The 54,313-nt window shown below is 71.2% G+C and carries 60 protein-coding genes and 1 tRNA gene (2 of these 61 only partly in view); 25 read left to right on the top strand and 36 right to left on the bottom strand.

Features of this window, described 5'->3' with window-relative positions:
• Window positions 1-1,482: the 5' portion of an HD domain-containing phosphohydrolase gene (locus tag AB4030_RS16245; RefSeq protein WP_442280250.1), read on the bottom strand. The gene continues 69 nt to the left of window position 1, outside the view; the window shows 1,482 of its 1,551 coding nt (coding positions 1-1,482); the start codon lies at window positions 1,480-1,482; its stop codon lies beyond the left edge, outside the window.
• A gap of 666 nt (window positions 1,483-2,148) precedes the next feature.
• Window positions 2,149-2,229, bottom strand: a tRNA-Tyr gene (locus AB4030_RS16240).
• A gap of 146 nt (window positions 2,230-2,375) precedes the next feature.
• On the opposite strand from AB4030_RS16240, the gene AB4030_RS16235 reads away from it, so the two are divergent.
• The gene (locus AB4030_RS16235; RefSeq protein ID WP_045190851.1) at window positions 2,376-2,870 is read left to right on the top strand and encodes a YajQ family cyclic di-GMP-binding protein; all 495 of its coding nucleotides are present in this window, start codon (window positions 2,376-2,378) and stop codon (window positions 2,868-2,870) included.
• Between the two features lie 84 nt (window positions 2,871-2,954).
• Here AB4030_RS16235 and AB4030_RS16230 read toward each other — a convergent pair whose 3' ends face one another.
• Window positions 2,955-3,743, bottom strand: coding sequence for a DUF4031 domain-containing protein (locus AB4030_RS16230; protein ID WP_442280249.1), 789 nt, complete (start codon window positions 3,741-3,743; stop codon window positions 2,955-2,957).
• A 144-nt stretch (window positions 3,744-3,887) separates the two neighbouring features.
• On the opposite strand from AB4030_RS16230, the gene AB4030_RS16225 reads away from it, so the two are divergent.
• Complete coding sequence (locus AB4030_RS16225) at window positions 3,888-4,178, top strand: WXG100 family type VII secretion target (RefSeq protein WP_030193707.1); 291 nt, start codon at window positions 3,888-3,890, stop codon at window positions 4,176-4,178.
• Between the two features lie 107 nt (window positions 4,179-4,285).
• On the opposite strand, the gene groL is transcribed toward AB4030_RS16225, so the two are convergent.
• From groL to AB4030_RS16210, 3 genes are all read right to left on the bottom strand, one after another.
• A complete protein-coding gene (groL, locus tag AB4030_RS16220) occupies window positions 4,286-5,917 on the bottom strand; it encodes a chaperonin GroEL (protein WP_442280248.1) in 1,632 nt (543 codons plus the stop codon).
• A gap of 225 nt (window positions 5,918-6,142) precedes the next feature.
• Window positions 6,143-6,568: an HIT family protein gene (locus AB4030_RS16215; protein WP_442280247.1), complete on the bottom strand. Its 426-nt coding sequence runs from the start codon at window positions 6,566-6,568 to the stop codon at window positions 6,143-6,145.
• A 48-nt stretch (window positions 6,569-6,616) separates the two neighbouring features.
• Window positions 6,617-7,219, bottom strand: a complete 603-nt coding sequence (locus tag AB4030_RS16210) for a hypothetical protein (protein ID WP_442280246.1) — start codon at window positions 7,217-7,219, stop codon at window positions 6,617-6,619.
• A gap of 116 nt (window positions 7,220-7,335) precedes the next feature.
• Between AB4030_RS16210 and AB4030_RS16205 the strand changes: the two genes are divergently transcribed.
• Window positions 7,336-8,142, top strand: a complete 807-nt coding sequence (locus AB4030_RS16205; protein WP_442280245.1) for an MBL fold metallo-hydrolase — start codon at window positions 7,336-7,338, stop codon at window positions 8,140-8,142.
• Window positions 8,143-8,152: 10 nt separating this feature from the next.
• Here the strand turns inward: AB4030_RS16205 and AB4030_RS16200 are convergent, their stop codons facing one another.
• Together AB4030_RS16200 and AB4030_RS16195 are read right to left on the bottom strand one after the other, a co-directional pair.
• Window positions 8,153-8,602, bottom strand: a complete 450-nt coding sequence (locus AB4030_RS16200) for a hypothetical protein (protein ID WP_442280244.1) — start codon at window positions 8,600-8,602, stop codon at window positions 8,153-8,155.
• On the bottom strand, window positions 8,599-9,132 hold the full coding sequence (locus tag AB4030_RS16195) for a type IV toxin-antitoxin system AbiEi family antitoxin domain-containing protein (RefSeq protein ID WP_442280243.1): 534 nt from the start codon (window positions 9,130-9,132) through the stop codon (window positions 8,599-8,601). The genes AB4030_RS16200 and AB4030_RS16195 overlap by 4 nt, the downstream gene beginning before the upstream one ends.
• 286 nt (window positions 9,133-9,418) lie before the next feature.
• Here AB4030_RS16195 and AB4030_RS16190 point away from each other — a divergent pair, with 286 nt between their 5' ends.
• The gene (locus AB4030_RS16190; RefSeq protein WP_442280242.1) at window positions 9,419-10,627 is read left to right on the top strand and encodes a M48 family metalloprotease; all 1,209 of its coding nucleotides are present in this window, start codon (window positions 9,419-9,421) and stop codon (window positions 10,625-10,627) included.
• Between the two features lie 7 nt (window positions 10,628-10,634).
• Here the strand turns inward: AB4030_RS16190 and AB4030_RS16185 are convergent, their stop codons facing one another.
• The 6 genes from AB4030_RS16185 to AB4030_RS16160 all read right to left on the bottom strand — a co-directional run bounded on the left by AB4030_RS16185 (window position 10,635) and on the right by AB4030_RS16160 (window position 16,014).
• Complete coding sequence (locus AB4030_RS16185) at window positions 10,635-11,705, bottom strand: P1 family peptidase (RefSeq protein WP_442280241.1); 1,071 nt, start codon at window positions 11,703-11,705, stop codon at window positions 10,635-10,637.
• Complete coding sequence (locus tag AB4030_RS16180; protein WP_442280240.1) at window positions 11,702-12,166, bottom strand: GNAT family N-acetyltransferase; 465 nt, start codon at window positions 12,164-12,166, stop codon at window positions 11,702-11,704. Before AB4030_RS16180 ends, AB4030_RS16185 begins: the two co-directional genes overlap by 4 nt.
• Window positions 12,167-12,247: 81 nt before the next feature.
• Window positions 12,248-12,547 (bottom strand): DUF3263 domain-containing protein, encoded by a 300-nt coding sequence (locus AB4030_RS16175; protein WP_442280239.1) that lies wholly within the window; start codon window positions 12,545-12,547, stop codon window positions 12,248-12,250.
• Window positions 12,548-12,725: 178 nt separating this feature from the next.
• Entirely contained in the window at window positions 12,726-14,087 is a 1,362-nt protein-coding gene (locus AB4030_RS16170) for a pyridoxal phosphate-dependent decarboxylase family protein (protein ID WP_442280238.1), read from the bottom strand.
• A 91-nt stretch (window positions 14,088-14,178) separates the two neighbouring features.
• Window positions 14,179-14,826: an HAD family hydrolase gene (locus tag AB4030_RS16165; protein WP_442280237.1), complete on the bottom strand. Its 648-nt coding sequence runs from the start codon at window positions 14,824-14,826 to the stop codon at window positions 14,179-14,181.
• 9 nt (window positions 14,827-14,835) lie between these two features.
• Complete coding sequence (locus tag AB4030_RS16160; protein WP_442280236.1) at window positions 14,836-16,014, bottom strand: N-acetylglucosamine-6-phosphate deacetylase; 1,179 nt, start codon at window positions 16,012-16,014, stop codon at window positions 14,836-14,838.
• Window positions 16,015-16,058: 44 nt separating this feature from the next.
• Between AB4030_RS16160 and AB4030_RS16155 the strand changes: the two genes are divergently transcribed.
• The 3 genes from AB4030_RS16155 (at window position 16,059) to AB4030_RS16145 (ending at window position 18,340) form a co-directional block, all read left to right on the top strand.
• Window positions 16,059-16,736 carry a uracil-DNA glycosylase gene (locus AB4030_RS16155; RefSeq protein ID WP_442280235.1) on the top strand — a complete coding sequence of 226 codons (678 nt, stop codon included), beginning with the start codon at window positions 16,059-16,061 and terminating at the stop codon, window positions 16,734-16,736.
• Entirely contained in the window at window positions 16,733-17,557 is an 825-nt protein-coding gene (locus AB4030_RS16150; protein WP_442280234.1) for an SGNH/GDSL hydrolase family protein, read from the top strand. Before AB4030_RS16155 ends, AB4030_RS16150 begins: the two co-directional genes overlap by 4 nt.
• Before the next feature lie 231 nt (window positions 17,558-17,788).
• On the top strand, window positions 17,789-18,340 hold the full coding sequence (locus AB4030_RS16145; protein ID WP_442280233.1) for a hypothetical protein: 552 nt from the start codon (window positions 17,789-17,791) through the stop codon (window positions 18,338-18,340).
• Between the two features lie 123 nt (window positions 18,341-18,463).
• Here the strand turns inward: AB4030_RS16145 and gabT are convergent, their stop codons facing one another.
• The 5 genes from gabT to AB4030_RS16120 all read right to left on the bottom strand — a co-directional run bounded on the left by gabT (window position 18,464) and on the right by AB4030_RS16120 (window position 21,985).
• Window positions 18,464-19,801, bottom strand: a complete 1,338-nt coding sequence (gene gabT / locus AB4030_RS16140) for a 4-aminobutyrate--2-oxoglutarate transaminase (protein ID WP_442280232.1) — start codon at window positions 19,799-19,801, stop codon at window positions 18,464-18,466.
• 161 nt (window positions 19,802-19,962) lie between these two features.
• The gene (locus tag AB4030_RS16135; RefSeq protein ID WP_442280231.1) at window positions 19,963-20,544 is read right to left on the bottom strand and encodes a dihydrofolate reductase family protein; all 582 of its coding nucleotides are present in this window, start codon (window positions 20,542-20,544) and stop codon (window positions 19,963-19,965) included.
• Between the two features lie 66 nt (window positions 20,545-20,610).
• On the bottom strand, window positions 20,611-21,051 hold the full coding sequence (locus AB4030_RS16130) for a VOC family protein (protein WP_442280230.1): 441 nt from the start codon (window positions 21,049-21,051) through the stop codon (window positions 20,611-20,613).
• Between the two features lie 5 nt (window positions 21,052-21,056).
• Window positions 21,057-21,584, bottom strand: a complete 528-nt coding sequence (locus AB4030_RS16125) for an SRPBCC family protein (RefSeq protein WP_442280229.1) — start codon at window positions 21,582-21,584, stop codon at window positions 21,057-21,059.
• Window positions 21,581-21,985, bottom strand: a complete 405-nt coding sequence (locus AB4030_RS16120) for an ArsR/SmtB family transcription factor (protein ID WP_442280228.1) — start codon at window positions 21,983-21,985, stop codon at window positions 21,581-21,583. The genes AB4030_RS16125 and AB4030_RS16120 overlap by 4 nt, the downstream gene beginning before the upstream one ends.
• 209 nt (window positions 21,986-22,194) lie before the next feature.
• Between AB4030_RS16120 and AB4030_RS16115 the strand changes: the two genes are divergently transcribed.
• From AB4030_RS16115 to AB4030_RS16100, 4 genes are read left to right on the top strand one after another with little or no spacing between them, the layout of a single operon-like run.
• Window positions 22,195-22,590 (top strand): TOBE domain-containing protein, encoded by a 396-nt coding sequence (locus AB4030_RS16115; protein WP_442280227.1) that lies wholly within the window; start codon window positions 22,195-22,197, stop codon window positions 22,588-22,590.
• A 47-nt stretch (window positions 22,591-22,637) separates the two neighbouring features.
• Window positions 22,638-23,378 (top strand): molybdate ABC transporter substrate-binding protein, encoded by a 741-nt coding sequence (gene modA, locus AB4030_RS16110; RefSeq protein WP_442280226.1) that lies wholly within the window; start codon window positions 22,638-22,640, stop codon window positions 23,376-23,378.
• 36 nt (window positions 23,379-23,414) lie between these two features.
• Entirely contained in the window at window positions 23,415-24,200 is a 786-nt protein-coding gene (locus AB4030_RS16105) for an ABC transporter permease (RefSeq protein ID WP_442280225.1), read from the top strand.
• A complete protein-coding gene (locus AB4030_RS16100; protein ID WP_442280224.1) occupies window positions 24,197-25,279 on the top strand; it encodes an ABC transporter ATP-binding protein in 1,083 nt (360 codons plus the stop codon). Before AB4030_RS16105 ends, AB4030_RS16100 begins: the two co-directional genes overlap by 4 nt.
• 32 nt (window positions 25,280-25,311) lie before the next feature.
• Here the strand turns inward: AB4030_RS16100 and AB4030_RS16095 are convergent, their stop codons facing one another.
• Window positions 25,312-26,589, bottom strand: coding sequence for an MFS transporter (locus AB4030_RS16095; RefSeq protein ID WP_442280223.1), 1,278 nt, complete (start codon window positions 26,587-26,589; stop codon window positions 25,312-25,314).
• Between the two features lie 167 nt (window positions 26,590-26,756).
• Here AB4030_RS16095 and AB4030_RS16090 point away from each other — a divergent pair, with 167 nt between their 5' ends.
• The 3 genes from AB4030_RS16090 to arfB all read left to right on the top strand — a co-directional run bounded on the left by AB4030_RS16090 (window position 26,757) and on the right by arfB (window position 29,238).
• On the top strand, window positions 26,757-27,902 hold the full coding sequence (locus AB4030_RS16090; RefSeq protein WP_442280222.1) for an acyl-CoA dehydrogenase family protein: 1,146 nt from the start codon (window positions 26,757-26,759) through the stop codon (window positions 27,900-27,902).
• Window positions 27,903-27,925: 23 nt separating this feature from the next.
• The gene (locus AB4030_RS16085) at window positions 27,926-28,702 is read left to right on the top strand and encodes an SDR family NAD(P)-dependent oxidoreductase (RefSeq protein WP_442280221.1); all 777 of its coding nucleotides are present in this window, start codon (window positions 27,926-27,928) and stop codon (window positions 28,700-28,702) included.
• 80 nt (window positions 28,703-28,782) lie between these two features.
• Window positions 28,783-29,238 carry an alternative ribosome rescue aminoacyl-tRNA hydrolase ArfB gene (gene arfB, locus AB4030_RS16080; protein ID WP_442280220.1) on the top strand — a complete coding sequence of 152 codons (456 nt, stop codon included), beginning with the start codon at window positions 28,783-28,785 and terminating at the stop codon, window positions 29,236-29,238.
• 284 nt (window positions 29,239-29,522) lie between these two features.
• Here the strand turns inward: arfB and AB4030_RS16075 are convergent, their stop codons facing one another.
• Window positions 29,523-29,849 (bottom strand): DUF952 domain-containing protein, encoded by a 327-nt coding sequence (locus tag AB4030_RS16075; protein WP_442280219.1) that lies wholly within the window; start codon window positions 29,847-29,849, stop codon window positions 29,523-29,525.
• A 149-nt stretch (window positions 29,850-29,998) separates the two neighbouring features.
• On the opposite strand from AB4030_RS16075, the gene AB4030_RS16070 reads away from it, so the two are divergent.
• Window positions 29,999-30,874, top strand: coding sequence for an alpha/beta fold hydrolase (locus tag AB4030_RS16070; RefSeq protein WP_442280218.1), 876 nt, complete (start codon window positions 29,999-30,001; stop codon window positions 30,872-30,874).
• Window positions 30,875-31,007: 133 nt separating this feature from the next.
• On the opposite strand, the gene AB4030_RS16065 is transcribed toward AB4030_RS16070, so the two are convergent.
• Window positions 31,008-31,682 (bottom strand): Crp/Fnr family transcriptional regulator, encoded by a 675-nt coding sequence (locus tag AB4030_RS16065; protein WP_442280217.1) that lies wholly within the window; start codon window positions 31,680-31,682, stop codon window positions 31,008-31,010.
• A 186-nt stretch (window positions 31,683-31,868) separates the two neighbouring features.
• On the opposite strand from AB4030_RS16065, the gene AB4030_RS16060 reads away from it, so the two are divergent.
• On the top strand, window positions 31,869-32,063 hold the full coding sequence (locus AB4030_RS16060; protein ID WP_442280216.1) for a hypothetical protein: 195 nt from the start codon (window positions 31,869-31,871) through the stop codon (window positions 32,061-32,063).
• 4 nt (window positions 32,064-32,067) lie between these two features.
• Here the strand turns inward: AB4030_RS16060 and AB4030_RS16055 are convergent, their stop codons facing one another.
• The 4 genes from AB4030_RS16055 to AB4030_RS16040 are packed head-to-tail and all read right to left on the bottom strand — an operon-like array spanning window position 32,068 to window position 37,947.
• On the bottom strand, window positions 32,068-33,723 hold the full coding sequence (locus AB4030_RS16055; RefSeq protein WP_442280215.1) for a peptide ligase PGM1-related protein: 1,656 nt from the start codon (window positions 33,721-33,723) through the stop codon (window positions 32,068-32,070).
• A complete protein-coding gene (locus AB4030_RS16050; RefSeq protein ID WP_442280214.1) occupies window positions 33,720-34,880 on the bottom strand; it encodes a response regulator in 1,161 nt (386 codons plus the stop codon). The genes AB4030_RS16055 and AB4030_RS16050 overlap by 4 nt, the downstream gene beginning before the upstream one ends.
• Window positions 34,877-35,272 (bottom strand): response regulator, encoded by a 396-nt coding sequence (locus tag AB4030_RS16045; protein ID WP_442280213.1) that lies wholly within the window; start codon window positions 35,270-35,272, stop codon window positions 34,877-34,879. Before AB4030_RS16045 ends, AB4030_RS16050 begins: the two co-directional genes overlap by 4 nt.
• The gene (locus AB4030_RS16040; protein ID WP_442280212.1) at window positions 35,269-37,947 is read right to left on the bottom strand and encodes a GAF domain-containing protein; all 2,679 of its coding nucleotides are present in this window, start codon (window positions 37,945-37,947) and stop codon (window positions 35,269-35,271) included. The genes AB4030_RS16045 and AB4030_RS16040 overlap by 4 nt, the downstream gene beginning before the upstream one ends.
• A gap of 220 nt (window positions 37,948-38,167) precedes the next feature.
• Here AB4030_RS16040 and AB4030_RS16035 point away from each other — a divergent pair, with 220 nt between their 5' ends.
• The 8 genes from AB4030_RS16035 to AB4030_RS16000 all read left to right on the top strand — a co-directional run bounded on the left by AB4030_RS16035 (window position 38,168) and on the right by AB4030_RS16000 (window position 46,353).
• Window positions 38,168-38,917 (top strand): aquaporin, encoded by a 750-nt coding sequence (locus AB4030_RS16035; protein ID WP_442280211.1) that lies wholly within the window; start codon window positions 38,168-38,170, stop codon window positions 38,915-38,917.
• Between the two features lie 55 nt (window positions 38,918-38,972).
• Entirely contained in the window at window positions 38,973-41,204 is a 2,232-nt protein-coding gene (locus AB4030_RS16030; RefSeq protein WP_442280210.1) for an MMPL family transporter, read from the top strand.
• Between the two features lie 193 nt (window positions 41,205-41,397).
• Complete coding sequence (locus AB4030_RS16025; RefSeq protein WP_442280209.1) at window positions 41,398-42,099, top strand: haloacid dehalogenase type II; 702 nt, start codon at window positions 41,398-41,400, stop codon at window positions 42,097-42,099.
• Window positions 42,100-42,131: 32 nt separating this feature from the next.
• A complete protein-coding gene (locus tag AB4030_RS16020) occupies window positions 42,132-43,397 on the top strand; it encodes a M48 family metallopeptidase (protein ID WP_442280208.1) in 1,266 nt (421 codons plus the stop codon).
• Between the two features lie 52 nt (window positions 43,398-43,449).
• Window positions 43,450-44,487 carry a glutaminase A gene (gene glsA, locus AB4030_RS16015; RefSeq protein ID WP_442280207.1) on the top strand — a complete coding sequence of 346 codons (1,038 nt, stop codon included), beginning with the start codon at window positions 43,450-43,452 and terminating at the stop codon, window positions 44,485-44,487.
• On the top strand, window positions 44,484-45,146 hold the full coding sequence (locus AB4030_RS16010; RefSeq protein WP_442280206.1) for a DUF1214 domain-containing protein: 663 nt from the start codon (window positions 44,484-44,486) through the stop codon (window positions 45,144-45,146). Before glsA ends, AB4030_RS16010 begins: the two co-directional genes overlap by 4 nt.
• A 98-nt stretch (window positions 45,147-45,244) precedes the next feature.
• Entirely contained in the window at window positions 45,245-45,742 is a 498-nt protein-coding gene (locus AB4030_RS16005) for a DUF1254 domain-containing protein (RefSeq protein WP_442280205.1), read from the top strand.
• 95 nt (window positions 45,743-45,837) lie between these two features.
• The gene (locus tag AB4030_RS16000) at window positions 45,838-46,353 is read left to right on the top strand and encodes a nitroreductase family protein (protein ID WP_442280204.1); all 516 of its coding nucleotides are present in this window, start codon (window positions 45,838-45,840) and stop codon (window positions 46,351-46,353) included.
• Window positions 46,354-46,372: 19 nt separating this feature from the next.
• Here AB4030_RS16000 and AB4030_RS15995 read toward each other — a convergent pair whose 3' ends face one another.
• The 8 genes from AB4030_RS15995 to AB4030_RS15960 form a co-directional block, all read right to left on the bottom strand.
• A complete protein-coding gene (locus AB4030_RS15995; RefSeq protein ID WP_442280203.1) occupies window positions 46,373-46,849 on the bottom strand; it encodes an SRPBCC family protein in 477 nt (158 codons plus the stop codon).
• The gene (locus AB4030_RS15990) at window positions 46,846-47,175 is read right to left on the bottom strand and encodes an ArsR/SmtB family transcription factor (RefSeq protein ID WP_442280202.1); all 330 of its coding nucleotides are present in this window, start codon (window positions 47,173-47,175) and stop codon (window positions 46,846-46,848) included. The genes AB4030_RS15995 and AB4030_RS15990 overlap by 4 nt, the downstream gene beginning before the upstream one ends.
• Before the next feature lie 123 nt (window positions 47,176-47,298).
• Window positions 47,299-47,682 carry a hypothetical protein gene (locus AB4030_RS15985; RefSeq protein ID WP_442280201.1) on the bottom strand — a complete coding sequence of 128 codons (384 nt, stop codon included), beginning with the start codon at window positions 47,680-47,682 and terminating at the stop codon, window positions 47,299-47,301.
• On the bottom strand, window positions 47,679-47,810 hold the full coding sequence (locus AB4030_RS15980) for a hypothetical protein (RefSeq protein WP_442280200.1): 132 nt from the start codon (window positions 47,808-47,810) through the stop codon (window positions 47,679-47,681). Before AB4030_RS15980 ends, AB4030_RS15985 begins: the two co-directional genes overlap by 4 nt.
• On the bottom strand, window positions 47,807-48,220 hold the full coding sequence (locus tag AB4030_RS15975) for a hypothetical protein (RefSeq protein WP_442280199.1): 414 nt from the start codon (window positions 48,218-48,220) through the stop codon (window positions 47,807-47,809). Before AB4030_RS15975 ends, AB4030_RS15980 begins: the two co-directional genes overlap by 4 nt.
• Window positions 48,221-48,358: 138 nt before the next feature.
• Window positions 48,359-49,294 (bottom strand): acetamidase/formamidase family protein, encoded by a 936-nt coding sequence (locus tag AB4030_RS15970; protein ID WP_442280198.1) that lies wholly within the window; start codon window positions 49,292-49,294, stop codon window positions 48,359-48,361.
• A gap of 2 nt (window positions 49,295-49,296) precedes the next feature.
• Window positions 49,297-50,733 (bottom strand): APC family permease, encoded by a 1,437-nt coding sequence (locus tag AB4030_RS15965; RefSeq protein ID WP_442280197.1) that lies wholly within the window; start codon window positions 50,731-50,733, stop codon window positions 49,297-49,299.
• A gap of 49 nt (window positions 50,734-50,782) precedes the next feature.
• The gene (locus AB4030_RS15960; RefSeq protein ID WP_442280196.1) at window positions 50,783-51,709 is read right to left on the bottom strand and encodes a proline iminopeptidase-family hydrolase; all 927 of its coding nucleotides are present in this window, start codon (window positions 51,707-51,709) and stop codon (window positions 50,783-50,785) included.
• 88 nt (window positions 51,710-51,797) lie between these two features.
• Between AB4030_RS15960 and AB4030_RS15955 the strand changes: the two genes are divergently transcribed.
• Window positions 51,798-52,547, top strand: a complete 750-nt coding sequence (locus tag AB4030_RS15955; RefSeq protein WP_442280195.1) for a FadR/GntR family transcriptional regulator — start codon at window positions 51,798-51,800, stop codon at window positions 52,545-52,547.
• 7 nt (window positions 52,548-52,554) lie between these two features.
• Here the strand turns inward: AB4030_RS15955 and AB4030_RS15950 are convergent, their stop codons facing one another.
• On the bottom strand, window positions 52,555-54,177 hold the full coding sequence (locus AB4030_RS15950) for a chloride channel protein (protein ID WP_442280194.1): 1,623 nt from the start codon (window positions 54,175-54,177) through the stop codon (window positions 52,555-52,557).
• A protein-coding gene (locus AB4030_RS15945; RefSeq protein WP_442280193.1) for a MarR family winged helix-turn-helix transcriptional regulator crosses the window boundary here: on the bottom strand, window positions 54,174-54,313 show its 3' portion. The gene runs 328 nt beyond the window's last position; the window shows 140 of its 468 coding nt (coding positions 329-468); the start codon falls outside the window, past its right edge; its stop codon occupies window positions 54,174-54,176. Before AB4030_RS15945 ends, AB4030_RS15950 begins: the two co-directional genes overlap by 4 nt.

Genomic DNA, 54,313 nt, shown 5'->3' with positions numbered 1-54,313 from the left:
CCCGGTCTTGGCGTAGATGTGCTCGATATGATTGCGGGCCGTCTTCGGCGAGATCACCAGCTCAGTGGCGATCTGCTTGCTGGTCAGGCCGCGCGTCAGCAGTCGCAGGACCTCGACCTCGCGTGCTGTGAGCCCGGCCGGACGGGTGATTCGTACCGGGCTGCGGTGGCCGACGGCGACCAGCACCGCCTCCACGGCGTCCCCGTCGAGACGCCCCCTGCGCGCCTCGACCCGGAGCTCGACCGCCGCGCGCTCGGGTGTGAGCGCGGGGCGGTACGGGCGCGGCTCGACCATCGCCTCGTAGACGTCTGCGGCGCCGAGGATCCGAGCCTCCACGCCGATGGCCTCTCCGGTCAGCCCGCGGGGGTAGCCCGAGCCGTCGAGGCGCTCCCGCAGCTGTCCAGCGATCGCACCGACGGGGCTCAGAGTGGGGGACTGCCGCAGCATCCGTTCGGTGAAGTACGGCTGCAGATGCACACGCTCCCGCTCGGCGGCCCCTAGCGGTCCCCGCTTGTCCCAGATGGCGTTGGACACCCCGAGCCGTCCCAGGCCGTGCGCGAGCCCGGCGCGCCGCAGCGTCGTACGCCGGTCATCGGTGAGCCCCAGCTGTCGCCCGGCGTTGTTCACCACCTGGGCGACGGCGCGCGCGTGCCCCAGCATGTACGGCGACTTGAGGTCCACAAAGTCCGCCACCGCACCGAGAGCGGTGTCGAACTCGTTCTCGGTGAGCGGCCGGTCCAGCACCGGGTCGTCGGCGATCACCGCCTTCCACGTGTCGGCGCCGTCCAACCCCGCCAGCAGCTCGTCAGCGGAGCGTACGAACGCGGCGGCGACCTCGGGGTCGAACTGGATCCCGGCCAGCTTGCGAGCCAGGGCGGTCGCCGCAACCACGCCACCGGAGCGGTGGGCGACCTCGATGAACTCGGCAAACTGCGAGACCCGTGCCGAAACGGGGATCACGTCGCCACTCAGCTCCCCGGGCCAGCCGTGCCCGTCCCACTGCTCGTACGAAGCGCCCACGGCGTCCTGCACCGCGGGCGGGAGGCCGATCTCGGTGGCGAGGAGCCTGGCCATGGCCGAATGGCGGCCGATCATGTCGTCCACCTCGCGGCGACCCGCCAGCGCGAAGCTCACCCCCACCCGGAACCGCATGAGCAGGGGCTGCCCGGAGCCGATCCGGCGGAACGCGGCCACAGCCGGCCGCGCGCCCCGGACCCCGTGCGTGTACTTGTCCGACTTCAGCCCGATGTCGTCGCCGAACCACTTCGCCTGCTCGTGCGCGTCCGTGTGACACCCGACGTTCGTCAGCAGGGCGGTGTAGTAGACGGTGCTGCGCTCCTCCTCGCCCAAGTCGAGGTGGTCGGCCAACCGCAGGGCGATGCGGCACTGGCGTAGCACGTGCTCCATCGGCTGCCCAAAGCCGAGGTCGACGCCCAACGAGAGGGCTCCGAGCATCTCGGCAAGCCGAACCGGCTCTCCCATGGCTCCTCCTCGTCTGGGAGCACACATCCTCGATGACAACCCTGACCTCATCGAGCCCATGAGGCAACCGCCAGCGCCCCGAGCGGCAAAACCCATGATCTACGGGCGATCAGCGAGTCCGTGGAGAACGGGGTTGCGCCTTGCCATCGTCGCGGGCGTGGCACGCGCACACGGTGGCATTACGGGCCGTGGCCAATGTCGACGGATGCTGTCGGGTTCACCCTGCGCCTGTCGACGTCGTCCGGCGCCACGGCCTGACCCGGCGTGGCCAATTCGCACCCGCGCGAGGCGTACACGCGACCCTCACACTCGGGCACCGGAGGTCCTTGACCAACGAACTCCAGCGCGCTTACTGGTGACCGATGCAGAGGGGAGTTGTCGAGAGGAAGCCCAGTTGCTATTCGAAACGGAGCAGGAGTCCGCCGCGATTGCACACCCCCTCTCCCCACATCGCCGCAGGTCACCGGCGGGAGGCAGGTAGGAGACGCCCCGTCGCAGGCCCGATTTCCCCACGTATTCCCCGCGGAGTCATTCGGCCCCCACGTTTCCGCAGATCAGAGGCTTGCGCACTCGCCTTCGGAATCCGCAGCGCGAAATACCCCTCCCGGGTACATGCGAGAGGCCCTGACCGGCGTTTCCGCTGGTCAGGGCCTCTGGCGCACTGGGTGGCAGGTGAAGGATTCGAACCTTCGTAGCTCTCGCGACGGATTTACAGTCCGTTTCCATTGGCCGCTCGGACAACCTGCCTTGGTGCGTCTGGAAGGATAGCAAGAGATCGGGCGCGGTCCGAAATCGGGACCCCGGCGAGGCTTTCGTCGTGTCCGCGGGCCACCAGATGAGCGCCCAGGCGCCGTCCGACAGACCAGACAACAGCACGTGGAAGGACCCCACCGATGGCCGACTCGTCGTTCGACATCGTCAGCAAGTTCGACAAGCAGGAGATCGCCAACGCGGTCAACAGCGCCAGCAAGGAGATCGCGACGCGCTACGACTTCAAGAACGTCGGTGCCTCCGTCGACCTCGCCGGCGAGGTCATCAAGATGAAGGCGAACACCGAGGAGCGCTGCCTCGCCGTGCTCGACGTCGTGCAGACGCACCTCGTCAAGCGCAAGGTCAGCCTCAAGCACCTCGACGTCCCCGAGGCCGGTCCGCGCCTCTCGGGCAAGGAGTACCACCTCGACGCGCCCCTCAAGGAGGGCATCTCCCAGGAGAACGCGAAGAAGATCAACAAGCTGATCCGCGACGAGGGTCCCAAGGGTGTCAAGAGCCAGATCCAGGGTGACGAGCTGCGCGTCTCGAGCAAGTCCCGCGACGACCTCCAGGCCGTGCAGCGGATGCTGCGCGAGGCCGACCTCGACGTCGCGCTGACCTTCACCAACCAGCGCTGACCCTCCGGGTTCGCCTGTCGGACAAGCGAACCACGATGACAGACCACGTATGCCGTCCGCTGCAGCGGGCGGCATACGTGCGTCTCAGACGGGGCTGGCGAGGTCGCGGAGGTCCGGGAAGACCTCGACCGCGAGGGGCCACCAGAAGAGGTGGCCGCACAGCTCGGCATACTCCTGCGGCGTGACCCAGCGGGTCTCGTGGATGCCGTCGTCACCCTCGGTGATGTCCGGGCACGCGTCGTCCAACCGGGTGCGAAACACCTGCAGGAACGGCTTGTCGCGCCCGAAGACGTTGTCGTCGGTGCGCGGCGTGAATCGCTCGTAGCCGCAAGGGATCACGTCCGAGTGGCGCAGCCGGAGGCCCGTCTCCTCGAGAGTCTCGCGGACGGCGTTCTCGACCGGCGTCTCGTCCGCCTCACGCCACCCTCCGGGCGAGCCCCACTCACCGCGACGGATGCTGTGCACGACGACGAAGTCACCACGACGGTCGCGCACGAAGACCATGGCGGCCAGGACGCGCGCCGGGTCGAGGGGCTCGTCGGACGCGACGAGGTCGACGTCGCTGGCACCGTTGGGGAACGGCACGTCCAGGATGCGGCGCACCCCCCGGTCGCGCTTGCGCTTGCGCAGCCGCAGCCCCGAGGCGTTGAGGCGGCGCGCGAGCTCGACCCCCGTCGTCGGCTTGGCGCCGGCATCGACGGCGTCCTGCCAGCGGCCCTCGGGCACGTCGTAGTGGTCGCCGTCGAACGACCGCGGGTGCAGGGCTGCGGCGCGGGCGACCTCGTGCAGCTCGTCGTAGGAGGCGTCGCTGACGAGGTGGGCGAAGAGCCGACCGTGGGCGGGCCAGATCGGCTGGTCGATCCACACGGTCATGGCTCGAAGCCTAGGCCAGCGCGCTCCGTCCTGCCGTCCCCCGCCCCCCCCTGTGGATGACGCCGGCAGGCGCTCCCTCGCCCGACCTAGCCTCGAAAGCACGTGGCCACCGTCCGGTCGGCCTCCCGATCGAGGAGTAGACCCATGTCCCGTTCCGTCGTTGACACCGAACGCATCGCCGCAGCGGCCGCCGACATCAACCGGCTCGCCGACACCATCACCTCGAGCACGTCCGAGCTGCGCGGCCGGCTCGCCGGCATGGGCGCCGACTGGCAGGGCCCGGCGAAGGTGGAGTTCGAACGCGTCATGCACGACTACCAGCGCATCCAGGCACAGATGACCGAGGCGCTCGCCGATGTCGGCCGGCTCACGCTCAAGGCGTCGTCCGCCTACGCGGAGCACGAGAACGCGACGCGCGCCCTCTTCGCCCGCTGAACGGTCCGACGCGTGCCCGAGGCCGCTCACCCAGACGCCGAAGGGCGGCTCCCCACGAGGGGGAACCGCCCTTCAGTCGTGTTGCTGTGTTGCGTGGAGCAGGGGGCTCAGAAGCCCATGCCGCCCATGCCACCCATGTCGTCGCCACCGGGCATGGCCGGCGCGTTCTTCTCGGGCTTGTCCGCGATGACGGCCTCGGTCGTGAGGAAGAGCGCCGCGATCGAGGCTGCGTTCTGCAGCGCCGAGCGCGTCACCTTGACCGGGTCGATGATGCCGGCGGCCAGCAGGTCGCCGTACTCACCGGTCGCGGCGTTGAGGCCGTGACCGGCCTCGAGACCGCGCACCTTCTCGGCCACGACTCCACCCTCGAGACCGGCGTTGATCGCGATCTGCTTGAGCGGGGCCTCGGTCGCGACGCGCACGATGTTGGCACCGGTCGCCTCGTCACCCTCGAGCTTGAGCTCGTCGAGCGCCTTGGCGGCCTGGATGAGGGCCACGCCACCACCGGCGACGATGCCCTCCTCGACGGCAGCCTTCGCGTTGCGGACGGCGTCCTCGATGCGGTGCTTGCGCTCCTTGAGCTCGACCTCGGTGGCCGCGCCCGCCTTGATGACGGCCACGCCGCCGGCGAGCTTGGCGAGGCGCTCCTGGAGCTTCTCGCGGTCGTAGTCGGAGTCCGACTTCTCGATCTCGGCCTTGATCTGGGCGATGCGGCCCTCGATCTGCGAGCGGTCCTCGGCGTCCTCGACGATGGTCGTCTCGTCCTTGGTGACGACGACCTTGCGAGCCTTGCCGAGCAGGTCGAGGGTGGCGTTCTCGAGCTTGAGACCGACCTCCTCGGAGATGACCTGACCACCGGTGAGGATGGCGATGTCGGTGAGCATGGCCTTGCGGCGGTCGCCGAAGCCCGGAGCCTTGACGGCGACGGACTTGAACGTGCCCTTGATCTTGTTGACGACGAGGGTCGCGAGGGCCTCACCCTCGATGTCCTCGGCGATGATCAGCAGCGGCTTGCCGGACTGCATGACCTTCTCGAGCAGCGGGACGAGGTCCTTGATGCTGCCGATCTTGGAGTTCGCGACGAGCACGTAGGCGTCGTCGAGGACGGCCTCCATGCGCTCGGTGTCGGTGACGAAGTAGGCGGAGATGTAGCCCTTGTCGAAGCGCATACCCTCCGTCATCTCCAACTCGAGGCCCATGGTGTTGGAGTCCTCGACGGTGATGACACCTTCCTTGCCGACCTTGTCCATCGCCTCGGCGATGAGACCGCCGATCTCCTCGTCGGCCGCCGAGATGCTGGCGGTCGAGGCGATCTGCTCCTTGGTCTCGATCTCCTTGGCCTGCTCGAGCAGGCGGGCGGTGACGGCCTCGACGGCCTTCTCGATGCCGCGCTTGAGCGCCATCGGGTTGGCGCCGGCGGCCACGTTGCGCAGGCCTTCCTTCACCATCGCCTGGGCGAGCACGGTGGCCGTCGTCGTGCCGTCACCGGCGACGTCGTCGGTCTTCTTGGCAACTTCCTTGACGAGCTCCGCGCCGATCTTCTCGTACGGGTCGTCGAGCTCGATCTCCTTGGCGATCGAGACGCCGTCGTTGGTGATCGTGGGCGCGCCCCACTTCTTCTCCAGAACGACGTTGCGGCCCTTCGGGCCGAGGGTCACGCGGACGGCGTCGGCGAGGATGTTCATGCCCCGCTCGAGACCGCGGCGTGCCTCTTCGTCAAAAGCAATGGTCTTGGCCATTCGGGTGGTTCCTCCCACACGAAACGTTGGTGGTGGACCGCACGACGCCCGCGACGGACGGGATCGGTCTCCCCAGCTTCATGTCGCTGCGGACCCGACCCCTCGGCATACGGCCCATTTCTGTCACTCCCCTAGGGAGAGTGCTAACGCCATTATTGGCACTCTCGGGGTGAGAGTGCAAACGTTCCGGAGCGCTGCCGATCGGGCGTATGCCGTGCGCTCGGCTCAGGCGCCCACGGCCGGCGCCAGCGCGCCGGCGATACGGGCGGCATACTCCGTGGACTCCTGCTCCGACGCGTACGTCGTGCGGGGCCAGAAGAAGCCGCGCAGGCCGTCCCCCTTGGTGCGTGGCACGACGTGCACGTGCAGGTGCGGCACCGACTGGCTCACGACGTTGTTCACCGCCACGAAGCTCCCCTGGGCGCCGAGCCCCTCGACGGCTGCCGCGGCGAGCCGTTGCGCCGCCCCGAGCAGCGTGGCGTGCAGGTCGGCGGGCAGGTCGAGCAGGGTGTCGACGTGCCGGCGCGGCACGAGCAGCACGTGGCCCTTGAACACCGGGCGCCGGTCCAGAAAGGCGACGAGCTCGGGCTCGTCGAGCACGACGTCGGCGGGCGTCTCTCCGGACACGATCGAGCAGAAGACGCAGTCCATGGCGACAGGCTCCCACGCCGTCGCCGGTCGAGCCGTCTCGCAGCCAGCTCAGCAGAGGACGAGCAGGAGGCAGCGGCTGGTGGTGGGCGTCGTGGTCGGGCTCGTGGTGCGGGTCGGGGTGCGGGTCGGGGTGGGGGTCGTGGTGGTCGGCGAGCTGGTCGGCGCCGGCTCGCGCGACCCGGTCTGCCTCCGCTTCCGCTTCTGGATGTCATGGGTCTCCACCGGCAGCGGCACGGCCGTGGCTGATGGAGCAGGCGCCGCCTCGGTGCTCTGACTCGGTGGGGGCGTGGGCGGCGTGCTGGCCGGCGCCGAGGACGCGGGGTCGCCGTTCGGCGCCGCCACCGGCGTGGCCGAAGAGCGGTTGGAGCTCCGGGAGGTGATCGAGCCGGCCTCGCGGGTCGCGCTCGGCGTGGACGTCGCCGCGACCGGGGCCAGGTCGTCCGCCGTCGCGGTCCGCGTGGAGTCGCCGTTGGGCAGCCCGACGCGGGGAGCCGAAGCGGTGGTCCGGACCGGAGAGCCGGCGTCGGGCCAGTAGGCGATGGCACCGGTCGTCAGGAGAGCCACACCTGCCACCCCGGCCACGCCGGCTGCGAGAACGCGCTTGCGGCGTCGCTCCGAGGCACGTCTGGAACTGCGGGTGTCGGTGGACATGGCATGCCACGGTAGACGAACGGGCGGAGGACCGCCCATTCGCGCGTGCGCCGATACGGTGTTCACATGCTCGACGGGACGCGACCGGAGACCGGCATCACAGCGCAGGACCGCCGGTGACTGCCGCACCGGGAGGTGGCTTCACGGAGGTGGCCGACCGGGTCTTCGTCGCGCGCTACCGCGAGTGGGACGTCAACGTCGGCCTCGTGCTCGGTCGCCACGGCGCGGTCGTCATCGACACGCGGGCGAGCGACGTCCAGGGCGCCCACGTGCTCGACGACGTCCGCCGCCTCGGCAAGGACGTCGTGGTGCGCCACGTCGTCAGCACACACGTGCACTTCGACCACACCTTCGGCAACGCCGCGTTCGAGACGGCCATCGTGCACGCCCACGACAACGTCGGTCGCACGACGCAGACTGCGGCCGAGCACATCAAGGCCCTCGTCCGCGCCGACCCCGGAGCCGCCCCGGAGTACGGCTACACCGAGCGCGACGCCGCCGAGGTGTTGGCGACGGTCGTCCGGGGCCCGGACCGCACCTTCGGCTCCAACGCGACCATCGACCTCGGTGACCGGGTCGTCACGATGGCGTATGCCGGCCGCGGCCACACCGACGGCGACGTGGCGGTGCTCGTGCCCGACACCGACGTCATGTTCCTCGGCGACCTCGTCGAGGAGAGCGCGCACCCGTCGTTCGGCGACGACTGCTGGCCGCTCGAGTGGGCAGACACCCTGACCTCCCACCTCGTACAGGTGTCGGAGCGCACTGTCGTCGTGCCGGGGCACGGCCGACCGCCCCTCACGTCGCCGAGGGGCCTGATGGGCGATTGCCGGTTGGGTTGGTGGTGTTCTTCCGGCACCTGGTGCCGGAAGAACTCCACGAACCCACCCGGCATTCGCCCATCAGGCCGCTCGGCGACGTGAGGGGACCGCGTCACAGTCGGGACCGCAGGGCCTGAGGTCCTCCGTCCAACCGCGAGCCCGGAGCAGGCGCCCGACGACGCGACTGCCCCGACAGGGCTCGAGGACCTGGCCCCCCGAACCGGATGCCTGCCTCGCCCCGCACCACGGCGTCGACGTCTCGCTCGAGGTCGGCCCACTCGCGCCGCGGCCCCACGTGGACGAACCGCCCGTCGAGCTCGACGACGACGGCGAAGTCGGAGTACTCCACGTCGCGGTAGGTCACGCCCCGCCTCGTGACGACTTTGACCTGCCGCCTCGCGGTCGGCAGGCCGTGCGACCGCTCGACGTCGCGGAGGTAGCGACGTTCGAACACCGACATCGACCCCGCAGCGACATCGGCGAGGATGGCCAGCAGCAGGCGCCGGCGAGGCAATCGACCTCGCGCCGACAGCGCGTCGTGCAGACGGGTGGCCGTCGTCATTCCTCCTTGGCAGGCATCGGCCAGCAGAGCGACGGCGCCGGCCTCGTCCCGGCACGCGGAGGCGACGTCGAGCAGAGCCTCGTCGAGTCGGAGCGGGGCGGCGACAGATGGAGCTGGACTCGCTCGTCGAAGTCGGTCCGGCGCGTCACGACCACGCCGGGTGGTGGCACGACACGCCGGCTCGCGTCCACGACGACGTGGATCGGTTCGAGCAACAGCGGGCGCGCCGCGTCGCCGCCCGAGGGCCGCCACCCTCTTTCGTCCACGACGGACCGGAGACCGTGCGCCCGCAGTGCTGACGGCCCCGCAAGCGCTGCGGGCGAGTGGAAGAGCACGGCGCCCCAGGCACGCTGCGACCAGGTCGGCATCCCGGTGTGGTCGACGTAGACGCCGGGGTGGAGCCGAGCGAGCTCGCGCCGACGCAACAGTCGCTCGAGGGCGTTGTCATCGAGACCGCACTCGAAGGCCTGCGCTCTCGAGATCACCCCGTCCTGCGATCGGAGCACGCGGACGGCCGACGACAGGTCCATGCCTTTGAGGGTGGCCTCGTTCGCGCGCGAACGAGGCCGGGCAGCCGGAGCGGTCCTGTGGACCAGCGCCGACGTGAGCTTGGGGGTGTGGACAACATCCAGCACGGTCAAGGAGATCCATCGGCGCCAGGCGTCGGCAGAACTCCACGACTCTGCGGCCGCAACGGGCCGATGCACCGCGTCAGCAGTCGCGCGACGCGCCGCGACGCTATCCCTCCAAACCGGCTCGAACCGGGCGGTGCGCCCGTAGCATCCGGGCAACTCGCCCATTGCCGAAGGACGCCCCGTGCCCGCTCCGTCTCCGTCCACCACTGCGCGCACCGACCTGTCGTGGTTCGCGCGCCGCCGCCGAGCCGTAACCGACGCGGCGGCCCGCCGCACCCACGCCGACCTCGTCGCGCGCGGGCTCTCCGCTGCAGGATCGCGCACCACCACGGGGCTGACCGTCCTTGCCGCCGGGGTCCTGGCGGTCGCAGCCGCAGCGGTGGCCCTCCTCGCGTGGGCCACGGTGCTGCCGAAGGGGCTGTGGGGCTGGGTCGGCGTCGCGGCCGGCTGGGTCCTCGTCGCGGCCCTCGCGCCCCGCCCGGTCCAGGTGAAGGGCACGACGGAGCTCGACCCGGCGCAGTTCCCGGCCACCCACCGACTCCTTCGGGACCTCGCCGCCGCGGTGGGCGCGCCACCGCCCGCTGCGGTCCATGTCGACGCCGACTTCGGCGCGGGCGTCGTCAGCACCGGCTGGACCCTTCGACCCACTCTCGTCGTCGGCCTGCCCCTCTGGACCTGCCTCACCGACGACGAGCGCATCGCGCTGCTCGGCCACGAGCTGGGCCACCTCCGGGGCCGCGACACCGCGCGCGCCGCGCTCCTCGGGCATACACACGGGCTGCTCGAACGGCTCGCGACCCTGCTGACACCCCTCCCCCGTGACGCCGTCTCCGACCTTGAGGACGCCCGACTCGGGGTCCAGCGCTCCAACGCCATGATGAACGGGATCGGCCGGGCCGTACTCGCCGTCGGGTCGCTGCCGGCGCTGCTGCTGCTCCTGGTCTTCGAGCGGGCCGTCGCACGTGAGAGCCAGGTCCGGGAATATGCCGCAGACCTGCGCGCCGCCGAGGTGGCCGGCACGTCCGCAGTCGTCCGCCTCCTGCTCACGGCCATGGGGATCGCGGGCATCCACACCCTGGCCGGAGCCGCGGCGCGCCGCCGCGAAGACCCCTTCGCCACGCTGGCGCAGGTCCGCGACCGGGCCCGCCTGACCGCCGGCCAGATCGCGCAGGCCCGCCGACGCGCCCGCGAGGAGGGCCTGCGCTGGGATGCCAGCCACCCCCGCGACGACCTCCGGCTCAGCGTGCTCGAGGCACACCCCACGGCGCCGGACCCCACCGCGCTCGAGGCGCGTCACGCGCTCGTCCGCGCAGCTGACGCCGAGCTCGCCGGTCTGCGGCCGGTGCTGACCCGACCGTTCCGCGACGACCTGCTCGAGAGCTGGATCTGACGCGGCCTCAGCGCGCGAGTGCGGACGGGAAGGCGTCGGCCCACGACCGCAGGGCCACGCCGCCGTCCGCCGAGCGGTCGACCGACGTCGCGGCGAGCAGGGCGTGGACGATGGCCCGCGCGACGCAGTCGGCCCCGGCCTCCATGAGCAGCGTCTGCTCCACGGGGTCGGGTGCCGGCCGTTCGCCCGTGGCCAGCGCGAAGAGCGTGTCGCCGTCGAAGAGCGTGTGCACCGGCTTGAGCGCCCGCGCGAAACCGTCGTGACCGATGCCGGCCGCCTTCTGGCACTGGGCCTTCGTCAAGGTCGCATCGGTCGCAATGACCCCGATCGTCGTCGCCAGCCCCGGTCGACCGGCGTTCGGGGGCAGCGCCTCGGCCCGGGCCCGCGATTCCTCGAGCTCAGCGCCACTCGGGCGCCCGACATGGGCCAGCTCGTCCCCGAGGCCCAGGCCGACGGCATACGGCAGCCCGGTGGCCGGGTCTACGGCTGAGCCCACCGCGTTGACGGCGACGAGCGCGGCGACGGTGGTGCCCGAGGCGAGCACGACGCTCGCCGAGCCGATGCCGCCCTTGAAGCCGCCGACTTTCGCTCCCGTGCCGGCGCCGATGCAGCCCTGCTCCACGGCGGCTGCCGACGCGCCGGCGTATGCCGCCCTGCCGTCCTCCGCGCGCGGACGGTGACCCCACGTGCCGCCACGCCCCAGGTCGAAGAGGATCGCCGACGGCACGATCGGCACGATCTGTCCGGGCTCGCCGACCGGCCAGCCGATGCCGTCGGCAGCCAGCGCGTCCATGACACCGTCCGCGGCAGCGAGCCCGAAGGCCGACCCGCCTCCGAGGACCACTGCATGCACCCGGTCGACGAGGTTGCGGGGGTCGAGCACGTCGGTCTCCCGCGTGCCGGGACCACCGCCGCGGACGTCGACGCCGGCAACGACTCCACCGAGCGGGGCGACGACGACGGTCACGCCCGTCAGCCAGCCCGGCTCGTCCCGGGTGCAGTGGCCGACGCGCAGTCCCGCGACGTCGACGAGCGAGTTCGTCGGGCCGGGCGCGGGGACCCAGGCCGCACCGCTCACCGCGGGTCCCGCAGGTCGAACTCCATGAGCCGACCGGGCGAGGTGAAGCCGAGTCGCTCGTAGAACTCCTGCGCACGGTCGTCCGGCGCGTTGAGCCGGATCCACTTGACGTCGGTGGTGCGCGACCACTCGATCATCGCCTCGGTGAGAGCCCGGCCGACGCCGCGGTCACGACAACCGGGCGCCACGAACAGGCCGCCGACGTGCAGCCACGACACGTCCTTGCGCCCCGGCCACGGCAGCGCCCGGATGCGCCGGGTCTCGAGGATGCCGGCGTGCTGGCCGCGGCTCTCCGCGATCCACGTCGGCCGGTCCGGCCGCTCCGCCAGCCACGCGTCGACGAAACGGTCGAGGTAGCCGGGCTCGGACGGCATGCCGAGCTCGCGGGCGAACTGCAGGTGCAGTGCGGCGACGACGAGGGCGTCGTCAGCCGACGCGCGACGGATGGTCACCTCGGCCATGAGGGAAGTGAACCATGCCGGCGCCGGAAGGGCGCGCACCCACCGCCCCGCCGGGTGGGTCAGCCCAGCTGGTGGGACGGGTCAGACGTTGATGCCGAGGCGGCGGCTCGTGCGCGCCCGCTGGCGGCTCGCGCGCATCCGGCGCAGGCGCTTGATGAGCATCGGATCGGCCTCGAGGGCCTCCGGGGTGTCGAGGAGCGCGTTGAGCACCTGGTAGTACCGGGTCGAGCTCATGTCGAAGAGCTCCTTGATGGCCTGCTCCTTGGAGCCGGCGTACTTCCACCACTGCCGCTCGAAGGCCAGGATCTCGAGGTCGCGGGCGCTGAGGCCGCCCTCGGACTCGTGGCGGTGCGGCTGCGCCGTGGCGTGATCTGTGCTCATGTCCCCGTCTCGCTGCAGTCGTGCTGCGTCTCGCGTCGTGCGTTGGCTCCGGTCACACCTTAGACCCAAATGACAGGGGTGTCATTTGCCTCCCGCCGCACGTGCGGGCGCGTCGCGGGGCCGGTTCGACCCTCATGAAACACCCGTCACACCGGCCACTCCGACACCACGCGGCCGCTCACGCCATCGTGTCGAGGATGGCGTTGACGTCCTCCTTCGTCGTGTGCGGGTTGACGATGGCGAAGCGCGTCAGCGTCTCGCCGCGGAAGCTCGTCGGCACGACGAACGCGAACTCCTCCCCCAGCAGCCGGTCGGTCCAGGCCTGGTAGTCCTCCGGGCCCCACCCGAGGCGCCGGAAGACCACGACCGAGAGGTCGGGCTCGCGCACCGCCTCGAGGTAGTCGCGGCGGCCGATCTCGTCCGCGGCGAAGCGCGTCACCTCGAGCGTGCTCTCGATCGCCTCGACGTAGGCGTCGGTGCCGTGCACGGCGAGGGAGTACCAGAGCGGCAGCCCACGGGCGCGGCGCGTCAGGCCGATGGAGTAGTCGGTCGGGTTCCACTCCGCCGACTTCGTGATGACGTCGAGGTAGCCCGCCTCCTGCGTGTGCGCGACCCGGGCCAGCTCCGGCTCGCGGTAGATCAGGGCGCAGCAGTCGAACGGGGCGAAGAGCCACTTGTGCGGGTCGACGATGAACGAGTCGGCGTGCTCGATGCCCTGGAAGAGGTGCCGCACGGAGGGCGCGGCGAGGCCGGCCCCGCCGTAGGCCCCGTCGACGTGCAGCCACAGGCCGTACTCGCGGCACACCTCGGCGACCGACGCGAGGTCGTCGACGACGCCGAAGTTCGTCGTGCCGCTCGTCGCGACGACGGCGAAGAAGGTCTCCGGACCGTACTCCTCGAGGGTCTTGCGCAGCTCGGGGCCGGTCAGGCGCAGCTTCTCGTCGACGTGGACCCCGCACACCTCGGCGTCCATGACGGCCGCCATCGAGACGACGGACGAGTGCGCGTTGTCCGTCGCCGCGATCCGGTAGGGCCGGGCTCCCGTGCCGGCCTCCCTGGCCCTGGCCCTGGCCGTATGCCGTGCCACGACGAGCGCTGACAGGTTGCCGACCGTGCCGCCGGGCACGAAGACGCCGCCTGCGGACTCGGGCAGGCCGGCGAGGTCGCTGATCCAGCGCAGCGCCTGGTTCTCTGCGTACACCGCGCCCGCGCCCTCCATCCACGACCCGCCGTAGATGGACGAGGCGCCGACGACGACGTCGAAGGCCGCGGCCTCACGCGTCGGCGCGCAGGGGATGAAGGAGAGGTAGCGGGGGTGGTCCGTCGACAGGCAGGCCGGCGCCAGCGTGTGCTCGAAGAGCTCCATCGCGCGCGTCGAGCCGAGGCCCGCCGCGGTGATGGTCTGCCCGGCTGCCGACCGGAGGTGCTCCTCGGTCTCGGCCCCGTCGAGCGGGATCGGGTCCATGAGCAGGCGCTCGCGGGCGTAGCGGAGGACCTTGTCGACGGCGACGTGGTCGGCGTCCTTGTGGAAGCTGTGCACGCACAGATGCTAGGCCCTACGACCCGACGCCTCCGACCCTCGGGCGGTCCATGGAGGCCCGGTCCGTGGCCCGACGACCCGGATCCGCGCCTCAGCCGAGGAGGGCGGTGCGCAGCTCGCCGGCGTCGTGGGCGACGACCGTCGGGCGCACTCCGTGGAGCGCCTCGGGCAGCCCCGCACCCCACGTGACGGCGACGGTGTCCATGCCCGCCGCCTTGCCGGCGAGCACGTCGACGACGGCGTCCCCGACGTAGACCGCGTCGTTCGAGCCGCGGCCCATCCGTTCGAGGGCGAGCAGAAGCGGCGTCGGGTCGGGCTTGTGCCGCTCGGTGTCCTCCATGGCCACGAGGACCTCCACGTGCTCGCTGAGCCCGAGGATGTCCATGGCCTGCTGCGCCGACTCGCGGCGCTTCGAGGTGGCGACGCCGACGTGGACGCCGGCGGCGCGCAGCTCGCCGAGCACCTCACGCACGCCGTCGTAGCCGCGGATGAGCCGCTCGGTGTTGTCGGCGTTCCACTGGAGGTACGTCGCGTAGAGCTCGTCCGCCTGCTCCGGCGAGTGGTCGCGGAAGGCGCTCAGGAGCGGGCGTCCGATCCACGAGCGGATCACGGTCGGGTCCTCCTCGTGACCGAGGATCGTGCGGAAGGCATGCTGGTACGACTCGACGATGAGGTTGATCGTGTCGGCCAGCGTGCCGTCGAGGTCGAAGACGGCGGTGGACCAGCGGGGAGAAGTCACCGGCCGAGCCTAGGGCAGCGCGGCGTCCAGCCAGCGCCCGCGTCTCATGACCCGGGTCGGGCGCGCATTCGCGTCGACGACGACGACGTCGGCCCGGGAACCCGCCGCCAGCGATCCCCGGTCGCTCAGCCCGAGCGCGCGGGCAGGGGTGCGCGTGGCGGGGCGGACGGCATACGCCAGGGGTGTGCCGGCGGCGACGACCCGGGTGACGATGTCGGCGACGTGGCTCGTGCCTCCGGCGATCGAGCCGGGCGTCGTGCCGTCCGGGTCGCGAGCCAACCGGGCGACGCCGTGGTCGACGACGACCGAGAGCCCGCCCAGGACGTACGCGCCGTCCCCCACCCCGGCGGCAGCCATCGCGTCGGAGACGAAGGCGACGTGGTCGACGCCGACGAGGTCGAGGACGGTGCGCGCCGTGTCGTCGGACAGGTGCACCCCGTCGGCGATGAGCTCCACGGTGACGTGGCCGCGCGCAGCCGAACGCATCAGTGCCGCAACGGCGCCCGGCTTGCGGTGGTGCCACGGGTCCATGCCGTTGAAGAGGTGGGTGCCGAGGTCGGCGCCGGCCGCGACCGCCTCCTCGACCTGCGCGTACGTGGCCGTCGTGTGGCCCACGGCGGAATGGATGCCCGCCGCCGTGAGCCAGCGGACGAGGTCGAGCCCGTGGGCGCGCTCGGGGGCCAGCGTCACCTGACGGAGGTGGCCGCGGCCGAGCTCGATGAGGCGCTCGACCTCGGCGAGCGTGGGGTCGCGCAGGAGGGTCGGGTCGTGGGCGCCGCAGCGCGCCTCGGCGAGCCACGGGCCCTCGAGGTGGATGCCGTCGACGACGCCGTCGTCGGCGAGCTCGGCCAGCATCGCGACGCCACGTTCGAGGTCGCGCGGGCTCATCGTGACGAGGCTGGCCAGCAGACTCGTCGACCCGTGGGCGTGGTGGTGCTCGGCGGCCGCGGCCGCGGCGTCGTCGCGCAGGTCGGTGAACGCGGTGCCCCCGCCGCCGTGGCAGTGGAGGTCGACGTATGCCGGCAGCATCGTCCCGCTCACGCGCTCGGCCGCCGCGGCGCCGGGTGGGGGCACTTCCCCCGTGGTCAGGGGGGTCACCGCAGCGATGCGCCCGCCCTCGATCTGGACGAGGACGTCGGGCAGCACGGTGTCGTCGACGAGGGCGGGTCCGCGCAGTGTGAGGTTCATCGGGGTCGATTCTGTCGCACCCGGGGCGGGGGTAGCGTGTGGGCGTGCCAGCCCGACCCCTTGCCGACCTCGTCCACCCGACGTGGGTCCCGGCGCTCGAGCCGGTGGCGGACACGATCGCCTCGATGGGTGAGTTCCTGCGCGCCGAGGTGGCGGCCGGTCGTGGCTACCTCCCAGCGGGCGAGCGCGTGCTGCGGGCCTTCTCGCTACCGCTGCCCGACGTGCGCGTGCTCGTCGTCGGACAGGACCCATACCCGACGCCGGGCCACCCGGTGGGGCTCTCGTTCAGCGTCGCGCCCGACGTGCGTCCCGTCCCCCGCTCGCTGCAGAACATCTACCAGGAGCTCGGCACCGACGTCGGCCTGCCGACGCCTGCGAACGGTGACCTGACGCCGTGGTTCGAGCGGGGTGTCATGCTGCTCAACCGGGTGCTCACGGTGCGCCCGGGCGCGAGCGCCAGCCATCACGGCAAGGGCTGGGAAACCGTGACGGCACAAGCGATCTCGGCTCTCGCCGAGCGCGGCGGTCCGCTCGTCGCCATCCTCTGGGGTCGCCAGGCGCAGTCACTCGGCCCGATGCTCGGGGACGTGCCGCGCATCGAGTCGGCTCACCCGTCGCCACTGTCGGCGCGCTCCGGCTTCTTCGGCTCGCGGCCCTTCAGCCGCACCAACGACCTCCTCGCCCAGCAGGGCGCGGCACCCATCGACTGGAGGCTGACATGACCCAGCCCGCCCCTGACGGTTCCGACACCACGGTGTGGACCCGCTTCGTCGCGATCGGCGACTCGTTCACCGAGGGCATGTGCGACGACGACCCGGACTTCGGCCACGACGGCGAGTTCGCCGGCTGGGCCGACCGGCTGGCCTCGCACCTGTCCGAGATCGCCCGCGGGGCGGGGGTCGACTTCGGCTACGCCAACCTCGCGGTGCGCGGCCGCAAGCTCGCCGACGTCGTCGGCCCGCAGCTCGAGGACGCGCTGTCGCTGCAGCCCGACCTCGTGAGCATCGTCGGCGGCGGCAACGACATCCTGCGCCCCAAGGCCGACCTCGACGGGCTCGCCGCTCGGCTCGAGGCCGCGGTCGCGCGCATCCGGGCCACCGGGGCCGACGTCCTCATGGCGACGCCGGTCGACCCGGCCGACGCGCCCCTGGTCAAGGCGACGCGGGGTCGCGCCGCGATCCACACCGCCAACATCTGGAGCATCGCGCGCCGCAACGGCGCGCACGTCGTCGACCAGTGGGGCCTGCACGCCCTGCGTGACTGGCGGATGTGGTCCGAGGACCGCATCCACATGACGACGGAGGGCCACCGCCGCGTCGCCCTCGCCGCCCTCGAGGCGCTCGGTCACACGCCGGCCGAGACCGGCTGGGCCACTCCGCTCGAGCCGGCCCCGCCGATCGGTCGCCGCGAGGCACTGCAGGCCAACGCCCAGTGGGCCAAGGAGTACGTCGGACCCTGGGTCCACCGCCGCCTCACCGGCCGCTCGTCGGGCGACCAGCGCCAGGCCAAGCGCCCCGACGTGACCCCGCTCGACCCGTCCTGACCCCAGCCAGCCACTGTCGTATGCCGTGTCGCGGACTCAGCGACACGGCATACGCCCACTCCGGTTGGGACTGATGACGCACCTGCGCGGGGTCGAGGCGGCTGGCTGAGCACCGCGCGCGGCGCCATGAGCGCGAAGGTGCGTCATCGGTCCCGCGGGCCACACCCTGTGGAGAAGTCCGGCACGCCCGTTCTCTGCTCCGTCAGGCTCGGTCCATGGCTCGGCAGTGGCGTGGCCACTCCGCCTCGCACCGTCGTCGACTGCTGCCTCGACCTGCCCTTCGACGAGGCGCTGTCGGTCGTCGACTCGGCGCTGCGGGCCGGCCTGACTCGGGGCGCGATGCTCACGGCCGCCACCTGCCTCGGACCCCGCCACCGGGCCCGGGTGCTCCACGTCGTGCGTCTCGGCAGCGCGAAGGCCGCCAACCCGTTCGAGTCGGTCCTCCGGTCCATCGCCCTGCGCATCGAGGGCACGACCTGGGACCCCCAGCACCGCATCCGCTACGACGACTTCTTCGCGAAGGTCGATCTCGGCGAACCCTCGCTCGAGCTCGTGCTCGAGGCCGCCAGCTTCGAGTTCCACGGTGAGCGCGCAGCCTTCGGTCGCGACTGCGAGCGCTACGACGAGCTCTTCTCGCGCGGGTGGCTCGTGCTGCGCTTCACGTGGGAGCAGGTGATGCTCCGGCGGGCCTGGGTCGCGCGGGTCATCGAACGTAGGGTGAGCCGGCGCCGGGCCGAGCGGGGAGGGATGACGCACCTTGGCCAGTCGGGAGCGGTTGCGTAAGCACGGCGTCGCCCTCCCCGGACGGGAACGTGCGTCGACGGTCCCCATCGCAGCCCGCCCCGAGCGCGCGTATGCCGTCCCGCGGCTCAGCGGGACGGCATACGTTCTCGGGTCGGTGAGGTCTCAGACGGAGGCGGCGAACGCCTTCTCGAAGATGTCGAGACCCTCGCTGAGCAGCTCGTCGCTCGCGGCGAGCGGCGGCAGGAAGCGGAAGACGTTGCCGTACGTGCCGCACGTCAGGGTGACGAGACCATCGGCGTGGCAGGCCTTGTTGACCGCGCCGGTCAGGGCGGCATTGGGCGTCAGGTCGCCGGGACCGTTGACGAGCTCGACGGCGAGCATGGCGCCGCGGCCGCGGATGTCGCCGATCTGCGGGTACTTCTCCGCGAGCGCCTTGAGGCGCGGGACGAAGAGGGCCTCGACCTGCTTGGCGCGGCCGCAGAGGTCCTCCTCCTTCATCGTCTCGATGGCCCCGAGCGCTGAGGCGCAGGCGACGGGGTTGCCGCCGTAGGTGCCGCCGAGGCCGCCGCCGTGGATCGAGTCCATGACGTCGGCGCGACCGGTGACGCCGGCGAGCGGCAGTCCGCCGGCCATGCCCTTGGCCGTGGTGATGAGGTCGGGCACGACACCCTCGTGCTCGCTCGCGAACCAGTCACCCGTGCGGCAGAAGCCGGTCTGGACCTCGTCGGCGATGAAGAGGATGCCGTTGTCGGTGCACCAGTCGGCGACCTGCTTGACGAATCCGGGTGCGGGGGCGATGAATCCGCCCTCGCCCTGGATCGGTTCGAGGATGACGGCGGCGAGGTTGTCCTCCCCCACCTGCGCATGCACCTGGCTGACGAACGTGTCGAACGACTCCTTGGCGCAGTCGGCGGGGCCGCCCGGCCAGCGGAACGGGTAGCTCATCGGCGCGCGGTAGACCTCGCCGGCGAACGGGCCGAACTTGTGCTTGTACGGCATGTTCTTCGCCGTCAGTGCCATCGTCAGGTTGGTCCGCCCGTGGTAGGCGTGGTCGAAGGCGACGACGGCGTTGCGCCCGGTGAAGTGGCGGGCGACCTTGACGGCGTTCTCGACGGCCTCGGCGCCGGAGTTGAAGAGCGCGGTGCGCTTCTCGTGGTCGCCGGGCGTCAGGTCGTTGAGGGCTTCCGCCACCTCGAGGTACTCCTCGTAGGGCGTCACCATGAAACAGGTGTGGGTGAAGTCGGCGACCTGCGCGGTGACCCGGTCGACGACGCGCGGGGCGGCGTTGCCGACGGTCGTCACGGCGATGCCGGAGCCGAAGTCGATGAGCTGGTTGCCGTCGACGTCGACGAGGATGCCGCCACCGGCGCGCTCGACGTACACGGGCAGGCCGGTGGAGACCCCGGCGGACACGGCCGCCGTCTTCCGGGCCTGGAGCGCGGCCGACTTCGGGCCAGGGATCGCGGTCTGCAGCAGCCGCTGCTGGGGGACGTTGCTCATGGGGGCCAGTATGCCGTTCGCCCGCCTCCCGGCGGAACCCGGTCCCGGGGTCCACGGGATGCGCATTCCGCACGTGATCCGTGGCTTCGGTCGCGAACTCAGCAGCAAAAGGCACAGTTCGCGACCGAACACGTCGTCTGGACGGACCAGCAGTCGCCCCGTCACCCGTCCGGGCGGACGACCCGGTAGCGCAGGTGGACGGTCTCGGGCGTGCCGACGGCTTCGAGCAGCTCGAGCGCCACGTGGCCGGCGTCGAGCCCAGCGAACATCGGGGTGCCGCTGCCGAAGAGCACCGGCGCGACGTGCAGGGAGAGCTCGTCGACGAGTCCGGCCGCGAGGCACCGGCGGCCCAGGTCCGCGCCTCCCATGACGGTCACGGTGCGGCCAGCAGCGGCGGCGCGGGCCTGGTCGATCGCGGACTCGATCCCGTCGGTGACGAAGGTGTAGACGCCGCCCTCGGGGACGGTGCCGGCCTCAGGTGCCTCGTGCGTGACGACGAAGACCGGGCGACGCGCGGGCCCGGAGGGGCCGTCGGCGCGCCAGCCCGGGATCGAGTGGTCGTAGGTGGTTCGGCCGGCGACCACGGCGCCGAGGTCGGCGACGGCGCGCTCGAGGTACTCGTGGTCGACGAGCCAGCCGTGCAGTTGCACGCCCCCCGGTCCGAGCGGCTGCTCGGCCGTCCGGGGCGCTGCCGTGACGAACCCGTCGAGGGACAGGCTGATGTCGAAGACGACCCTGCTCATGGTTCCTCCTTGGTGATGGGTCGTTCGGCCGGCGGCACACCCTGTCGGCGCCGCCGGCCGGGTGGGTCAGGGCTCGAGGTCCTCGCCGAACCGGCCGCGGGCCGCGTGCGGGATGAGCGGCTTGTCGGCGCGAGACCTGAGCTGCTGGACCGCCCACGAGTTGCCGTCCGGGTCGGAGAAGCCGAAGAACGTGCCGCCGTCGCGGGGGTCGATGACCTGGATCTCGGAGCACACGACCCCCTTGCCGACGAGCTCGTCCCGGGCCGCCGCCGCGTCGGCGACGACGAGCTGGATGCCGTGCAGCGACCCTGGCGCCATCGCCCTCTGCGACGGCAGGTCCCCGACGACGATCGAGCAGCCGGACCCGCGCGGCGTGAGCTGCGCGACGTGCATGTGCTCGTTCTGCGTCTCGTGGTCGAGGTCGAAGCCGACCCGGTCCCGGTAGAACGCGATGGCGGCGCCCAGGTCGCTGACCGGGACGATGACCACCTCCAGGGTCCAGTCCATGGCGCTCATCCCTGCGCCGGGGCGGGCGCGGCCGTGGGCGTGGACGTGGGCGCGGACGTCGGCTGAGCGACGAGCTCGTCGAGGCGCTCGTAGCCCTCGGCCATCCCCTTCTCCATGCCGCTCTCGGCCATCATGTCGCGGCCTTCGACGGTGCGGCCGATGCTGCGGCCCTCGAGACGGCAGCGACCGTCTCCGAGGTCGACGAAGCGCATGAACTCGATGGCAACCTCGTCGGGTGCGCCCTCGAATTCGAAGGTCTGGATCGCGAGGTCGTTGTCGCGGATCGTGTGGAACGTGCCGTGGAAGCCGAACTCCATGCCCTCGGGATTGCGGTGCACGTAGCGGTAGCCGCCGCCCGCGGTGAAGTCCCAGCGCTCGATGTCCATCTCGTAGCCGCGCGGGCCGAGCCACTGGCGGACGAGCTCGGGATCGCGATGGGCATTGAAGACGGCCTCGACCGGGGCGTCGAACTCGCGCGTGAAGTCGATCCACGGCACGCCGGTGGGGATGTCGAGGTTCAGTGAGTTGGTCATGACTGTTGCTCCTTTGCGGTGTTGTTCGGTGTGGTCGCTGCCGTCGACGTGGCGGCAGTCGAGGTGGGGGCCGAACGCTCGAGGACGGCGTCGAGGGACCGGAATCGCTGCTCGGCGAGCAGTCGGTAGCGGTCGATCCAGGCCGTCATGGCCTCGAGCCGTGCGGCCTCCAGGTGGACGGGGCGGCGCTGCGCGTCGCGGGTCCGGCTCACGAGCCCGGCCACCTCGAGCACCTGGATGTGCTTGCTGACGGCCTGCTTGCTGATCTCGAACGGTTCGGCGAGCTCGTTGACGGTCGCGGCGCCCCGGCTGAGGCGGGCGATGATGGCGCGCCGGACCGGGTCGGCCAGGGCCGCGAAAGCGCGGTCGAGGTCCGCATCCGAGACGGGCGAGAGAATCATGGTCAACTAACTCCTTGATCAACTGATGAGTTGATTACACGCCTCCCTTCGCCTCCCGTCAACCCCCTCCCCCCAATCGAAAGAGCGATCCGTCCGGACGGATCGCTCTTTCGATTGGGGCGGGGCCCTCCTTCGGTGCGGACGGATTGCTCTTTCGGTTGAGGTCTTGGTGGGTGCGGTGCCGCAGATGCGGACGTAGGATGCCGTTCATGCCGCAGTTGCGCATCACCGAAGCAGCCGCTCTCCTCGGGGTCTCCGACGACACCGTCCGCCGGATGGTCGACTCCGGTCGCCTCGAGGGAGCCACCGACGACGCCGGTCGGCGCACCGTCGACGGCGCGCAGCTCGCCGCCGTGGCCCAGGAGCTCGCGCATCCGGCTGTGGTCGGCGCCATCGGGGGCGCGTCCGCGCGCAACCGGATGCGCGGGATCGTCACCGCCATCACGCGGGACACCGTGATGGCCAAGGTCGAGATGCAGTGTGGCCCCTTCCGCATCGTCTCGCTGCTCTCGAGCGAGTCCGTCGACGACCTCGCCCTCGAAGTGGGCTCCGTCGCCGTCGCCAGCGTCAAGTCCACCCACGTCGTCGTCGAGGTGCCCGCATGAACCCCGGTCACTCTCGAAGGCTTCTCCCGGCCGCAGCGACGGCGGCGGTGGGAGGAGTCCTGGCAGCGACGCTGGCAGCGTGCGGGACCTCCGCGACCCCGGCCGCCGGCGCTGGGTCGACGTCGCTCCACGGCACGGTCACCGTGCTCGCGGCGGCGTCACTCACCGAGTCGTTCGACCAGCTGACGAAGGACTTCGAGGCCGCCAACCCGGGCGTCACGGTCGCCACGTCCTACGGCTCGAGCGCCACCCTCGTGCAGCAGGTCGACAACGGAGCGCCGGCTTCGGTCATCGCGCTCGCCGGCACGGCCGCCGCAGCACCGCTCGACAAGAGCATGGTCAAGGACACCAGGACCTTCGCGACCAACACCCTCGAGATCGCCGTGCCACCAAGCAATCCCGCCAACATCACCTCGATCGACGACCTCGCCAAACCGACCGCCAAGGTCGTCCTCTGCGCCGACACCGTGCCGTGCGGCAAGGCCGCGCAGGCGACCTTCACCAAGGCTCACCTCGTGCCCCACGTCGTGAGCAAGGAGGTCGACGTCAAGGCGACACTGGCCAAGGTCAAGCTCGGCGAGGCCGATGCTGCCGTCGTCTACCACTCCGACGTCGTCGCGGCGAAGGGCTCCGTCAAGGGCATAGAGATCCCGCCCAACCTCAACACGAGTCTCACCTACCCGGTCATCACGCTGTCCGACGACCCGGCCGCGCGGGCCTTCGTCGCCTACCTGCTGAGTGCCAAGGGACTCGCCACCGTGCAGTCGTTCGGCTTCGGCGCGCCCTGATCCCGTGCCCTTCGGCCAGCGGCAGGATGACGTGACATGAGGTATGCCGCCCGCTGGCGATCCCGTGTCGCCCTCGGCATCCCTGCGGCGCTCGCCCTCCTGCTGCTCGTCATCCCGCTCGTCGCGCTGCTGGTCCGTGCCGACTGGGCTCGCATCCCGTCCGACCTCGCGACGCCGACCGTCCTTCCGGCACTGCGGCTCTCGCTGACGACGACCTCGGTGACGGCAGTGTTGTGCCTGGTGCTCGGGACTCCCCTGGCCTGGTTCCTCGCCCGGTCCGAGCACCGGGCGACGAGCTGGGTGCGCGCCCTGCTCACGGTTCCGCTCGTCCTGCCACCGGTCGTCGGCGGCGTGGCCCTCCTTATGGCGTGGGGACGCAACGGGGTGGTCGGCCAGCACCTGACCCCCTTCGGCATCCAGATCCCGTTCACGACCGTGGCCGTCGTGCTTGCCGAGACCTTCGTCGCGATGCCCTACTACGTGCTGGCCGTCGAGGGCGCGATGCGGGGCCTCGACCCCAGGCTCGAGTCGGTGGCCCGGACACTGGGGGCGAGCGACCTGCGCTACCTCCGCACGATCGGAATCCCGCTCGTGCTGCCGGGCATCGCGAGCGGTCTCGCTCTGGCGTGGGCCCGGGCCCTCGGCGAGTTCGGTGCGACGATCACCTTCGCCGGCAACTTCCAGGGGCGGACGCAGACCTTGCCCCTCCTCGTCTACGTCGAGCTGGAGCGCGACCCGCAGGTGGCCATCTCGATCAGCATCATGCTCCTGGGCGTCAGCGTGCTGGTGCTCGGCGTGCTCCGCGGGAGGTGGCTGCGATGAGGCCAGTCGCCGACGGCGGCCATGGCGTCGCGGGTCTCGACGCCCGGGTCCGCCTGTCGCGCGGGGCGATCGAGGTGGACGTCTCCCTCAACGCCGCGGCAGGCCAGGTCATCGGCGTCCTCGGACCCAACGGCGGCGGCAAGACGACGACCGTGCTCGCCCTGGCCGGGGTGCTCCCCCTCGCCCAGGGTCATGTGCGAGTTGGTGGCGAGACGTGGGACGACGGGCGGCGCCGGCTCGCACCGGAGCAGCGCCGGGTCGGCCTCATGCTGGCCGACAGTCTCCTCTTCCCGCACCTGCGCGCGGTCGACAACGTCGCCTACGGGCCGCGCAGCCGCGGCACCGACCGTCATCGTTCCCGCGAGCGCGCCTGTCTCGAGCTCGAGCGGGTCGGTCTCGGTGACCGTGCAGCGTCGAGGCCGCACGAGCTCTCGTCGGGCCAGCGGGCCCGGGTGGCGCTGGCCCGAGCCCTCGCCACCGATCCGGCCCTGCTCCTCCTCGACGAGCCGCTCGCCGCGCTCGACCCGGACACCCGCGCACGCACCCGCAGCGACCTCGCAGCCCGCCTGACGGCATACGACGGCGTGACGGTGCTCGTCACGCACGACCCGCTCGACGCGTTGACCCTCGCCGACCACCTCGTCTTCATCGAGGACGGCCGCGTCACTCAGACGGGGACGCCCGCCGAGGTGCTCAGCGAGCCGCGGAGCGCCTACGTCGGCACCGTCGTCGGTCTCAACCTGTATGCCGCACAAGGCGATTCACATGGTCACGTGCACACCGCCACTGGCGGGCTCATCGTCACGACAAGCCCGACCGTGGGGGCCGTGTGGGCCACGATCCCGCCGAGCGCCGTGTCGCTGCACCTGCACGCACCGGAGGGTTCGCCACGCAACGCCTGGAGGCTGCGCATCGCCTCCGTGACGATGCAGGGCCAGTCGGCGCGCGTGGGACTCGTCGGGGACGTGCCGCTCACCGCCGAGGTGACGCTCGAGTCGGTCACCGCGCTCGGGCTGCAGGTGGGGCAGGACGTCTGGGCTGCGGTCAAGGCGACCGAGGTCCGCACCTACCCCCGCTGAGGACGCCACCACACCCGAGCAGGTCGAGACGCTCACTCGACGGGAACGGACGCGCTGACCGGGGAGGTGGCGCCGGTGGCGCGACGAACCCGGAAGAAGGCAAGGACGGTCGGTGCCTGCACGACCGCAGCGACGACCAGAGCGACGGGGATCGACGTCCGTGTCGCGAGCGCGCCGAGCGGCGGTCCGCCGGCAACCTGGCCGATGGCGTTGGCCTGGCTGTTCATCGACAGCACCGTGGCGCGCGTGGAGCCGTCGAGGTTGCGGTTGAGCCACGTCGACTCGATGGGACCACTGAACGCCATCGCGGCGCCGCGCAGCCACACGCAGGCGAGCGCGAGCCACAGGTTCCCGAGCAGGGCGACGCCGACGACCCCGACGACCTGGACCAGCGCCGACAGGGCCACGGGCAGACCGGGGTTCGTGTCGACCACCCGCCGTGGCAGCCACCGTCCGCTCACCAGTGACGCGGCGAGTGAGACGACGGTGCCGATCAGCGCGAAGACGGTGAAGGCGATCGCCTCGTCACCGCCGAAGAGAGCCGGCATCGCGAACGTGTCGATCACCCGGACGCGCCAGAGTCGGTCGAAGACCTCGCTCGCGAGCCCGACGAGCAGGCTGACGAGGAGGAAGACGCGCACGACCTGCCGCCCCCGCGCGATGCGGAGCCCCGCGACGAGCTGGTCCTTGAGGTGTCCGAAGGTCTCGCGGTCGCCGCGGGGCGTCGGGTGGAAGTGCCGCTCGGGCATGACCGCCCAGAGTCCGACGGCGAGCAGCATCATCGTCGCTCCCGCGGCGATGACCGGAGCCCTGAGGCCCACCAGGCCGAGCGCGCCCGCTGCCAGGGTGCCGACGATGCTGAACGTCAGGTCCACCTGCGTCTCGCGGGTGAAGACCCGGGCGACGTTCTCCTCACCCACCTCGTCGGTGATCCACGCCTGGAGGGCCCCGGACGTGAAGGTGTAACCGATCCCCCAGACGACGTTGCCGACGACCGCCGCCCCGAACGTGGCGACGATGCCCTCGACCGCGAAACCGGCGCCGATGAGGAAGAAGCCGATGATCACGGACACCCGTCGGCTGTGCAGGTCGGCCACGAGACCGGTCGGCACCTCGAAGAGGAAGCACGTCGCCTCGAGCACCGTGCCGACGAGCACCATCTGGAACGGGTCGAGCCCGACGACGCGGTACTGGAAGACGAGGTTGAGCGTGAAGCACAGGGCGAAGGCGAAGGCCGCGACGGCCGTGAGCACGTAGAAGGTGGACGTCGCGTCCGCCTCGCGCAGCGGCCGCCGCAGGAGCGTGAGCACGCACCGACGGTAGGGGCGCAGAACGCTCCCCGTCGCCTGGTTTACGGTTCGCCCGCGAGGCCGTGCGCCGTCCGCGGCCCGTCTCGGCGTCGCCCCCGGACGTCCACGGCCCGACCCAGGGCGTCTCACACTTTGGACACAATGCTCGGACGTCCTACTATCTAGCCATGCCAGCGACGAGGCTGATGCCCACCGACGAAGCCACCGACCTGATCGAGCTGACCCGCGAGATCTGCCGCAAGGACCTTGCGCCGCGGGTCGACGACGCCGAGCGGGCCCGCACGTTCCCCGAGGAGACCTTCCGGACCCTCGGCCGCGCCGGCCTGCTGTCGCTGCCCTACCCCGAGGAGTTCGGCGGGGCCGACCAGCCCTACGAGGTCTACCTCCAGGTCGTCGAGGAGATCGCGTCCGTGTGGATGAGCGTCGCTGTCGGGGTCAGCGTGCACAGCCTCACGGCATACCCCGTGGCGACGTTCGGCACCCGCGACCAGCAGGAGGCCCTGCTGCCGGCGATGCTCTCGGGCGAGCAGCTCGGCGCCTACTGCCTGTCCGAGCCGCTCGCCGGCTCCGACATCGCCTCGATGACGACGCGGGCCACGCGCACCGACGCCGGGTGGTCGCTCAAGGGCACCAAGGCCTGGATCTCGCACGCCGGCCACGCCGACTACTACACGACCTTCGCGCGCACGTCTGACGCCGGCGGCAAGGGCCTGTCGACGTTCATCGTGCCGGGTGACGCCCCGGGCCTGACCTTCGCCGAGCCTGAGAAGAAGATGGGGCTGCACTGCGACCCCGTCGCGCAGGTCATGTTCGATGCCGTGCCCGTCGACGGCACCCGGCTCGTCGGGCAAGAGGGTCAGGGCATGCACATGGCCCTGTCGGCCCTCGACGCTGGGCGCCTCGGAATCGCCGCTGCCGCAACGGGACTCGCGCAGGCGGCCCTTGACGCCGCTGCGGATTACGCGAGTGAGCGCCAGCAGTTCGGTCGGCGGATCGGCGACTTCCAGGGCCTTGCGTTCCTCCTCGCGGACATGGAGGCCGCGGTCACCGCGGCCCGCGCCACCTACCTTCACGCCGCCCGGCTCAAGGACGCCGGTCGCACCTTCGGCAAGGAGGCCGCGGTCGCCAAGCTCGTCGCGACCGATGCCGCGATGAAGGTCACCACCGACGCCGTGCAGGTGCTCGGGGGCGCCGGCTACACCGAGGACTTCCCGCTCGAGCGCTACATGCGTGAGGCGAAGGTGACCCAGATCTTCGAGGGCACCAACCAGATCCAGCGACTCGTCATCTCGCGCCAGCTCCTCTCCCGCTGACCCCGACGCCCGAAAGGCCTGCCATGCAGTTGAACTCGTCCACCGTCGCCCTCGTCACCGGTGGCGGCTCCGGCCTCGGAGGGGCCACCGCACGCCGCCTCGTCGCCGACGGCGCGACCGTCCTCATCGTCGACCTCGAGGGATCCACCGCCCCGGCACTCGTCGTCGAGCTCAACACCCAGCGCGCGGGCTGTGCCGTCTTCGTCGCGGCCGACGTGCGCGACGAGGCGCAGGTGCAGGCAGCGGTCGACCGCGCGACGGAGCTCGGCGAGCTGCGCATCGCCGTCAACTGCGCGGGCGTCGCCACCCCCGGCCGCGTCATCGGCCGTGGTGGCCCGCTCGCGCTCGACACGTTCAAGACGGTCATCGACATCAACCTCGTGGGCTCTTTCAACGTCCTGCGCCTCGCAGCCGCGGCGATGCTCGGCAACGAGCCCGTCGACGGTGACCGCGGTGTCATCGTCAACACGGCCAGCATCGCCGCTTTCGACGGCCAGATCGGCCAGGCCGCCTACGCCGCGAGCAAGGGCGGCATCGTCGGCCTCACCCTGTCGGCAGCGCGTGACCTGGCAGACAAGGCGATCCGCGTCATGACGATCGCCCCCGGCACCTTCGAGACGCCGATGCTCGCCGGCCTCCCGGGCGAGGTCAAGGAGGCGCTCGAGAAGCAGGTGCCGCACCCGTCGCGCCTCGGCCGCCCGGACGAGTACGCCAACCTCGTGCGCCACATCGTCGACAACCCGATGCTCAACGGCGAGGTCATCCGCCTCGACGGCGCCCTGCGTATGCCGCCTCGCTGAGTCGCTGGCCGGGCGGCCCCTTTCGTGGGCCCCGCCCTGTTGGGGAATGGAACGCCCTTGGACATGGGCACAATGAAGGAGTGAACGAGCCCGGCGGTGACCTCGTGATCGCGGCCGGTCCCGGTCTGCGGCACGGACTCGTCATCCCCGCGACCGAGCTCGTCGAGAGGTTCAGCCGGTCATCCGGCCCCGGCGGTCAGGGCGTCAACACGACCGACAGCCGGGTCGAGCTGGTCTACGACCCGGGGACCTCGACCGCCCTGACGCCGAGCCAGCGCGAGCGCCTCGTCGCCGCCCTGGCCGGACGGCTCGTCGGCGGTCGGGTCACCATCGTCGCCTCCGAGCAGCGGTCGCAGCTGCGCAACCGCGCCGCCGCCAGGGATCGGCTCGTCGACCTCCTGCGTGAGGGACTCGCTCCCCCGCCGCCGGCCCGCCGCGCGACGAAGCCGACTCGGGGCTCGCAGCGGCGCCGGGTCGAGGGCAAGAAGCGCCGCTCTCAGGTCAAGTCGGGTCGGGGCCGAGTCCAGCCCGAGTGAGCGTGGCACCGAAATCATGGCCTCTCGACGAGCGGGAGGCGGCACCACGTGGCCTCTCGACGAGCGGGAGGCGGCACCACGTGGCCTCTCGACGAGCGGGAGGCGGCACCACGTGGCCTCTCGACGAGCGGGAGGCGGCACCACGTGGCCTCTCGACGAGCGGGAGGCGGCCGTTCGTGGCCTCTCGACGGTGAAAGATGACGGGGAAGCGCGCGCGGGCGGGACGGGGGCAGCTGGGCCGGGCGGACGGCATTCCGGCGCCGAGCGCCGGCTCCGGCCCTCGGTCAGCGGTGCGGCGGCGCCAGGACCGTCGTGCCGACGACGGCACCCACCTCGACGGGGCCGTAGACGTGTGGGAACGTCTCGCCGGTGGCCGGGTCACCCACCTCGTGCACCACGGGCGAGCCGAGCCGTGACTCGTCGATGTGCAACAGCACGAGCGGCTCGGCGACGTCGGCGTAGAAACGGGACCGGACGACGGGCCACTGCTCCGCCGACGAGGCGTGGATGAAGCCCTCCTCGGCGAGCGTGCGCCCACGGGTCGACTGGGCATAGGTGCCGTCGCGCAGCGCCTGCTGCCAGTGCGCCTGCTCGGCGAGGTGGTAGATCATGGCCGCCGACGCTACCAACCCCGCAACCCCTTCGGTGAGGTGTGCCTCAAAACCCTCGCACCGCCCCCGAGAGGAGGGACGCTGGTGGTGTGGACCGCAGCGGCCCGCTCGTTCGGGCCGCGCACGCATCCTTGGGAGGGCGGGGGAGCATGACCACGACGCAGGAGCCGCGTGACGACGCCGAGCTGCGCTACCCGCCGGGGGTCGTCAACCTGGCCGGCCACGACCTGTCCTACGTCGACACCGGACAGGGGTCGGCCATCCTCTTCATCCACGGACTGCTGGGATCCCACGCGAACTGGACCCACCTCGTCGACCGGCTCGACACCGACCACCGGGTCGTCATCCCGGACCTCTTCGGCCACGGCGCCTCCGCGAAGCCGATCGGTGACTACTCGCTCGGCTCGCACGCCGCGATCCTGCGCGACCTCATCGACCGGCTCGGCATCGACCGCGTCACGCTCGTCGGCCACTCCCTCGGTGGCGGGATCGCCATGCAGTTCTGCTACCTGTTCCCCGAGCGGGTCGAGGCGCTCGTCCTCGTCTCCACCGGTGGCCTCGGGCGCACGGTCAGTCCGCTGCTGCGGTCCGCGACGCTCCCCGGCGCCGAGCTCGTCCTCCCAGTCATCGCGTCGAGCTGGGTCCGCGAGCGCGTCGAGACCGTGGGGCGGGCCGTCCGCGGGCTCGGGTGGCGCCCGAGCGCCGACGCGTCGGCGGCCTGGAAGGGCTTCACCTCCCTCTCGGATGCCGAGAGCCGCCGCGCGTTCCTCGCCACGACCCGCGGCGTCATCGACCCCGGCGGGCAGACCGTCAACGCGCTAGGGCGCCTGACGGCGGGTGAACCCATCCGGACCCTCGTCATCTGGGGCACCCGGGACCGGATGATCCCCGTCGGTCACGCGGAGCGGGCGCACGAGGTCTTCCCCGGGGCGGAGGTCGTGCTCTTCGAGGGCGCCGGACACTTCCCGCACCTCGAGCAGCCGGACCGCTTCGCGAGCGTCCTCGAGGGCTTCATCCACGGCTGAGCTGAGGAAGATCACTCGTCCGGACGGATCGCTCTTTCGATTGGGGCGGGGTTCTCCTTCGGTGTGCCCGCTGACAGACCGATGGCTGGAGCCGGCGCTCAGGGCCGGAATGCCGTGTGGCGAGGTCCCGCCGCTACCCGCGGGCACCCGCGCGGCGCAGCGCCACAGGGTCGAGGACGGTGACGCGTCCACGGTCGAGTGCGACCACGCCGCCGGCCTCGAGACGACGCAGGACCCGGTTGGCGGTCGGTCGGGTCACCCCGGCGAGCTCGGCGATCTCGGTCTGGTTCAGCTCCACGGCCACGAGCGAATGCCCCTGCGCGCCAGTGGCATAGACCCCGCACAGCGACACCAGGCTCCGGACGACGCGGAGCTCGGCCGGCGTGTGCAGGGCCTCCATGAGCGCTTCGGTCAGCCGGTTGACCCTGGCCGCGAGCAGACGGACGAGGAGGCGGCTGACCTCCGGGTGGCGGACGCAGAGCCGCTCGAAGTCCGCGAAGCGGAGCGCCAGGGTCACGGTCGGTTCGACCGTCTCGATCGTCGCCGTGCGCCGGCCCCCACGCACGATCATCGCGAGCTCGCCGAAGGCCTGGCCCGGGCCCATGACGGCGTAGGCGAGCCGGTCACCGTGCTCGGACGAGCGTCGGGCCACGACCCGTCCTTCGAGGACGAAGTGCACGGAGTCCGCGGCGTCCCCTTCGTGGAAGACCACCTCACCGGCGACGTAGGAGTGCCGTCGCATCGTCGCCACGACCTCCCGGCGCTCCTCGGGTGCGAGGTCCGAGAGCAGCCCGACGTCGACGTTCACGACACCGGCCGCTCGGTTGACGCGGGCAACCGCACGCGTCGCAGGGTGTGCCCTCGCGCGTGCCCGTGAGCACATCCGGGGTGTCGCCGCGCGCACAGACGCGGGGAGCGCCGCGCGGCATCGTCGTCGGTGAGCACATCCGAAGGGCGAGGGGCAGCGAACCCCTCGACGAGGAAAGGCAGTTCGATGACGACGACGACGCGACGACGGATCCACCCGGACCTCGCGCACCACCACCCGCGAGTGACCCGACGACCAGGGGGTGGCTGGACGTGGGAGTGCGAGTGCGGCGGCGCCTCCGCCCGCTCGGTCGTGGCACGTCTGACCTGGCACCAGGCATACGTCGGCGCCCTCATCCACTCGGCCTCGATCGCACCCTGAGTCGTCACCACAGGCCCTCGCCGAGGCGCCCCCGGAGGGGTAACGGGAGCGGCGACAGGGACGCACGCGCCTCGGCGAGCAACGCCGACTCCGCCCGGTCGAACACATCCTGGGCGGAGTCTGGCGTGTCCCCGATCGCGGTCATGCCCACCCGGCCGCACTCGGTGATCGAGCTGATCATGTGGAAGACGACGCCAGTCTGGCGGGACTGGTCGAAGTGCAGGCCGGCCCGGGCGACGAGGTCGAAGAGGTCGTCGACGTCGAGGCCACGGAGCGCCTCGTCCTCGAGGTGGTCGGTCGCCACGAGGTGGCGCTCCGCCCCGGACGGCGTGCGGAACCGTCCCTCCTCGTGGACGTAGACGCCGTCGGTCAGGAACTGCAGGGTCAGGAAGGGGTGCGTCGTGCCGCCCCGGCGCAGGTTGATCTCGATCGCCTGCGTCTGCCAGTCGGTCCCCTGCCGGACGACGACGAAGTCGAGGGCGAAACGCCCGAGGACCCCCTTGCCGGCGAGGACCCGACCGACCTTCTCCGCCTCTGCGGTGATGGCCGTCGCGTATGCCGGGTCGGCCGGGAACCGCGCGCCGAGGTAGCTCTGGCCCGTGGGGCCGCCGAGGATCTGGTCGTGCGTCGAGAGGATCTCGAGCTCCCCGAGTGGCGTCACCCGCAGCTGCACGCTGGGACTGCGCACCTCGTCGCCGACGACGCGTTCCTCGACGATCCCGCCGCGCTCCTCGAGACGGCGCAGGTAGGCGTCGGTGTCGACCTGCTCGTCCTCCAGCTGCATCCCGCGCACCCGTTCGGTGGCGACGGCACGCAGCTCGACGTCGTCAGCCGATCCCGGGCCCCCTGGTCCCGCCGGCAGGCCCGCGAGGTCCACCAGCGCGTTGCCCGAGCCGGACACGCCCTCGTTGAGCTTGACCATGGCCCACCGCGCCGCGGGTCTGGCCGCGTGCAGGGCGATCACGGCGTCGACGACGTCGTCGATGCTGTGGAGGTCCTCGGCCCCGAAGGGGTGGGCGACGCCCGCCTCGGCGAAGACCCGACGGCAGCCGGTCTTGGTGCCCAGCGGGTAGAGCCGGGGGTCGGGGGCATACATGGGGATCCCGAGCAGGAGGGAGAGGTCACGCTCGCGGGTGGTGCTGGTGTAGGGGAGGAGGTGCGAACGCGCGGGGTCGGGCACCAGCGACGCGATCCGGGCCAGCATTCGGGGGCGCTCCAGCAGCTTGTCGGTGAGGGGCGTCGGCGAGGAGTCGCCGACGGCGACGAGGGTGAGCCGTGCGCGGGCGTGGCTGGGGATGACTCCGGGCAGCAGCGACAGGTAGTACTCGATGACGTGCTCGTGGATCGGCATCGAGGTCACGTAGACCATCCGCAGCCTCGGCTGGCGCAGGAGCAGCAGGAGGAAGAGGAAGCGCTCCTCCATCGCCTGGTTCAACGCACCAGCGGACGGCCCGAGCCGCTCGATCGTCATCGACGGGACGACGACCACGGACTCCAGGGGGTCGCCCTGGCGCATGAGTCTCCACACCTCGGGCAGCTGTCCCTGCAGGACGTCGAAGAGCTCGCCCCGTGCGTCCTCGTCGAGGTCGCCGAGCCCGACGTCCGGCGGTCGGACCTCGGACGGCTCCTGCGGGGAGGTGGAAGGGATGGCCGCGTTCATGGGTGGTCCTCCTGTCTGACGGTGCCGATGACCTCGTACACCTCGAGGGGCCGTGAGATGCCGCGCAGCTCCATGGGGCCGAGCGAGTGTGTCTCGAAGCTCTCGTCGAGGCCGGCACGCACGCGCGGGCTGATGAGCACCTGGCGGCTCACCGCGGCGGCACACAGCCGCGCAGCCACGTTGGTGACGGTCCCGATGGCGGCGTAGTCCCATCGCCCCTCGAAGCCGACCCGGCCGAGCGTGGCGTAACCCTGGGCGATACCCACGCCGAAGCCGAGGTCGTGGCCCTGCCGGTGCCAGTGCGTCGCGAGCTCGTCGACGCGGTCACGCATCTGGAGCGCCATCCGCACGGCCCGTTCCGGCGCGTCCGCGCACGGTGGCGGGTCGTTGAAGAAGACCATGAGCCCGTCGCCGGCGAAGTGCTCGAGCGTCCCCTCGTAGGCGAACACGAGCTCCCCGAGCGCAGCGTGGTAGTCGCGGAGCACCGACATCGTCTCCTCCGGCTCCGACGTCTCGGCGAAAGCGGTGAAGCCGCGCAGGTCGGTGAAGACCGTGGTGATGTCGCGGCGGTGGCTCTCCAGGAACGACTCGTCGCCCGACTCGACGATGAGGCCGGCGATCTGCGGGGAGAGGAAACGACGCAGCCGGCTCAGGCGCTCGAGGTCGGCGACCTGCTCGGCGACCCGCGACTCCAGCTCGGCGTTCCACCGCTCGAGCGCGACGGTCTGCTCGACCACGGTGTCGTGGAGCCGCTTGACCCGGGCCAGCGACCTCACCCGAGCCATGAGCTCGGCCTGGTCGAACGGCTTGGTGATGAAGTCGTCGGCGCCGACCTCGAGGGCGCGCAGCCGCTGTCGCGCCCCGCTCGCCGTCACCATGACGACGGGAAGCATGGCGGTCCGGGCGTCGGCCTTGATCCGCGCGCACGTCTCGTAGCCGTCCATGACGGGCATGAGCACGTCGAGCAGGACGACGTCGATGTCGCACTCGCCGAGCGCGACGAGCGCGGCCGCACCCGACGCCTCGGAACGGACGAGGAAGCCATGGGGCTCGAGGACGGCGTGCATGAGCTTGCGGTTCTGCTCGAGGTCGTCGACGACGAGCACCCGCACGCCCGTGAGCGGCGGGACCACGACGTCCTGGGCGGGGGCGGTCACGGCGCGTGGCCGTCGTCGCTGCGCGGCAGGTGGCGGCGCACCTGCGCGGGGAACTCCCGGACGCTGATCGGCTTCTCGAGGTAGCCCGCGAAGCCCGACGCGAGGGCGCGGTCGCGGTCCCGTTGCATGGCGAACGCGGTGAGCGCGACGACCGGGATGTGCGCGGTCGCCTCGTGGCCGCGCAGCAGCTCCAGCGCGGCGAAGCCGTCGATCCCCGGGAGCTGGAGGTCCATGAGGATGACGTCGGGAAGCGTGGCCCGCGCCTGCTCGACCCCCTGCTCACCGGTGTCGGCGACGACGACGGAGAAGCCGGCATACTCCAGCACGTCGCGGGCGAGCTTGAGGTTGCGGGGGTTGTCCTCGACGAGGAGGACCACGGGTTGGCGGTTCACGACCCCTCCCCCGACCTCTCGTGCGCGGCGGCCACGGCCGCGAGCCGTCGGGCGAGGCCGGGCAGGTCGATCCCGGCCTTCGCGGCGACGAAGGCGATGCGTCCCTCCAGTCGCGAACGATCCTGTGCCGTCAACGATTTCGCGGTGAGTACGACGATGGGTGGGCCGTCGGAGTCACGGTCCGGCCGCAGCTCGTCGATGACGGCGAAGCCGTCGACCTGGGGCATGAGCAGGTCCATGACGACGACGGACGGCGCGACCGCACGCACGAGGTCGGCAGCCTGCTGGCCGCCCGCGCAGGTGTGGACCTCCCAGCCGAGCGGCTCGAGGGTGCTGCGCACGAGCTTCAGGGCGAGCGGGTCGTCGTCGACGACCACGACGCTGAGCCCGGCGCCCGCATCCTGCGCCCGCGTCGGGGTCGGGGACAGCAGACGGGTCACGGCGGCGAGGAGGTGGTCCCCGCTCACCGGCTTGACGAGGTACTCCGTCGCCCCGAGCGCGAAGCCTCGTCCCCGCTCCGGCTCGACGCTGACGACGACCACCGGGACCTCGGCCGTCACCGGGTCGCTCTTGAGAGCCGCGAGCACCTCCCAGCCGTCCATGCCGGGCAGGTGGATGTCGAGGATGACGGCGAAGGGGTCCCGCTCCCGGACGAGGATGAGCCCCTGCTCACCGGTGGAGGCGCTGACGGCGCGCAGGCCGGCCGCACGCAGGTGCAGCTCGACGAGCTCGGCGGAGCGCGGGTCGTCCTCGATGACGACGACGACCGGGCCGCTCACGGACTCCAGGTCGGCCGACCAGGCGGGGCCGTCGGAGGGCGRCGCGGCGCTCGGCTGCGGGATCGAGATCCCGAAGGTGCTGCCCTCTCCGGGTGCGCTGGTGAGCCACAGTCGACCGCCGTGCAGCTCGACGATGCGGCGGCTCAGGGTGAGACCGAGGCCCGTGCCCTCGCTCGAGGACGCCGACCGCTCACCCTGCTGGAACGAGTCGAAGATCCGCTCCTGGTCGGCTGGGTCGATCCCGATGCCGGTGTCGGTCACGGTGATCGCGACCTCCTCGTGCTCGCGCCAGGCCCGCACGTCGACGCTGCCCCCGTCGGGCGTGAACTTGACGGCGTTGCTCAGCAGGTTGAGCAGCACCTGCTTGAGCCGGAGCGCGTCGGCGGTGACCGTGCCGAGCCCGCGCTCGGCATCGAGCGTCAGGCGTATGCCGTGCCCCGCCGCCCGCTCGCGCACGAGCGAGAGTGCCTGCACCACCAGGTCGTCGATGGGGAACGTCGTGAGGTCGAGCTCCATGCGGCCGGCCTCGATCTTGGACAGGTCGAGGATGTCCCCGAGGAGGGCGAGCAGGTGCCGCCCGGCCGCGAGGATGTCTTGGAGGTAGTCCTCCTGGCGCTCGTTGAGGTCGCCGAACATCCGCTCGAGGAGCACCTCGGAGAAGCCGATGACGGCGTTGAGCGGGGTGCGCAGCTCGTGCGACATGCTCGCGAGGAACTCCGACTTGTGCTGGCTGGCCTCGGCGAGCGCGACGCTCTGCTGCTCGAGCTGCTGGTAGAGGCGGGCGTTGGTCAGCGCGACGGCCGACTGGCTCGCGAAGGCCGCGAGCAGCTCGCACGTCTCGTCGCTGAACGAGCCCGTCGACTTGCGCCGCACGACGAGCGCCCCGACGACCCGGTCGGGACGCACGAGCGGGATGGCCACGAGCGAGCGCCAGCCCGACCCGTGGAGCACGGCGAGGTGCGGGTCGAGTGGCCCGGGCGCGGCGTCGAGGTCGGGGATCTGGAGCACCCGTCGGCCGCGCGCGGCCCGGCCCACCCACGTGCGGTCGATGTGGATCTCCGCGGACCGCAGCGCATCGATGACGTACTCGCTCGTGCCGTAGGCCGTGCGCACCCGGAAGAGTCCCGTCGCCTCGTCGAACTCCATGAGCGAGCCGCCGTCGGTGTCCGACAGCTCGACCGCGTGGCTGACGATCGTGGCCAGCACCTCGTCCGCGACGAGCGTCGAGCTGATCGCCTCCCCCACCTCGGCGAGCGCCTCGAGCTGGTCGACCTTGCGGGCGAGCTCGGCCGACCTGCTCTCGAGCGCCGAGAAGAGCTCGACGTGCCGAAGGGCGAGCGCCGCCTGCTCGGCGAACGTCGACAGGAGCTCCTCGGCGGCCTCGTCGAAGGGCGCGACCTGCGTGCGCCACACGTTGAGGGCGCCGACGACCTGGTCGCCGACCACCATCGGTGCGCCCATCATCGTGCGGTAGCCACCCACCCGCTGGAAGTCGGTGCGACGGTAGTCCGGATCGGCGAGGACGTCCTCGATCTGGTGCACCTTCCGGTCGATGGTGACCCGTCCGACCAACGTCGCGCGGTCGCGGACGATCGGGTGCTGCGAGACGAAGTCGACGAACTCCGGCGTCAGTCCGCTCGACCGCGCGAGCACGAACGAGTCATCCTGCACGAGGTAGATCTGCCCGACCTGCGCGCCGAGGAGCCGCCGGGCGCTGTCGACGACCGCGTCGAAGACCTCGTCACGGCTGGCGGCGCCGCCCGTCGTCGAGGCCGTGAGGACCTTGAGGATGTCGCTCGTCGCGCGGAACTGCTCCTGGACGTCGACCAGCCGTGCCTCGAGCTCGGCGCGGTCCCTGCTCGCCGAGTCCTCTCCCACCTCGTCGAACCCGCCCATGCGAGTCCCCCATCGTGCTGTGAGTCCCTCTGGTCCCCCACCCGAGTGTCCTCCTCGGGTGCGCACGACACCCGGGAAACGGCACAAGGTCGCCACCGGTCAGGAGCGGTCCCCGGTTCCTCGGAAGCACGCGATCACGGCATCCGGCGCTCGTGGCGGTCCTACGCTGATGGTGAGCGTCCCTGAGGCAGTGGCCGCTCCCTGCTACGGAAGGACTCCCATGCCTGACTCGAGCAGTGCTGCCGCTCCGACGCCCGACCTCGCCCGCAGGGCCGTCGCGGAGGCCGTGGGGACGTTCGTCCTCGTCTTCTTCGGCGTCGGCTCCGTCGTCTTCGGCAAGGACACCATCGGGTTCGTCGGTGTCGCCCTGGCCTTCGGCTTCGTCCTGCTCGCCCTCGCCTACGCCATCGGCCCGATCTGCGGCTGCCACGTCAACCCTGCCGTCACGCTCGGCCTCCTCCTGCGCAAGGGCATCACCACGACAGAGGCGGTCTACTACTGGGGCGCCCAGCTCGTCGGGGCCATCGTGGCCGCAGCCCTGCTCAAGCTCATGGTGTCCGGCTTCGGCGGCGCCACGGACAAGACCGGCGCTCTCGGGACCAACAACTGGGGGCCGGACATCACAGCCGGAGGGACGTTCGTCCTCGAGGTCGTGCTCACCTTCCTGCTCGTCCTCGTCGTCCTGCTCGTGACGAACCGGGCCGCCGCGCCGGGTTTCGCCGGTCTGGCAATCGGTGTGGTGCTCACTGTGATCCACCTCGTCGGCCTCCCGCTCGACGGCACGTCCGTCAACCCGGCCCGCTCGATCGGACCGGCCCTGCTCAACGGTGGCGAGCCCCTCGCCCACGTGTGGATGTTCATCGTCGCGCCGCTCGTGGGGGGAGCCGTCGCGGCCCTCGCGGCGCCGTACTTCGAGACGGCCGTCGCGAAGAGGGACGTCGACCCCACGGGTGCGGACGTCCCGGAGTGACCCGTCCTCGACGGCTGTCGAACGTTGCGGCGCGCGCCTGCCCCATGATGGGTCCATGAGCGAGGCATCTCGTGGTGGCCCCGGACCGACGAGGCCCCGGGGCCGGAGCGCCGTCCGGTGGGTCGCCGCGCTCGCCGTCCTCGCGTGGCTGGCCATCGGCGGCGTCGGCGGCCCCCTCGTGGGTCGCCTGTCCGAGGTCGCGACGAACGACAACGCGAACTTCCTGCCGCCGTCGGCCGAGTCGACGTCGGTGAGCAAGCTCGTCGCGCGCACCACCGACACCCAGACGCTGCCCTACCTCGTCGTCGTCGAGCGCCCGAGCGGCCTGACGCCGGCCGACTCCCAGGCCATCCAGGCCTGGGTCGCCGGCATCCCGGGGCTCAAGCTCTCGGACCCGACGCGGACCGTCGGTGAGTTCCTGCAGGCGCCACCGACGGCGGCGATCCCCAGTCAGGACAAGCAAGCCGCCCTCGTGCCCGTGGCCTTCCTCGCTGACAAGGCCGAGGTCACCATCGGCGGGGACACCGCGTTGTATGCCGTGGCGCAGGCCCTGCGCGCGTCCGCGGCGTCGACGCTGGGCGCGTCCGGCCTGACGGTGCACGTCACGGGGGCCGGTGGCTTCTTCGCCGACTTCATCATCGCCTTCAGCGGGATCGACGGCATCCTGCTGCTCGTCGCTCTCGGCGTCGTCTTCCTCATCCTGCTCATCGTCTACCGCAGCCCGATCCTGCCGTTCGCCGTGCTCATCACCGCGATGTTCGGCCTCTCGCTCGCTGCTCTGGTCGTCTTCCCGCTGGCGCAGAACGGCGTCATCAGCCTGAGCGGCCAGAGCCAGGGCATCCTGTCGATCCTCGTCGTCGGCGCAGCCACGGACTACGCACTGCTCCTCGTCGCCCGCTTCAAGGAGGAGCTGCACGACGAGGAGTCGACGTGGGCGGCGATGAAGACCGCGTGGAGGGCCGCCCTCGAGCCGATCGCGGCGAGCGCCGCGACGGTCGTCCTCGGTCTGCTGTGCCTGCGCCTCTCGGACCTCGGCAGCACGAAGGGCCTCGGCCCGGTGGGCGCCCTCGGCATCGTCGGCGCCTTCGTCGCGTCCCTGACCTTCCTCCCCGCGGTCCTGCTCCTCTTCGGCCGGCGCATCTTCTGGCCCCAGGTCCCGCGGATCGACCACGTGCACAGCGCGGACGCCGTCGGCACCCGCGGGATCTGGGGCCGGGTGGCCGGCATGGTCGGTCGCCACCCGCGGCGCACCTGGGTCGTCACGCTGCTGGCGCTCGCGACCTGCGCGGCCTTCCTGCCCACGCTCAACGCCCGAGGCATCGCCCAGTCGGACCTCTTCCTCACGAAGGTCGACTCGGTCACGGGACAGGAGGTGCTGGCTCGCCACTTCCCCGCCGGATCCGGTTCCCCGGTCCAGATCGCCGCGCCCGAGGGCAAGGCCGATGCCGTCGTGCAGGTGCTGAACTCGACGGCTGGGGTGAGCAACGCTCAGGTGGGTCTCGTGCCCGGCCAGCCCCCCAAGGTCGTCGACGGCCAGGTCATCGTGCAGGCGACGCTCGACGCGGCTGCCGACAGCGTGGCGGCCGAGGACACCATCGAGACCCTTCGCGCCTCTCTCGACCGGGTCGGCAGCGACGTGCTCGTCGGCGGGACCACGGCCACCAACCTCGACGTGCGGCTCGCGAGCGAGCGCGACCTCAAGGTCATCATCCCGACGATCCTCGCCGTGATCTTCGTCGTCCTGATGCTCCTGCTGCGGTCGATCGTGGCCCCCCTCGTCCTCGTCGCCGCGAACGTCCTGTCGTTCGCCGCGACCATGGGCGTCTCGGCCATCGCCTTCAACCACGTCTTCGACTTCCCGGGGTCCGACCCGTCGACGCCGCTCTACGGCTTCGTCTTCCTCGTGGCCCTGGGCATCGACTACTCGATCTTCCTCATGACGCGCGTCCGGGAGGAGTCCCGCATGCGGGGGACCCGACCCGGCATCCTCGTCGGTCTGGCCGTCACGGGTGGCGTCATCACGAGCGCGGGCGTCGTTCTCGCGTCGACCTTCTCGGCCCTCGCCGTGCTGCCGATCCTCTTCCTCGTGCAGATCGCCTTCATCGTCGCCTTCGGCGTCCTGCTCGACACACTGGTCGTGCGCAGCCTGCTCGTCCCCGCCGTCTCCTACGACCTCGGTGACCGCATCTGGTGGCCCATCGGACTGTCCCGCGGCGGCCGGCACGAACGGGGTGCCGAGCCGACTTCCGACAAGAAGGCGCGGGTGGCCGACCCGTCCTCGCGGTAGGCCGGGCCTACGTCGCCGCTGACCGGTCCGCGGTGTCAGCACGCGCAGTCAGCTGCTCCACCTCGTCCCACTCGGGGCCGCCGAGGTGGGGCTGGTCCCCTTCGCGCGTCAGGGCGCCTGCCTCGTGCACCTGCGCCGTCGCGGAACTTCCCGAGGCGCCTGACGAAGCCCCCGGGCCGGGGCACCATGGGGCATGACCTCCGCGACACCTTCCGCGCTGCAGCAGCGACCTCGGCTCCTCGTCTTCGACGTCAACGAGACGCTCTCCGACATGACGCACCTCGGCGACCGCTTCGTCGAGGTCGGTGTGCCGCCCTATCTCGCAGTGCCGTGGTTCGCCGGGCTGCTGCGTGACGGTTTCGCCCTGACGGTCACCGGGCAGAACCCGAGCTTCGCCGACGTCGCCCGCGCGTCGCTGCACACCGTGCTGCACGACAAGGCCAACGTCGAGTCGGCAAGCCGCCACATCATGGCGGGCTTCCTGCAGCTCCCCCTGCACGATGACGTGGTCGCCGGAGTGCGGGCCCTGGCTGCGATGGGCATGCGGCTCGTGACCCTGAGCAACGGGGCGGCCGACGTGGCCGAGGGCCTCTTCGAGCGCGGCGGCATCCGGGACGCCTTCGAGCGCGTCCTGTCCGTCGAGGACGCGCCCGCGTGGAAGCCGGCCGCCTCGGCCTACGCGTATGCGCTCGGCGAGTGCGGCGAGACCGCCGAGGACGCGATGCTGGTCGCCGTCCATCCGTGGGACATCCACGGCGCCAAGGCTGCCGGCCTGCGGGCTGCCTTCATCAACCGGACGGGCGCGCCGTACCCGGAGCCCATGCATGCCGCCGACCTCGTGGCGCCGTCCCTCACCGAGCTCGCGCGCCAGCTGGAGCGGTTGCCCGCGTCCTGAGGCCGGCCGTGGAAGCAACTGGGTGGGCCCTCATGACACTCGTCGCCTTGGCCGTCGCGCTGGCGGTCGAGGTGGTCACGCTGGTGCCCTGGCGGTTGCCGAGACCGGCCCGGGCCGCCCGAGCAGCGGCAATGCGTGAGGTGCCCGCGGACATGGTCTCCCGAGGTCGGGCCCTGCACGCCGCGCTGCGCCCGAGCTCGTACGGTTCTCTGCTGGTCGGGCTGGTGGCGCCACTGCTCCTCGGGTTCACGCCGGCTGGTGCTCGCATCGTCGCTCGAGTGGGCCAACCGTTCGGTGCGCACTGGCTCGCCGAGGCGGTGCTGGGCGGCCTGGTCATCCTGGCGAGCCTCTGGGTGCTGTCGCTGCCGTTTGCGGCGTGGCGCCACACCGTGCTTCGCCGGTACGGGTTGTCCACGCAGTCCTGGGGAGGTTGGGTGGTCGACCTGCTCAAGGGCGGCGCGGTCGGACTGGTGACTGGCGCGCTCCTGCTTGCCCTGTTCTACTCCTTGGCTCACTTCTCGCCGGACTGGTGGTGGGCGTTCGGCGCCGTGAGCGCAGCCGCGCTGGTGGGTTTGCTGTCCTTCGTCTTCCCGGTCCTCGTCGAGCCGGTCTTCAACACCTTCACCCCCATGCCGGCCGGGCGGGTGCGTGAGGAGCTGGCTGCGATGGCTGCTCGGGACGGAGTGCCGGTGCGGGACGTGCTGGTGGCAGACGCGTCGCGGCGCACGACGGGGCTCAACGCCTACGTCTCCGGCATCGGCGCCACCCGGCGCATCGTGGTCTATGACACGCTCCTCCGTGAGGCGTCTTCCGGCGAGGTGAGCAGTGTCGTCGCGCACGAGCTGGGCCACGCCAAGGCCCGCGACACCGAGACGGGCACGCTGCTCGGGGCGACCGGCGCCGCAGCGGCCCTCGTTTCGCTCTACCTCTTGGGCCAGTCGGACGCACTCCTGCGCCGAGCAGGGGTGGACTCCATCGGCTCACCGAGGGCGATCGGCCTGGTCCTGGCCGTGGCGGCGTTGGCGGGCCTGGTCAGCGGACCGGTGCAGAGCCTGGTCTCCCGGCGGCTCGAAGCCCGTGCCGACCAACACGCGCTGCGGCTCACCGGTGATCCCGCCCAGTTCGCAGCGATGCAGCTGCGTCTGGCCGCCACCAACATCGCCGACGTCCACCCGCCCCGTCTCGAGCACCTCCTGTTCAGCACCCATCCCGACACCGTGGAACGCATGGCCGCTGCACGCGAGGCCACGGGCAACCCTGCGCACGGCTTGCCGGGGTCGCCTGGCGCAACAGCCTGAGAGCGGACCTTCGGCTGTCGTAGGCTTCCGGCATCCAGCGGTGGAGGCGACCATGACCAGGCTGTCGATGCACGAGCAGCTCCCGTTCGACGAGGACGCCACGGCGTCGCCGATCTCCACCGGGGACCTGCCGCAGGCCGAGGAGGTTCGAGCGGTCGTCACCGAGGCGTACGAGCGGTATCGATCGAACGGCGACGGAGAGGTGGCGGACTACATCCCGGTGCTCGCGCAGGCGTCTCCGGACTGGTTCGGGATCTCCGTGGTCGGGGCTCGCGGGAAGTCGTTCGAGATCGGTGACGTCGCGGTGACGTTCTCGATCCAGAGCGTCTCGAAGCCCTTCGTCTTCGCCCTCGTGTGCGAGGCCCTGGGATACGGGGAGGCCCGTCGCCGCCTCGGCGTCAACAGCACCGGGTTCCCCTTCGACTCCCTGATGGCGGTCGAGCTCAACACCGACCGGACGATGAACCCGCTGGTCAACGCAGGGGCGCTGGCGGCCACGAGCCTGGCGCCCGGAGCGACCGCGCAGGAGAAGTGGGAACTGATCAGGCAGGGGATGTCGCGGTTCGCGGGCCGTGAGCTGAGCGTCGACGAGCAGGTCTACGCCTCCGAGTCCGCGACCAACCTGCGCAACCAGGGCATCGCCCACCTGCTGGAGAGCTACGGCCGGCTCTACTTCGACCCCGACGAAGCCACCGACATCTACACCCGCCAGTGCTCGCTCGATGTGAGCGTGCATGACCTGGCGGTCATGGCGGCCACGCTGGCCAACGGCGGCGTCAACCCGGTGACCGGGGACGTGGTCGTCGGTCGCGGAGTGTGCCGACGCGTGCTCGCGGTCATGGCCACCGCGGGTCTCTACGAGCTGTCGGGTGACTGGCTCTACGAGGTCGGGATGCCGGGGAAGAGCGGGGTGAGTGGCGGCATCGTCACCGTGGCGCCCGGCAAGGGCGGCCTGGCGACGTTCTCCCCTCCCTTGGACCCGGCTGGCAACAGCGTCCGCGGTCAGCTCGCGACCAAGTACCTCGCCGAACGGCTCGGCCTCAATCTCTTTGCCTCCGTGGCGGCGTCGCGAGACCGAGGGACGTCATGAGCAGGCGCAGGTCGGCGGTCTGGGCGACACTCGTCGGGGCGGTGTGCGTCTACGCCGTCGTCAGGTTGCTGACTGCCCCGACACGACCCTTGCGTACCGATGTCCTGCAGGGGGTCCTGGTCGGTGTCGGCCTGGCGGTCGTGACGGTCGAGGTCCTGGCGAGGGCCAAGGCCATCACGGTCAACGGCTGGGTCACGATGCTCGAATGCGGCGTCCCGCACAACGGCTTCCTGACCCGGGCCGCGGCCACCTGGATGTTTCCCGGCCCGGTCAATGTGCCCGACGAGGCGGCGTACTGGACCACGCACGTCGACGAGGCGGGTCGGCCGCTGGGCGGCCATCACACCTACGTCATGCACTTCCCGGCCGATGGGCTCCCACCCAAAGACGCGTTCTGGTCGCTGACGATGGGCGATTCGCGGAATCGCTTCGTGCCGAACCCGATCGGCCGCTACAGCGTGAGCGACCGCTCCGGGCTGGCCTCGAACGCGGACGGGTCGGTCGACATCTACATCCAGGCAATCGCTCCGGTGGGTCATGAGTCGAACTGGCTGCCTGCGCCGCCGGGCCCGTTCACCCTTTGGCTGCGTGTCTACCTCCCCGGTCGAGCCATCCTCGATGGCAGGTATGCCGTGCCACCCGTTTCCGAAGCCGCGTGACCTCGGCATGAAACTCGATCACGTGCTCTTCTTCGCCGCGGCCATGACCACGGCATGGTTTGCCGCCCCTCTACTCCTGGCCCGGCCTCCTGCTCTCCGTGTTCAAGCGGGCGATCCTCGTCAAGGGATTCGGCGATGGCCCGATCCCGGTGAACTCGCTCTACCTGCAGTCCCAGGCGTCCTTCGCCGACCCGGTGCGAGCCCGCGCGGGATCGCAGCTGGCGACCACGGGGGTGAACCGTGACACGCTCGTGAGCGCCGGCTGGCTGGACCTGCGGGAAGGACCGCTGCTCCTGCACGTCCCGGACGTCGCCGACCGCTACTACAGCGTCCAGTTCACCGACCCGTCCACCAACACGAACTTCGCCTACGTCGGCACCCGCACCACCGGCGCCCGGGCGGGCGACTTCCTCATCACAGGACCGCGCTGGGCAGGGAAGGTTCCGAGTGGGACGAGGCAGATCTCCTCTCCCCGCAACTCGGTCCTGGTCGTCGGCCGCATGCTCGTCCACTCCGACAGGGACTTGCCGGCCGCGCACGACCTGGCCAGCCGGATACAGCTCTCGTCTCTTGCCGAATCGGGTCAGCGACTGTGATCTGACAGCCTGACTCGTTGCTCGGCGGGGGTCCGAATGGGTGCACGACTGCGAGAAGGTCGCCAGAACCGGCGTCGGAGGCGCACGATGAGATCGTGGAGACCTGGGACGCCCTGCGGGCGCGACGCAACGTTCGGCAGTTCACCGACCAGTCAGTCCCTGATGAGGCGCTCGACCGGATTCTTGAGGCTGGGCGACGCGCCCCGTCGGCGGCCAACTGGCAGCCCTGGGACTTCGTGCTCGTCACGGACCGGGCGCAGCTGGCCGAGCTGGCGAAGGTCTGGCAGGGCGCCAGGCATGTCGCCGACGCAGCGGCCGCGATCGCGATCGTCGCGCCGGACCCGCAGGACGATCGCCAGTCGGCGCTTCTCCAGTACGACCTGGGCCAGGCGACGTACGCGATGACCGTCGCCGCGGCCGACCTGGGCGTCGGCACGGGCCACGCCGCGGCAGCCGATCAGGGCCAGGCGAGGGCCGTACTGGGGTTCCCCGAAGGACGCTTCCTGGCCTATCTCCTCGCCGTCGGCTATCCCTCGGACAAGCCGTTGGCCGTGATCGAGCGGCTGAACCGACGCCCCTTCGACGACGTCGTGCACCGCGGACGGTGGTGACCAGACTGGAGACCCGCAGTCAGCCGTCGCTGGCGACCTCGGCATAGCGCCGCAGATCCCAGCCGCGGTTCACGGCATCACGCATCGACTCCCAGCCGTCACCGTGCCGGTCGAGGTTGCTGTGGGTGAGGACGACGTGGGTGCGCTGTGGACCGACGGCGACGAACGTCACCTCGACCTCGCTGGTCTTGTCGAGGTCAGACTCCGGGTGCCAGTCGAGGGAGACGTCCCAGCTGAACGCGACCCGGGTCGGTGGCTCGTAGGCGAGGACGCGGGCCCAGCGGCACTCACTCCCGTCGGCGTACCGGTCGATGATGTGGCCCCCGGCCCGAGGTTCGAAGGTCATGGTCTCGAGCGGTGCATCCAAGAGGTGGTGGTCGGGGTTCCACCAGCTAACGATGCCCTCGGTGAACACGCGGAAGGCGTGCTCGATCGAGCAGTCGACGTAGATGTCGACGCTCACGGATGTCGTCGATGTGGTGCCTGTTGTGCTCATCTCTCCTCCTGAATGGGTGGTGCGGTGCCCTCGGCCGCGTCACGGAACGAGCCGAGCGAGGCCTGCCAGAACTGCTCGAAGTACTCGCGCACCGCGGCGAGACCCCGAGGATCGACGGCGTAGATGCGTCGGGCGCCCTCGGGCCGGTCGCGCACGAGTGCGGCGTCCTTGAGCACCTTGAGGTGCTGACTCACCGCGGGCCTGCTCACCGGCAGCTCGAGCGCGAGCTCAGCAACACCTCTCGGCTGCTGGGCGACCATCTCGAAGATCGCGCGACGGGTCGGGTCGGCCAGAGCCGTCAACGCCCCCGCTTCGTAAGTCTTCACTTACGGTAAGTTGGCACTAACCGCTGCTGGTTGTCAAGGGGTACGTCCCGCTGCTCTGCAGGGGCCGGGTCCCGTTCCGCCGGCAGCTGCGAGCGGGACATCGCCCCTGGGCGAGCGATCCGCTCAGCGCCGCAGGGCCGCGGCGAGCGCCTCGGGGTCGGCGACCGTCACCGTGGCTGCCGGGTGACGCAGCACCCCCGTGGGCTCGATGGCGTGGACGGGCTCGACGAACGACACGCACAGACCTTGACGCGGGTTCGTCGCGAACGTCACGCCACGGTCGGTGAGCGACAGGTGCGCCGGACCCGCCGTGCGGTGGAAGGCATACCCCGAGCTCACCTGCGTGCTCTCGACATTGGCCAGCGGGGTGCGCAGTCGCCACGGACCGAATCGCACGAGGAGCTCCTCGTCGGTGACCACGACCCGCGAGGTGGCCGGCGTGATCCCGAACGCGAGAGCCGGCAGCCGGTAGCGGCCCTCGAAGGCGAACGCGAACTCGCGCGTCACGACCGGCGCCTCAGGCTGGACGGAGGGTCGAGCAGCCCCGCGACACCGCGCTGCTGCTCGCCCAGGTAGGCGTCGAGCACCAGCAGCCCTGCGGTGGCACCGGGCGTGGCCCACTGCAGCCAGCTCATCCGCCGGGTGAGCGTCCGCGCCTGGTCCGGGCGGCCGGATCCGTCTCGGCACGCTCGAGCGCATCGCCGAGCTCGGCCCCGGAGCGGTACGCCTCCGCGCTCACCATGACCGCCGCCACGGTCAGCGCCGTCTTGAGGACGACGGCGGCGGAGGTCGGGCGGTGCCCGACGATGCGACGACGGTTGTCGGCCACGATGGCGACGCCGCTCAGCAGGTGGAGCCCGACCGCGGCACCCTGCACCGGGCCCCACCGCCGCCACCCCTCGTCGGCGATCTCGGCGCGTTCGCGCGCGTCCTGCCCCTTCCGGGAAGCGGGGTTGAGCGCGACGGCCCCCGCCAGGGAGCCGCCGAACCAGGCTGCGTTGGTGAGCACGTGCGTGGCACGGACGATGGTGCTGTATGCCGTCATGCGGAGTCCCTCGTGCCTGTGCCACCCGCGGGCGGCGCGCTGTCGGTTGAGGACTGTGCCGTACCCGCTTCCCGCGCCGCCTACACCGTTGCGCCAGCTGCTGCCGAGCGCTGCCGCGAGCCGCCGAGCGCTGCCGCCTCAGGCCAGCTCGAGGAGGTGCTTGGCGATTCGCGCCAGCGTCACCTGCCCGACGGCCCGGAACGGGTGCAGCGGGTCGGGCGTCACCGACCCCGTCGGGCCACCGAGCTCGGTGTGCGCCAGCGCACTCATGACCGTGTAGGCGTCGTGCCGGCTGTAGCCGTGCTCGTCGGTCAGGACGGCGAAGAGGTCCTCGTAGGCGTTGATGATGGAGTCCTGGACCGGGTCGCCCAGGCCCACACACACGAGCTCGTCACCGGTGTCGATCCTCGGGGCTCGCAGGCGCTTGCCCTTGACGAGGTCGACGCTGACGGTGGCCCGCCCGGCGACCTCGATGGCGACGAACGAGCTCTCCCCGCGGCTCATGACCGCGTGCAGGTCCCCGATGGCCAGACCGGCGCCCGCCACCTCGACGGGGAGGTACACCGTGCTGCCGGGCCTGGCGTCCGTGAGGTCCATGTTCCCGCCGGTCGGGTAGGAGGGCATGACGGTCGACATCGCGCCTTCGGCCGGCGCCACCCCGATGCACCCGATCATGGGGGCCACGGGGCAGCTCACCCGGTCGGTGAGCAGCGCCATCCCGTCGCGGACGGGCACCCGACGCACGTACCAGTCGTCGCCCATCGCGCCGGCCAGCGCGCCCGCCCCAGGGATGTAGACCGACCAGCCGTGCTCGGCCATGTCGATGTCGTGGATCGTCACCGCGAGCGCGTCACCAGGCTCGGCTCCCCGGACGTGGACCGGGCCGGTGACGGGGTTGATCGTCGCCGTGACCTTCGACAGGTCTCGCAGCTCCTCCATCTGGGCGTATGCCGCGTCGTCGGTCTCGAACGTGATGCGCTCCCCCGTGCCCGGATCCACGGTGAGCACCGGCTCGTGCGCCGCCGAGTAGCCGGCCTGGGCGTGGTCCTTGGTGATGAGGTGGTGCTCGGTCACGGTCAGCTCCTCGGCTCGGTGGCGGGCTGCAGGTCGGCAGCCGGCTCGGTGGAGGCATCGGCCCGATGCTCAGGCAGGATGCCGATTCCCTTGCGGCTGTAGTAGACCAGCACGAGGATGCCGATCGCGAGCCACACCAGGCCGCCGATCTTGGCGGCGGACTCGGCGTTCCAGAGAACGAACCCGATGATGAGGAACCCGATGACCGGTCCCACCCAGTGCAGGACGAGATTGGACGACTTCCGGCGCACGCCGTAGTAGGTCATGACCGACAGGTGCAGCAGGAGGAACGAGGTCAGGGCGCCGAAGTTCACGAGTGAGCTGATGAGCCCGATCTGACCGACGAAGAACAGCCCCAGGACCAGGGTGATGCCAGCAACGAGCAGGATGGCCCGCTCCGGCACCTTGCTGCGGCTGTTGACGTGCGCCAGGAAGCGCGGCAGCTGGCCGTCGCGGCTCATGGAGAACAGCAGGCGGGAGGTGGCGCTCTGTGCCGCAACGGCATTGGCGATGCCGACGGCCAGGGCGTTCATGGCCAGGAACGCGATCTGCCACCCGTTGTTGCTGATCCGGCCGACGATGTCGAAGAACGCGTTGCCGGCCTGGTCGTCCGGGAAGGAGGTGGTGTCCGGGATGAGCATGCCGGCCAGCCAGGTCTGGCTGATGAAGAAGAAGGCGACGAGGAAGAGGCCGCCGATCATGGCGATCCCGGCTGAACGGTGACCGCCCTTGCTCTCCTCGGAGAGGGTGGCGATGCCGTCGAAGCCGAGGAAGGACAGCACCGCGATCGACAGCGCCGTGCCGACGAGCGGCGCGGAGAAGTTGGCGGCGTCGAAGATCGGCTTGGCGATCACGTGCGCTCCGCCGGTCCCGTGGGCGATGGCGACGATGGCCATGACGGCGAAGATGACGAGGAAGAGCACCTCGGCGGTCAGGAAGAGCCGGTTGACGACGGCCGTGAACGAGATGCCGACGTAGTTGATGGCGGTGTTGATGGCCAGGAACAGCAGGATCCACGCCCATTTGGGCACGGCCGGGAAGATGCCCGACATCGACTCGGCGGCGAAGACGTAGAGCAACGTGGGCACGAGCAGGTAGTCGAGCAGGATCGTCCAGCCGGCGATGAAGCCGAGCTTGGGGTGCATGCCGCGCCCCACGTACGAGTAGACCGAGCCGGCGATGGGGAAGGCCCGGCTCATCTGCGCGTAGGACAGCGCGGTGAAGATCATCGCGACGAGGCCGATGAGGTAGACGAGGGGCACCATCCCCTTGGCCTCGTTGTAGACGGTGCCGTAGATGGCCCACGGTGCGATCGGCACCATGAAGACGAGGCCGTAGATGAGCAGGTCGGCCGTGGAGAGACCACGGTTCAGCTCCTGCTTGTAGCCGAACTGGGTGAGGTCTCCCTCGCCGAGCGTGTGGCTGTCGAGATTGGACATGCGTGACCTCCGGGTCAGGTGGGCGCTGGGGCGTCAGGTGGGCACAGGGTCAGTCGTGCTGGCCGAGGAAGGACTCGACGACGTCGAGGAAGGCGTCGGTCTCCTCGACGTGCGGCATGTGGCTCGAGTCGGGGAAGACGTGCGAGCGCACGTCGGGGATGCGCAGGGCGAATGGCTCCCAGACCAGGGGCATCGCCTCGTCGTGCGCGCCGGCGATGACGAGCGTCGGGATGCGTATGCCGTCCAGCCGGTCGACGACCGACCAGTCCTTGAGCGACCCGACCACGTGGAACTCCGAGGGCCCGTTCATGGTGTGGTAGACGGTGGGCTCTGCCTCTATCTGGGCGAAGGAGTCGGTCACCTCGGGCGGGTTGGGCACCACACGGCATACGTGCCGGTCGTAGAAGACCTTCTCGGCCGCGGCGTACTCCTCGGAGTCCGTGGTGCCCGCCTGCTCGTGCTCCAGCAGGGTCTGCTGCACCTCGTCCGGGAGCTGCGCGCGCAGCGTGTTGGCCGCCTCGAGCCACAGCGCCATGGACGCAGGCGAGTCGCAGATGGTGAGGCTGCGGATGCCCGAGTCGTCGGCGAGGACGACCTCGGGACCGAGCATGCCGCCCCACGACTGGCCCAGCAGGTGGAAACGCTGGTCGATGCCGAGCGCCCGGACAAGGTTGCGCAGCTCGTCGACGAAGAGCTGTGGCGTCCAGAAGTCTGCAGGAGCGTCGGGCAGGTGGGTGCTGCCGCCGCAGCCGAGCTGGTCGTAGTGGATGACCGAACGCCCTTGCAGCACAAGATTGGCCATCGTCAACGTGTAGTTGTGGGCGGCGCCGGGACCGCCGTGGAGCACGACGAGGGGCGCCTGCTCCGCGTCCGGGTCGAGCTCTCCGGTGACGCGGTACCAGGTGCGGTGACCACGGAAGTCGACCTCGCCCTCGGTGGTCGGGTCGGGAAAGCGCGCGTCGCGCGTCGTTGCCATGCATCCTCCTCGGGGAACCGGACAAAAGTGGATCACGCAAATGGTCCGGTGACAAGACCTTTGACACGGTCGGACCTAGACTGCGTGCGTGGAGAGCAATTCGGAGTGGGAGGACGGGGAGTCGATCGCCCTCCTCGGCGAGCCCCGCACCAAGGCGACGTCGCTGACCGACCGGCTCATCACGGCCATCGCGGTCGGTGAGTACTCCCCCGGTGAGCGTCTCCCGCCCGAGCGCGACCTGGCCGCCTCGCTCGGTGTCAGTCGGGCGACGGTGCGCCAGGCGTTGCAGCACGTGACCGAGCTCGGCCTCATCGAGATCCGGCGGGGGCGGGCGGGCGGCGCCTTCGTCGCTTCGGCGTCATGGGAGGACGTCGCGCCCGAGGTCGCCCGCCGGACGCTCGAGATCGAGATCCCGCGCCTGCTGGACCTCTACGACTACCGCTGCATGGTGGAGGGGATGATCGCCCGCGCAGCCGCGGAGCGCCGCACCGCCGACGACATCACCGGTCTCGAGAAGGCTCTCGAGGAGTTCCGGGCGGCGACGTCGATGACGGAGGCGCGCAACGCCGACCGCCGGCTCCACGGTCTCGTGACGGCGGCGGCGCGCAACCCCCACCTCACCTCACTCAGTGCGCACCTCACGGCCGCGGCCACTCTCGGGTTCGGCGTCGAGCCGTACACGCAGGACTTCTACGACGAGGCGCTCGTGCAGCACACCGAGCTGGTCGGGCACGTCGTGCGTGGTGAGGCCGATGCGTCCAACCGCAGTGCCTCGGCGCACTTCGGCCTGACGCTCGAGACGATGCGAGCCGGTCTGCAACGGGCGCGCAGCGCCTGACGGCAGGTCAGCCGCGGCCCATGCCCAGCGGTCTGGTGAACACCTGCTGCCGCTCGGTCGCCTCGGTCAGGTCGTGCTGGCGCGCCACGAGCAGGGACTGCACGTCGATGTGGCCGAGGACGGCGCCCTCCTCCCCGATGACGGCGGCGCCGTCATGTCCGTGCTCGGCGAAGACGTAGGCCACGTGGCGCAACGTGTCGCGCTCGCCGACGACGTGGTGTGCGCTGCCGGTCGCGAGACCGCGGGCCACCGCCATCGCCTCATCGGAGGTGCGCATGACGTCGGAGGCGAAGAAGGTCTCGAGCGGGTCGGTGGTGTAGTCGCGGGTGATGTGCAGCCCGCGGCGGGCGATCTTCTCGGTGAGCACGGAGCGCTGGAGCACGAGGACGGACACGGCATACGCCGTCGAGGACGCGATGAGCAGGGGCAGCATCGCTCCCCACGCGTGCGTGAGCTCGAGAGTGAAGACGACGCCGGTGAGCGGCGACCGCATCACCCCTCCGACGACCGCCGCCAGCCCGAGCATGGCCCAGAACCCGGGGAACACACCCGGGAGGACGAGGCCCAGCGCGGCCCCGAGCGCGCCACCGATCATGAAGACCGGCGCGAGCACGCCCCCCGAGGTCCCGGACCCGAGCGACAGCGACCAGATGAGTGTCTTGACGACGAGGATCCCGACGATCAACCCGGTGGTCGCGTGGCCGGTCAGCAGCTGGTCGATGACGTCGTAGCCCACGCCGAGCGCCCGGGGCTCGACGAGGCCGCCGAGGCCGATGACGAGGCCGCCGAGCGCCGGCCACCACATCCAGTGGATCGGCAGCCGGCTGAACAGGTCCTCGGCGAAGTAGACGAGCCACGTCGCACCCAGGGCCACGAGGGCACCGCTGAGACCGACGAGGACGCTGAGCGTCTCTGCGGTCCAGGCGATGTGGACGTCGCTGTGCGGCACCGGGAAGATCGGGCCCACCCCGATGAGCGGGCCCCGGACGACCGTCGCGACGGCGACCGCGGCGACGACCGGGACGAAGCTGCGTGGTCGCCACTCGAAGAGCAGCAGCTCCACCGCGAGGAGCACGGCCGCGAGCGGCGAGTTGAAGGTGGCGGCCATGCCCGCCGCGGCGCCGGCCACGAGCAGTGTCTTGCGCTCGTCGGCGGTGAGCCGCAGGTGCTGCGCGAGGATCGAGCCGATGGCTCCCCCGGTCATGATGATCGGCCCCTCGGCACCGAAGGGTCCACCCGAGCCGATGCTGATCGCCGCCGAGATCGGTTTGAGCACAGCGACCTTCGGCTCGATCCGGCTGCCGCCGATGAGGATCGACTCGATCGCCTCCGGCATGCCGTGGCCGCGGATCTTCTCCGACCCGTAGCGCGCCATGACACCGATGACGAGCCCGCCGACCACGGGCGCGAGCAGCACGAGCAACCACGGGTGGTGCGTCGCGCCGGGCGCGACCAGGGAGGTCTCGAACCGCTGGTAGAACACGACATTCGTCGTCAGGCCGATGAGCTTGAGGAGCAGGTATGCCGCTGCCGCGCCGAGCGCTCCCACCGGCAGCGCCCAGGCGGTGATGAGCAGCATCCGCGGGTGGACGTTGAAGTCGCCGAGCTCCACCTGCTTGGCCCGGGTCACAGCGGCACCGGTCCGGTGAGGTCGTGGTGCCGTCGCCGGAGGGCCAGGTGCAGCACGTCGAGGCTTTCGGTGAGGGAGCTGAGGGCCGCGGCATCCAGGCTGTGCAGAGCGCGGGTGAGCTCACGCGAGCGCCAGG

It is taken from the genome of Terrabacter sp. 2YAF2, from assembly GCF_052114705.1.
Classification (GTDB): Bacteria; Actinomycetota; Actinomycetes; order Actinomycetales; family Dermatophilaceae; genus Terrabacter.
This window is presented reverse-complemented; position numbering and strand designations above follow the sequence as displayed.

Coding starts and splice junctions, on each gene's coding strand:
- AB4030_RS16055 (WP_442280215.1), bottom strand. CDS start 33,723: ATGAACGCGGCCATCCCTTCCACCTCCCCGCAGGAGCCGTCCGAGGTC.
- AB4030_RS16025 (WP_442280209.1), top strand. CDS start 41,398: ATGACCTCCGCGACACCTTCCGCGCTGCAGCAGCGACCTCGGCTCCTC.
- AB4030_RS16225 (WP_030193707.1), top strand. CDS start 3,888: ATGTCCCGTTCCGTCGTTGACACCGAACGCATCGCCGCAGCGGCCGCC.
- AB4030_RS16230 (WP_442280249.1), bottom strand. CDS start 3,743: ATGACCGTGTGGATCGACCAGCCGATCTGGCCCGCCCACGGTCGGCTC.
- AB4030_RS16150 (WP_442280234.1), top strand. CDS start 16,733: ATGACCCAGCCCGCCCCTGACGGTTCCGACACCACGGTGTGGACCCGC.
- AB4030_RS16035 (WP_442280211.1), top strand. CDS start 38,168: ATGCCTGACTCGAGCAGTGCTGCCGCTCCGACGCCCGACCTCGCCCGC.
- AB4030_RS15980 (WP_442280200.1), bottom strand. CDS start 47,810: ATGAGCTGGCTGCAGTGGGCCACGCCCGGTGCCACCGCAGGGCTGCTG.
- AB4030_RS16120 (WP_442280228.1), bottom strand. CDS start 21,985: ATGATTCTCTCGCCCGTCTCGGATGCGGACCTCGACCGCGCTTTCGCG.
- AB4030_RS16125 (WP_442280229.1), bottom strand. CDS start 21,584: ATGACCAACTCACTGAACCTCGACATCCCCACCGGCGTGCCGTGGATC.
- AB4030_RS16030 (WP_442280210.1), top strand. CDS start 38,973: ATGAGCGAGGCATCTCGTGGTGGCCCCGGACCGACGAGGCCCCGGGGC.
- AB4030_RS16090 (WP_442280222.1), top strand. CDS start 26,757: ATGCCAGCGACGAGGCTGATGCCCACCGACGAAGCCACCGACCTGATC.
- AB4030_RS16180 (WP_442280240.1), bottom strand. CDS start 12,166: ATGGCCGAGGTGACCATCCGTCGCGCGTCGGCTGACGACGCCCTCGTC.
- AB4030_RS16210 (WP_442280246.1), bottom strand. CDS start 7,219: ATGTCCACCGACACCCGCAGTTCCAGACGTGCCTCGGAGCGACGCCGC.
- AB4030_RS16100 (WP_442280224.1), top strand. CDS start 24,197: ATGAGGCCAGTCGCCGACGGCGGCCATGGCGTCGCGGGTCTCGACGCC.
- AB4030_RS16105 (WP_442280225.1), top strand. CDS start 23,415: ATGAGGTATGCCGCCCGCTGGCGATCCCGTGTCGCCCTCGGCATCCCT.
- AB4030_RS16195 (WP_442280243.1), bottom strand. CDS start 9,132: ATGGACCTGTCGTCGGCCGTCCGCGTGCTCCGATCGCAGGACGGGGTG.
- gabT (WP_442280232.1), bottom strand. CDS start 19,801: ATGAGCAACGTCCCCCAGCAGCGGCTGCTGCAGACCGCGATCCCTGGC.
- AB4030_RS16135 (WP_442280231.1), bottom strand. CDS start 20,544: ATGAGCAGGGTCGTCTTCGACATCAGCCTGTCCCTCGACGGGTTCGTC.
- AB4030_RS16060 (WP_442280216.1), top strand. CDS start 31,869: ATGACGACGACGACGCGACGACGGATCCACCCGGACCTCGCGCACCAC.
- AB4030_RS15975 (WP_442280199.1), bottom strand. CDS start 48,220: ATGACGGCATACAGCACCATCGTCCGTGCCACGCACGTGCTCACCAAC.
- AB4030_RS16010 (WP_442280206.1), top strand. CDS start 44,484: ATGAGCAGGCGCAGGTCGGCGGTCTGGGCGACACTCGTCGGGGCGGTG.
- AB4030_RS15960 (WP_442280196.1), bottom strand. CDS start 51,709: ATGGCAACGACGCGCGACGCGCGCTTTCCCGACCCGACCACCGAGGGC.
- AB4030_RS16115 (WP_442280227.1), top strand. CDS start 22,195: ATGCCGCAGTTGCGCATCACCGAAGCAGCCGCTCTCCTCGGGGTCTCC.
- AB4030_RS16085 (WP_442280221.1), top strand. CDS start 27,926: ATGCAGTTGAACTCGTCCACCGTCGCCCTCGTCACCGGTGGCGGCTCC.
- AB4030_RS16200 (WP_442280244.1), bottom strand. CDS start 8,602: ATGACGACGGCCACCCGTCTGCACGACGCGCTGTCGGCGCGAGGTCGA.
- AB4030_RS16215 (WP_442280247.1), bottom strand. CDS start 6,568: ATGGACTGCGTCTTCTGCTCGATCGTGTCCGGAGAGACGCCCGCCGAC.
- AB4030_RS16130 (WP_442280230.1), bottom strand. CDS start 21,051: ATGGACTGGACCCTGGAGGTGGTCATCGTCCCGGTCAGCGACCTGGGC.
- AB4030_RS15965 (WP_442280197.1), bottom strand. CDS start 50,733: ATGTCCAATCTCGACAGCCACACGCTCGGCGAGGGAGACCTCACCCAG.
- AB4030_RS16075 (WP_442280219.1), bottom strand. CDS start 29,849: ATGATCTACCACCTCGCCGAGCAGGCGCACTGGCAGCAGGCGCTGCGC.
- AB4030_RS16175 (WP_442280239.1), bottom strand. CDS start 12,547: ATGAGCACAGATCACGCCACGGCGCAGCCGCACCGCCACGAGTCCGAG.
- glsA (WP_442280207.1), top strand. CDS start 43,450: ATGACCAGGCTGTCGATGCACGAGCAGCTCCCGTTCGACGAGGACGCC.
- AB4030_RS16235 (WP_045190851.1), top strand. CDS start 2,376: ATGGCCGACTCGTCGTTCGACATCGTCAGCAAGTTCGACAAGCAGGAG.
- AB4030_RS15995 (WP_442280203.1), bottom strand. CDS start 46,849: ATGAGCACAACAGGCACCACATCGACGACATCCGTGAGCGTCGACATC.
- AB4030_RS16160 (WP_442280236.1), bottom strand. CDS start 16,014: ATGAACCTCACACTGCGCGGACCCGCCCTCGTCGACGACACCGTGCTG.
- AB4030_RS16020 (WP_442280208.1), top strand. CDS start 42,132: ATGACACTCGTCGCCTTGGCCGTCGCGCTGGCGGTCGAGGTGGTCACG.
- groL (WP_442280248.1), bottom strand. CDS start 5,917: ATGGCCAAGACCATTGCTTTTGACGAAGAGGCACGCCGCGGTCTCGAG.
- AB4030_RS16070 (WP_442280218.1), top strand. CDS start 29,999: ATGACCACGACGCAGGAGCCGCGTGACGACGCCGAGCTGCGCTACCCG.